Origin of the sequence: Actibacterium lipolyticum (assembly GCF_900184935.1) — a bacterium.
Classification (GTDB): domain Bacteria; phylum Pseudomonadota; class Alphaproteobacteria; order Rhodobacterales; family Rhodobacteraceae; genus Actibacterium_A; species Actibacterium_A lipolyticum.
This window is the reverse complement of sequence record NZ_FXYE01000002.1, coordinates 1122593-1178355: the sequence shown is the minus strand read 5'-3', so window position 1 is coordinate 1178355 and position 55763 is coordinate 1122593. Positions and strand designations below refer to the sequence as shown.

The following is a 55763-nucleotide window of genomic DNA, read 5'->3' as shown; positions in this document are numbered from 1 at the left end:
TGGGTCAGGCTTTTCAACTTGCCGCATGCGCGGAAATGCTTTGGCCTGATCGGCCAATAGACTGGCGGGCTGCGCGTTTGACCGAGCGGGGCTTGGGCGTCGGTTTGTGGAACTGGCCCGATCATGATCTGGCAAAGTTGGAAAAAGTTGGCGCCAATTTTACGATCATGAATGGATACCTTGAGGGGCGCCTTGCCGACGACGAAGGTGCCGCGATGCTGTTGGCGTCAGCCCGCAAGACCGCGCAGGTCGGCAAGCGCCTTGGCGTGGATCGCCTGAACCTGCATGGCACCGGGTTGGGCGATGGTGGAATCCCGATCTGGCAACATCAGGTGGTCACCGGTGCGATGTGGCTAAAGGCGCGCGATACGCTGAACCGTATCTGTGACCTTGCCGCGGAAGAGGGCGTGACCTTCACGCTTGAGAACCTGAACCTGCTTGATCATCCGGGCTGTCCATTCGGATCGACCGCCGATGTCTTGGCGCTTGTGTCATCGGTGGACCGGCCGCAATTGCGCATCAACCTGGATTTGTACCACACGCAGATCGGCGAAGGGGATCTGGTGCGTTGGTGCGAAAAATGCCTGCCTTGGATTGGCGAGGTGCAGGTCGCAGACAACCCGGGCCGCTGCGAACCCGGCACGGGCGAGATTAACTATCACCACATCGCACGCGCGCTGAAGGGGCTGGGGTATAACGGGCCAGTCGCAATGGAAGCCTTCGCTTTAGGCGACAGCGACCGTGCCGTGGACGCATTTGTGGATGCCTTTACCATCGACCAAGGCTGAGGCTTTGACGACGGACGTGCCCTTTCCCAAAACCTAAAGCCCCTTTGCGTTCCCTTCGAAAACGTCGCTCATCGTTGCTCTAAGGCGGGCCACATCATCATCGGCAGAGCTGTCCAAATCACAGGCGAATGGGGCAAGCACCTCTATCTTGATGCTGCCGCTTAGGGGAGAGAACTTGCCCCTTGGCAGCAAACCGTCGGAGTTGAGGATGACGATCGGGCGGATCAGGCGGTCAGTCTCGCGCGCGACAAGAACGGCACCGGCCTTGAACTCGCCCAAGGTTTTTGTTTTTGCGCGTGTGCCTTCCGGGAACAGGACCAAAGAACGCCGTGTCGGCATGGTCTTGACCGCATCGCGCAGAGTGTCCAGCGCAAGCTTGCCGCTTTTCCTATCGATTTCTACAAGGCCCGCGCTGCTAAACCCACGCCGCAACAGCGCCGCATCGCACAGTTCTTTCTTCGCGCCAAAGGTGATCCATTTTTCATCCGGAAGGATATCCATCAACGCAAACCCATCCAGATGGCTGCGGTGATTGATCACGATAATGCTGTTTTCGTCAGACCTGAGTGCTTCGCGCGCCTCTGGGCTGATTTCGACGCGGATGCTTAGCAGCCACAGCAAACGCGAACAGGCGCGTCTGACCGTTTTCCAATACCAGCCGCGAAAACCACGGCGCGATTGGCAAAGCACCGGGATGAACGCGATGAACAGGAAATAGAACGGCCCCAACAGAACCAGTGCGATCCGTTTAGGAATTCGGATAATGGCGGGTGTGGGCGCGTCCAAAGCTTGGCCGCTTGGGTTTGATGTATCTGGCATACGGTCCTAAGGAAAAGCTGCGCGATAGGCGAAGAGAGCACTATGAAGTGTTAAGTCGGCGCACAAGTCAATTAGCTTGGCACGCCGCCTTTTGGGGCAGGCCGCCCTTTTATCAGTCAACCAAACACCGACGAAAGCCCCCAAACCGTTGGGGGCTTAACCGATATTGAAGCGGCAAAAGGTGCGGCTGGTTTAGAACGCTAGGCCCCGGTTACGCGCCAGATGATGTCGCCCACGTCATCAGCCATCAAAAGCGATTTCTTGTCTGGCCCGATTGTCACGCCAACTGGTCGGCCATACGCAATCTTTTCATCGTCGGACAAGAAACCACTAAGGATGTCACGGGGTGGGCCGCTGGGCGCGCCGTTTTCAAACGGCACAAAGATCAGCTTGTAACCGCTTAGCTTAGAGCGGTTCCACGATCCGTGCTGCCCAATGACCATGCCATCGCCAAAGCCGGGCAATGTCCCTTCGGGCATCCAGCACAATCCAAGCGAAGCCGTGTGCCCGCCCAACGCATAATCCGGCGTGATCGCCTTTGCGACCAGTTCGGCGTCTTGTGGCACGCGGTCATCGACTGTGTCGCCCCAATAGGAATAGGGCCAGCCGTAAAAGCCGCCTTCTTTCACAGATGTCAGGTAATCCGGCGGTGTTTCGTCGCCAAGGCCGTCACGTTCGTTGACCACGGTCCAAAGCGTTTCTGAATTGGGTTCCCACGCCATCCCGACCGCATTACGCAGACCAGAGGCGAAGACACGGGCGTTTTCGCTGGCGACATCAAGTTCCCAAATCGCGGCGCGGCCTTCTTCGACCTCCATCCCCTGATCGGCGATGTTGGAGAGAGAACCAACACCGGCATAAATCTTCGTGCGATCCGGGGAAACGATCAGGCTGCGTGTCCAATGCCCATGGGGTTTGAATTCCACCAGCTTCTTGCCGGTGCCAGACAGCGACGTCGCGTCGGGGGTGTAATCAAACAGGACAATCCCGTCGGTGTTGCCCAGATAGAACTTCGTACCGATCAGCGCCATGCCGAAGGGCTGCCTCTGGTTTTCAACAAAGACTTCGCGCGTTTCGGCAACGCCATCGCCATCTGCATCGCGCCACAACGTAACGCGGTTCGCGCTTGTCCCGATGGCTTTGGCCCGGCGCATCGTTGCTTGGGCGGCGTGGTCCATCAGGGTCTTTGGCGGGCCGGCCTCTTCTTTGGATTCCGCCACCAGAACGTCGCCGTTCGGCAAAACCTCGATCCAACGAGGATGCTCCAGACCAGAGGCGAACGCGTTGACCTTTAGGCCCGGCGCGCAGGTGGGCACATGGCCGTCTTCCCAGCCTTGGGCAACGGGCATTTTCAGGGTCATGATGCCCTGTTTATGTGCCTCTGGAATTTGGGGTTCTTTCCCAATTGCCTGATGGGTCGGCGACCCAAAACGGCGCATCAGCGCCACAGCGCCCCCCACAAGTGCAGTCGCCTTTGCAATCAATTCCATGCCGGGCCTCCAAGTTGATTTTTGCGCAGCCTAGCGGTGATTTCTGATCAGCAACAGCAGCTTTTCCACCAAGGTCGCCTTTTACCGAATTCGGCCGCGGCGCGACGTCAGCGAAACCTGAATTGCAGTTAGGGCCAGTCTGAAAACCCCCGGCGCAGTTCCAGCAAATCTTCGTTGCCGGGGCGCGAGACAACGGCCCGATACGCCCCGGGCGACAGGTCTGTGCGTCGTTTGAAAAAATGACTGAACCGTGTTGCGTCCGAAAAGCCCAAGTCAGCCGCGATTTTCTTTAGTGGGTAACCGGAGTTTTCCAGCCGCGCTTTTGCTTCGGCGGTAAGGCGTTCATGGACCAATTCGGCCGCGCTTCGGCCTGTTTCGCGTTTGCAGATCCGATGCAGCCGATCATAGTCGATTCCAAGCGCGGCAGCATATTTAGACACCTGCCAATGATCGCGATAGTGAAGTTCGACCAAGTGCCTGAAACGCCGCAAGATGCTGGTTTGTTCTGCCCCTTTTTCCAAGGGTTCGGGGCGATGAACCCGCAGCGCATTGATGAACAGAAGGCGAAGGTAGGCGGACAGGGACATGGGCGACTGTCGGTTCGGATCTGTCAGTTCGTCCGTGAACCACCCCAACAGCGCGTCTATCTGTTCGACTGATGCGGGCTCTTTCAGGGGTGCCAAAAAGGGCTGTTCCGCCAACATTCTTAGGTGAACGGATTCAGCGCGCGCGCCGATTGCGTCCAGAATGATCGTGTCGCTTAACCCAAGAAGTTGGGCTTGAGAGCCCGCGCTTAGTTGTAGATTTGGCCGCTTTTCATGTGGCCAATAGCACAGGGCCACACCATCGATTTCGGTGTCTGACTCGTCCAAACGCAGGGTGCCTTCCTTTAGGAACAGCAGCGTCGCGAACGTGTCCGGAAACCGGACTCGAATCGTCCTGCTGTGAAGTGCTTCGCGTTCTTCCTGAAGGGCGGCGTAATTGGTTTTCATGGGCGTTCTGTCAGATATTAACATTAAATGCCCAGAAATGAGCATTTAGTGCAAATATACTTTGGCCATAATGAAACACAAGGGAGGCCAAGCATGGCTTGGTGGGAGTGATGAACGCATTGACGACAGTTACAATGCTGGTGGTGTTTGCACGTGATTGAGCGCGTAAGCCCAACCAGCGGCGAGGTTGTGAGCCGTGAAGAGGCGCATGATCTAAACGCCTGCTTGCGCTTTGCGGCGCAGGCCGCGTCGGCCTTTCCTGATTGGTCTGCAATGGGCGCGTCTGAGCGTGCGCAGTTGCTGATCAATGCCGCAGACCTTTTGGACGACCGGATAGACATGTTTTCGGCGACGATCGTCGCAGAGATTGCCGCACCCAAAGAATGGGCGCGCCACAACGTGACCTTCGCGGCTGAAATCCTAAGGGAGGTCGCGTCTTATCACGACACGCTGGACACGGTTGAGATGATCCCGGACAGGAACGGCGTGATAAGCCGGGCGATGCGTACGCCGTGCGGTGTTGTGCTGGGGATTGCGCCTTGGAATGCGCCGTTGGTGTTGGCGGTGCGCGCGATTGCTGCGCCGCTTTTGTGCGGCAATACGGTTCTGCTGAAGGGGAACGAATTCGCGCCGCGCACCTTCCGGCTGTTCGGTGAACTGCTGCGTGACGCAGGCATTCCCAGCAACGTCGCGCGGGTGTTTCTGAATGCCGCGAAAGACAGCGAGCCGATTGTCGATGCGCTTATCGCGTCGCCAGTTGTACGTCGCGTGAATTTCACGGGATCAACCCGTGTGGGGCGCCGCGTGGCAGAGCTTTGCGCGAAGCATCTGAAACGACCACTGCTAGAGCTTGGCGGGCAGGCCACGATGTTGGTGCTAGAGGACGCCGACCTTGATCGCGCAGCCAAGGCGGCCCTGCGGGGGGCGTTTCTTAATCAAGGTCAGATCTGCATGTCGACAGAACGTTTGGTCGTGGCGGAAGCCGTTGCTGACAAGCTGGTTGCGCGGATAGAGGCGGGGCGCAAACAGCTGAAACTTGGTGATCCTGCGGCCATGGAAACCGATGTTGGCCCGGTCGTAAGCACGGCGGCTGCCGAACGCCTTTCGGGGTTGATCAGCGATGCAGTTTCAAAAGGGGCGCGGCTGGTTGGGGGCGGCGGCATTCGCGACGCATTTGTCGAACCCACGCTGCTGGATCACGTCGAACCAGAGATGCGCGTTTTCCACGAAGAGGTGTTCGGCCCCATTCTGTCGGTGACGCGCGTTGCGAACGATCTTGAAGCGATCACCGTGGCCAATGATAGCGAATATGGCTTGGCCTCGGCGGTGTTTTCCAACGATCCGGCGCGCGCTGAACGCATCGCACAACAAATTCACAGCGGCATTTGTCACATCAATCGCGCGACCGTTGATGACAACCCACACGCGCCTTTCGGTGGCGTGAAGCTAAGCGGTTACGGCCGTTTCGGCGGACGCTGGGCGCTGAACGAATTCACAGAGCTTCGCTGGGTTACCAGCGTCGCCCTGCCAGACGACTAAACGTTTCAAAGCCACGGGGAGGAACAAGATGGCCTTTGATATTACACGACGCAATTTGTTGATGAGCGGGGGCGCGGTGCTGGGCAGCTTTGCACTTGGCCGTTCGCAAGCGCTGGCGCAATCGGCCACGCCATTGAAGATCGGTTTTATCAGCCCGGTTTCGGGCCCGCTTGCCGGGTTTGGCCAGACCGACGGCTATGTCTTGGAACAGGCCCGTGCGGCGTTGGCGGGTGGCGTGACCATGAATGGTCAGGGCTATGCCGTGGAGATATTGGAGCGTGATACGCAATCCGATCCGGCCCGTGCCGGTCAGTTGGCGCGTGATCTGATCAACAACGACAACGTCGATATCATGATCGCGGTATCGACACCTGAAACCATCAATCCTGTGTCAGATGCATGCGAAGCCGCAGGCGTTCCTTGCATCTCTACCGTGATGCCGTGGGAGGCATGGTATTTCGGCCGCGGCGCTAAACCCGGAGAGCCTTCGCCGTTCAAATATTCTTATCACTTCGGCTTTGGCGTCGATGAATTCTATCGCGCCTATATTTCGCAATGGGATTTGGTCGAGACTAATAAGAAGGTCGGCGTCATGTATCCCAACGATGCCGATGGCAACGCGATCCGTGCCGTCTTGGCGCCCAAGTTGGCCGAAGCGGGGTATGAAATCATCGATCCGGGTGCTTATGAAACCGGGACAACGGACTATTCACAACAGATCCGCACGTTCCGCGAAGCCGGCATCGAGATTTTCAATTCCTTCCCTATTCCGCCAGATTTCGCTGCATTCTGGCGTCAGGCGGCGCAGCAGGGGCTGCACAAGCAGGTTAAGATTGTGCAACTGGCCAAAACTGGCCTGTTCCCCGCCGATATCGAGGCGCTTGGCGGTCTGGGTGGCAACGTTTCGTCGGCGGCCTATTGGCACCGTGATTTCCCCTATAGCTCTCCAGTGACTGGTCTGACCGGGGTGCAGCTGTGCGACGGGTACGAGGCGGCGACCGGGCGTCAGTGGACGCAACAGTTGGGCGCAAGTCTTTCGGCAATTGATGTGGCGATAGCCGCGCTGACGGCGTCTGGCAATCCGAAGGACAAAGAGGCGGTCGCCGCCGCGATGCCGGGCCTAAAGGCCGAGAGCATCGGGGGCACGGTCGATTTCACTTCGGGGCCGGTTCCGAATGTCGCGACGGGCCCGATCATCGGCACTCAGTGGCAGGCGGCCAAGGGCGGTAAGTTCCAGTATGACTATGTCATTACTGAAAACGCGACCGACACCAACGTTCCTGTCGCGGGCACCTTGCGCCCCTACAACGCGTGAGGCTCTGAATGACGTCCTCTAGTCCTATTCTCAGCTCGGACGGCATTTCGATGTCGTTCGGGGATTTCAAAGTGCTTAGCGACATCTCTTTGGATGTTGCCCGTGGCGAAATCGTCGGGGTGCTTGGGCCAAACGGTGCGGGCAAAACGACCTATATGAACCTTCTGACGGGGGCGCTTCCGCCGACCGGGGGGCGCGTATTTTTGGGCGGCGAGGACGTCACCAGACTGGACACGGCACAGCGCTGCCACCGCGGGCTTGCTCGTACGCATCAGGTGCCCAAACCCTTTTCGGGCATGACCGTGTTTGAAAATGTTCTTGTGGCCGTGAACCACGGCCGCATGACGCACCACGTCGACCCGGTAACAGAAGCTTGGCAAGTTCTGGAAGAAACGGGGCTGGCGCATGTGGCCAACCGCCCGGCGGAAACTTTGGGCCTTTTGGACCGAAAACGGTTGGAGCTGTCGCGGGCTTTGGCCACCGATCCCACGGTTCTGTTGTTGGATGAAATCGGCGGCGGGCTGACGGATGCCGAAGGCGACGCGCTTGTCGCCCTGATCCGCGATATTCATGCGCGCGGCATCACAATCATCTGGATCGAACATATTATGCGCCTGCTGTTAGAAGCCTGCACGCGCCTTGTCTGCATGGCCGAAGGTAAGGTCTTGGCCGATGGCACACCGCATGAGGTTGTGAAATCGCCGGCTGTGCAGGTCGCCTATTTCGGAGCCGCAGCATGAGCACCTTGGAAGTCAGCGATATTCACGCGGCACACGGGCAGTTGAACGCGGTTCACGGCGTAACGCTTAGCGTCAAACCAGGAGAGATGCTGTTCCTTCTAGGGGCCAATGGCGCGGGGAAGACGACGCTGTTGCGGTCCATCGCCGGTGACCACTTGGCCAAGTCGGGCAAGGTTATGCTGTCAGGCGTCGATATTTCGAAATCTCGCGCCCACGAAAGGGCGCGGTCGGGGTTGGCTTTGGTGCCAGAAGGGCGCCGTTTGTTTCCGAAAATGACAGTGCGTGAAAACCTTGAACTGGGGGCGTCCACATCACGCGAAGGGCCGTGGAATATCGCCGCCATTTACGACGCGTTTCCCAACCTTGCCAAACTGGACAAATCTTTGGCTGGCAAGCTGTCGGGGGGCGAACAGCAGGCGGTGGCCATCGGTCGCGCGCTGATGGGTGACCCGGTTGCGATTATGTTAGATGAGGTGTCGCTGGGCCTTTCGCCAGCGGCTGTCGAATTTGCCTATGACACATTGCAGAAACTTCGGGAAATGGGGCTTGCCCTGTTGGTGGTAGAGCAAGACCTGACCCGCGCGGTGAACACGGCTGACGCGTTGATGGTCATGTGTGAAGGGCACGTCACTTTGCGCGCCAAACCTGGTGACACCACGGTCGAGGCGCTGGCCGCTGCGTCCTTCGGTTACGAAGAAGGAGAGGCCGCATGAGCGCGCAAATCATAAATGCGGTTCTGTTGGGGGGCTATTACGCCGTTTTGGCGACCGGTTTGGCCTTCATGTATTCGGTGATGAACATCATCAACCTCGCGCATGGGGCATTGATCGTTCTGTCGGCCTACGGTCTGTGGATCCTTGGTTCCGACTTAAGCGTGCCACTGCCACTGGGCATTGCGATCATGGGGGGCGTCATGTTCGTGCTGGGCGTGGTGCTGCACCGTATGGTTCTGGCGCGGGCCTCTGGCGGCGGGGAGTTGTTGCCGATTTTGGCCACCTTCGGCATCGCGATCATTCTGGACAACGTCATGTTTCAGGTGTTCGGCGCAGACAGCCTGTCGTTGGCGCCGTTGGTCGGCGATCTGTCTTGGGCGTCGTATGAGCTGCCCGGAAATACCTATATCGGCAAGCTTAGTGTCTATGTTTTGGTCGCTGCAGTCGTGATCATCGCGGTGCTGGAATGGATGCTGCGCCACACGCCGTTGGGGCACCGCATTCAGGCCGTGTCACAGGATCGCGCGACTGCGGCGCTGTTGGGCGTTGATACCGGGCGCACTGCTGCGATCGCGACGGGGGTGGCGCTTGCGACGGGGGTTGTTGCGGCGGCTGCTTTGGGGCTGCGCAGCGCGTGGGGGCCATATGGCGGTTCCGCGCAGTTGCTGTTTGCCTTCGAAGCCGTGGTGATTGGCGGCGCTGGGTCGCTGTGGCGGGTGCTGATCGGTGCGATGGTTTTGGCATTTGCCCAGTCGATTGCCGCGATGATCCACCCCCAAGGGTTCCTGATCGGTGGCCATGTGGCGTTTCTGGTGGCGGTCTTCTTGCGCCTGCGGGGCGGCAGTTTCAGCCTGAAATCCCTTTTCGGAAAAGGAGTGAAGGTATGAGCGCCCCAAGCCTAACAGTCACGCGTGGTGGGAACACTGCACGCGTGACGATCATCCTGATCGCCCTTGCCGCCATTCTGCTGGCCGCGACCCCGTGGCTTTTCGGGGTGGGCGGAAGCGGGCGCGCCGTTGCCCTGTTGGTTTACATCCTGCTGGCCGTGATGTGGAACGCGCTGGCGGGTTTTGCGGGGCTGGTATCAATCGGTCAAACGCTGTTCTTCGGTGTCGCGGCCTATACCACGATCCGGCTTGCTGATGCGGGGTTGGACCCCTATCTGGCGATCCTTGTGTCGATTGCTCTTGGTGCGGGGCTGGGGTGGGTCACGTCATTGTTCATGCTGTCCTTGCGTGATGGAGAGTTCGCCATTGGCATGTGGGTTCTCTCCTCGCTTGCGCATCTGTGCGTGAACTTGGACCCGTTGATTCAAGGTGAAACAGGCACCTCTTTAATCTCACTAAACAAGTACGCCTTTGAAACCCGCAGTGCTTTGACGCTTTGGCTGGCGCTGGCGATCACCATCGCAACGTTCATCCTGCTGGTCGCGTTGTTGCGGTCACGCACGGGGGCGGCAATCACCGCCATTCGCGACAACGAGGCGGGCGCGAAATCCATCGGTGTGAATGTCACACGCACAAAGCGCATCGTGTTCGTGTTGGCCGCAACGGGAACCGCTGCGGCAGGGGCGCTGTGGCTTGCTTCGGCATCCAACTTTCAGCCGCGCGCATTCTTTGGCGTCCATTGGACGGCCTACATGTTGTTCATGGTGCTGGTCGGCGGCTTGGGCCGGATTGAGGGCGCGATTATCGGTGCGGTCCTGTTCTTCCTGATCGAAACCTATTTCGGGGCCTACGGTGCTTGGTACCTTGTTGGGCTTGGAACGGCGGCGGTGATGTTTGCGCTGCTGCTGCCAAAGGGGCTGTGGGGGTGGATCGGCCCACGGCTGCCCGGGGAAGCCATTCCAACCGGATATATCGTCAAGAAAACTGAAAACTAAGCGGAGGTAGGCCCAATGCTGACGGGTAAGAATATCATCGTAACTGGCGCCGCCTCTGGGATTGGGGCGGAAACGGCCAAGCAACTCAAGGCCGCCGGGGCCAAGGTGATTGCGGTTGATCGCAACGAACCGGACGTACCGGTTGATGCCTTTCACAAGGTGGACCTGACGGACGAAGCCGCGCTGGATGCCTTGATCGAGGAGTTGAAGCCGCTGAACGCTGATGGCTTGGCCAACATTGCCGGGGTGCCACCAACCGCACCGCCCGAGGTGGTCTTGACCGTGAATTTGGTCGCACTGAAACGTCTGACGCTTGGGCTGATGGACAGCCTCGCGGACGGCGCGTCGATCGTAAACCTTGCCTCTTTGGCAGGGATCGGTTGGGAAGGTGAGGTCGCCAAAATCAAAGCGGCTGAGGGCTTGGATCACGCAGGTGTCGCCGATTTCTGCACGGCGAACGGGATTTCCTCTGACAACAGCTATTTCTTTGGAAAACAGGCGTTGATTGCATGGACCCACGAAAACCGTTGGACGTGGCGTGACCGTGGCATCCGCATGAACGCGGTCAGCCCCGGCCCGGTCGATACACCCATTCTGGGCGATTTCCTTGAAACGCTGGGTGAACGCGCAGAGGAAGACATGCGCATCATGGATCGGCCGGGCACCCCGGCGGATATCGCGCCCGTCGTGACCTTTTTGCTGTCGGACGGGTCTGTCTGGCTGCGCGGCGTCAATATCGCCACCGATGGCGGTATGCGCGCCAATATTGATGCCACCTCGAACGGCTTGTCCTGATCGGTATTCCCAAGGAGTCTTGAAATGAACGTTTCCATGTTGATCGGCGGCGCAGATGCGACCGCCCTTGATGGTCGCACCTATGAACGCCGCGATCCGGTGACCGGCCAAGTTGCAACCGTTGCGCCGGCTGCGGGTGTCAAAGATGCCCAAGCCGCTGCAAAAGCCGCTGGTGCGGCCTATCCGTCTTGGTCAAAAACCAGCCCGGCAGAACGGCGTAGCCTGTTGTTGAAAGCTGCGGATGAACTGGAATCCATGGCGCCTCAGATCATCGCGATTGCCACTGCCGAAACGGGCGCAACCGCGCCTTGGACCGGGTTTAACTGTATGCTGGCGGCAGGAATGCTGCGCGAAGCGGCTTCGATGACAACGCAGATCACGGGCGAAATCATTCCGGCTAATAAGCCCGGTACTTTGGCGATGGCGCAGCGAAAGCCGTTGGGGGTTTGCCTTGGCATCGCCCCATGGAATGCGCCAATCATTCTTGGGGTGCGTGCCGTGGCGATGGCGATTGCCTGCGGTAACACCGCAATTTTGAAGGCGTCAGAGCTGTGCCCCGCAACTCATCTTGCGATTGGCGAGGCGTTCCGCAAAGCGGGTTTCCCGGATGGGGTGATGAACGTAGTGACCAACGCGCCCCAAGATGCCGCCGATGTTGTCGCCGCTTTGATCGCCGCGCCCGAAGTGCGCCACGTCAACTTTACCGGCTCTACCGAAGTTGGGCGCATCATCGCGCAAAAAGCTGCTGAGAAGCTGAAGCCGGTGTTGTTGGAGCTGGGCGGCAAAGCACCGATGATCGTGCTAGACGACGCAGATATTGAAGCGGCCGTAAACGGCGCGGCCTTCGGTGCGTTCATGAACCAAGGCCAGATTTGCATGTCGACAGAACGTGTGATCGTGCACGAAGGCATTGCGGATGCGTTCATCAAAGCCTTTGCAGAAAAAACTGCTGCGCTTCCTGCTGGCAATCCGCGCGATAAGGTTGTTCTTGGCGCATTGGTAACGCCGGAAGCTGCCGAAAAGATGGACGCCATCATCGCTGATGCGCTTGCCAAAGGGGGCACGGTGATTGCTGGTGGCAATCGTGACGGCGCGATTGTCGAGGCTACTTTGATTGGCGATGTGACCCCCGACATGAAAATCTATGCCGAAGAAAGCTTTGGCCCGGTCAAGCCGATCATCCGTGTCAAAAGCGACGAAGAGGCGATCCGGGTGGCTAACGACACCGCTTATGGTCTGTCGGCGGCTGTTTACAGTTCGAATATCCAACGGGCCATGGCTGTGGCGGACCAGATCGAAAGCGGTATCTGCCACATCAACGGCCCCACTGTTGGCGACGAGGCGCAGATGCCCTTCGGTGGTGTCAAAGATTCGGGTTATGGCCGGTTCGGGGGTAAGGCCGCGATTGAGGCTTTCACCTCTATCCGCTGGGTAACGATCGAGGATCCGCACCAGCATTTCCCGTTCTGATCAAGCGTTTCGGGCAGTCTGTCAGGGAAGAAAAGTCGGCGCGCGGTGTCGCGCGTCGCGACGTATCGTCAGTTGCGGTTTCCCGTTCTGCGCATGGCGGGGCGTTTGTGCCGTTATTTCCCCGTGTTTCCGTCAAGGTAAGCGTGCATCACGCAGTCTAGCGCTGACGTAACGCGCATTGCGATAGACAGACATTGAGAAAAAGGGGCGCACGCGCCATATTCAGGGGGTAATGTGAATAGCTGTAAGCGGAAACGAAAAGTGCTAAAGCCTGAACATTATAAGGCCAACATTGCGGTGTTGCCCATAAATACGAACGATTGCTGCTAAGACGCGAAAATGGGTGCAGGCCGAATGGTCTCAGGTTGTAAAGACAATCTGTCTAGCCTATGCACCCCCCTTAATCGACTTCCAAAAGTGTAGTGTTCCGGATGGCCAAGTTAAATATCTCTAAGCTTAAAAAGAAGATGGTTGAGGTTCGGGAGTACCGGTCCTTAAAGCGGCATTTTGATTACGGGTTTTACCGTGAGAAATATCCAGACCTTCAGGGGTTAAAAGACTCTCAGCTGTTGACGCACTATTGTGTGTTCGGCTGGAAAGAAATGCGCGATCCGTCGGCTTCTTTCTCGACCTCTGGGTATATCCAAGCCAACCCTGATGTGGCTTTGGCCCGTGTGAACCCGTTCCTGCACTACATTAACTTCGGCAAAGAAGAAGGGCGCGAGGGGCTTCCTCTGACCCAAAAGCATCTGGATTTGGAAAATCTAGCGCCGCATTTCGACGCCAGCTATTACCGTGAAAACAGCCCCGACATTGCTGGGTATAACGATCAGCAATTGCTAGAGCATTTTTACCAGTATGGCTGGAAAGAAGGGCGCGACCCCAACGCCAATTTTTCGGTCGCGTATTACCTGCGTCAAAACCCCGACGTGCGCGAAGCCAAGGTCAACCCCCTGTTGCACTATGTGACGGGCGGAGAAAGCGAACAGCGCCCGGTTGCGGCTCCGGCGCCTCGTCGGTGGACCCAGCTGAACGATGATCAAATGGCGCTAATTGCCAAAGACTTCGACGCTGATTTCTATCGACAGTCCGGCGATGTGCCGCAAGGCAATGACCGCGAACTGCTAGAACACTATCTGAGAGAAGGCTGGGAAGAAGGCCGCGATCCCAACCGGACCTTTTCGACCGGATATTATCTGGATACCTACCGCGATATTCAGGGCGTTTGCCCCTTCATTCACTATGTGCTGCATGGTCGAAAGGAAGGTCGGCGGACCAACGAAAGCTTGCCCATCCATCTGGAGCGTCGGGATGACGCGGTGTTCGTTCCAGAACACCTGAACACGATCCAGAAAAGACCGGCAAGCGACGCGATACCGCCCGTTGTGCCGACATCTGTGAACCCGAAATGCCTTGATATCCATTGGGTGATCCCGGATTTCTCAAAGGGCAGCGGCGGCCATATGACGATTTTCCGCACCGTGCGTTTTTTGGAAAGCTTTGGCCATCGGTGTACCATCTGGATCGAAAACCCGGTTTTCCACAAGACTGGTGACGAAGCATACCAGAACATCGTCAAGTTTTTCCAATGCGTAGAGGCCGAGGTCCGCTTCGTTGATGATGGCTTCTTTGAAACATCAGGTGATGTTGTCATCGCGACGGGTTGGTCCACGGCGTATCTGGTGAACGTGGCGCAAGGCTTTGCTGGGAAATACTATTTTGTTCAGGACCATGAGCCTGAATTCTATCCCACCGGCGCAGAAAGCCTGCTGGCCCGTAAGACATATGATTTCGACTTTGCATGCATCTGTGCAAGCCCATGGCTTGAGCAGAAAATGCACGACACATATGGCCGGTGGAGCCGCAGTTTCTATCTTGGCTATGATCACAACGTTTACAAAAACATTCGTGACCTTCCCAGCACAGAGCGCAAGCTAACCCTTGAAAACGGCCGCAAGAAAATCGCCGTTTATGCGCGTGAACACACGACGCGTCGCGCGGTACACCTTGCCCTGATGGCTCTGAAAATTCTGGCCGAGCAGCGTGACGATTTCGAAGTCCATTTCTTTGGCCAAGACGATCTGCCCTTCGACGCAACCACCTTTGAGTCATTCCAGCATGGTGTAAAAACCATGGAAGAGCTGTCGACCTTGTACAATGAATGCGATCTTGGGGTTTGCTTCTCGGCAACGAACTATTCGCTTGTTCCACAAGAGATGATGGCCTGCGGTCTTCCGTTGATAGAGCTGGACGTGGAAAGCACAAACGCGATCTTCCCGGAAGGGATCGTTACGCTTGCAGGGCCTGACCCGCAGGACATTGCAGCAAAGATCGGTCAGTTGCTGGATGATGAGGCTGCGGCCGCTGCACAGCAGGAAAAAGCGCTGGATTGGGTCAAGGATTTCGTTTGGGAATCCGCTGCCCGCAACGTCGAGACCGCCATCGTTGATTACCTAGAACAGCAGCAGACCGAATTTGCCGACACCGAAGTGGACACAACAAGCATCCTTCTGGACGTTGTGATCCCCACCTATAACGGTATGGGCGAACTTGAGCCTGTGATCGATGCGTTGCGCAATCAACGGATTAGGGACCGCATCAAAATTCACTGCGTGGATTCGTCTTCATCGGACGGCACGACGGAATGGTTGAAAGAGCAGTCTGATATTTCCCTTACGGTGATTGATCAGAAAGACTTTCAGCATGGGCGTACCCGTAACTTTGGCGCAAGCTTGGGCACAGCACCCTTCATTGCGTTCCTGACCCAAGATGCGATCCCAGCGCATGAGGATTGGGCGACTGACATTGTTAAAATGCTTCGTCATTACCCTGATGCAGCGGGCATTTTCGGGCGGCACCTGCCTTACCCGGATCACCCGTTGTTTGTGCGGCAGGAAATCGAAAACCACTTCAAAAACATGGAGCAGTTCCCGCTTGCTCTTTCCCGCGACACCGACCCGGAAAAATGGGGCAGTGGGGACAGAGGCTGGCGGCAGTTATTGCACTTCTACTCTGACAACAACTCTGCGATGCGCCGTACGATCTGGGAAAACATCCCATATGCGGAAGTCGACTATGGCGAAGACCAAGTCTGGGCGCGCGACATCGTTGAGGCGGGCTATACCAAGCTCTATGCGCCGACAGCGACGGTTTATCACTCTCATGACTTCACGCCCGAGCAGACCTACAAGCGGTGTAAGATCGAAGGGGCCTTCTTCTTTGAACACTTCGGGTATGAGCTGGGTGAGGGAACCGACGAGCAATTGGCGACCCGCATCGAGATGGAGCAGAAATCGGTTCAACAGTGGGCCAATAGGTATCACATTAGCGCCGAAGAAATCGCGATGCGTCAGGCTAATGTCGCCGAAAAATACCGTGGTTGGAAAGATGGGCGGCTTCAGGCTCAATCAGCCGACGCGTAGGCATCTTTTAAAACTCTTATGACAACGAAATCGGGCTGGACGGAGAGCACCAAATGACACGTCAATCCTATGTACTACCTGAAAAAAACCTTGTGGTCTTCTGGACGCCAAAAGCGGCTTGCACCACGATTTCAACGGCAATCTGTGCGAAACTACTGAATTTGCCACAGGAAGAGTTCAGCAGCGAAACCGGCGGTATGCGGGGATGGTTGCGCCGGAGCGATTATTGGAAGTCTGGCGCTGATGCGCTGAAGCTGACCAAAGAGCACGGTTATCATACGATCGGGCTGATCCGTGAACCCTATGATCGCTTGATTAGCGCCTACCTGAACAAATTCGTTCGAAACAAATCCCGGGATTTGGATACTCTGGAAACGTTGGAGCCGTTCGCCCGCGTCTTCTATCAGAATGTGATACTGCCGCGAAAAGGCCATACAGCAGAGTCGCAAGTGCCTTACGAAGGGCTGACGTTCACTGAATTTGTTAACGCGGTTTGCGAGCGTATCGAAGCGCGCGGTGCGAACGAGCCGCGCCTTGATCATCACTGGAACACACAAATCCCGTTCTCTTTCAAGGATGCCGGTTTCAAATTCGACGAGCTGTACACTCTCAAATCGGCGGATGCGTTTTTTGAACGGTTTGGCGAATTGACCGACTCTGACATCAAGAACAACAAGCTCAATGCGACGCACTACCAAGAAGCGTCCAACGAAAACTTGTGTGATGTAGGCAGCCTGGAGCTGATCAAGCTCCCGTCTTACTCGAAGAAGCAGTTCCGGTCTCCTGAACTGGAAAGCATGGTTAAGAAAGCTTTCGAGATCGATTATTCGTACCTCGCCGACGCCAAGTGATAACTAGTAGCTGAGATTAAAACATGGACCTGAATCCCGAACCGAACGAGACCGCAGACTATTACGAAGTCTACAATGCGGGCAGTGACACGACCCTTGTTGCTTTCGGGGGGCTTGGCCACGCTATCGGCCAGCCCATGTTTGAATTTCGCAAAACACTGCAGCCGCTGAACGTTAACCTCGTATTTTTTCGCGATGTGACGCGGGGGTGGTATCACCACCCGGTCGACGGCTTCGGAGATACATTTGCGGACAAGGCAAAGCGCATCGAAGAAATCATCGGCGGATTAGGGTCCAAGAAGGTTTTGTTTTTGGGCAGTTCCGCGGGCGGCTTCGCTGCGCTTATGTTCGCTGGGCTGGTGCGCGGGGTAGACGATTGTTTGCTGTTTGGTCCACAGGTCTTCATTGACCCTAAGACCCGCAACCTGTTGGGCGACAAGCGTTGGCCCAAACTTACAAACGCGATCACAGCAGAGAAATATATGAACGTCTGGGACGTCGTAGAAACGCTTCCAGAACGGATCAGAATTATCGCCGGTACGTCATGCGCCCCTGACATGACACACGCGCTGTATGCGGGGATGGCTGCAAAAGTTGACGTGCACGTTTTGACACGAGCAGGCCACAACCCGGCTAAAGAGATGCGATCGGGCGGTATCCTTGGTGACGTGCTGGCTGAGTTCCGGGACGGCGAAACGCTTCGCGACCGTGAAAATGTTCGGATCGCGAAGCGGATGGCCGCGCTGAAGAAACTCTAAGTCTCAGCGCTCTTTGTGAAATGCTCAACGAGGTCTGCTAGCGACGAGGCGAACAAGCAGGGCATGTCAAGGATATGGGTGTTGCCCATATCCGGGTATTTGGCCCAAGTCGGCTGAAGGTCGCCGGGCATCAGGTCATCACGCATCGCGATAACGGCTTCGTTGGACTCTCTGAACTTGGCTTGAATGCGTCGGGCATCGCTTTGGCTCAGCTTCAACGTCATTTCGCACGGCAACTGATCCAGAACCTGATAGGGGATGCGTTGCCCTTTGCCGCTGGAAATGAGCGCGTTCACCATTGCCATGACGCGGACATCCAGTGCTTCGTTGATCCGTTCCATTTTGCCCAGCGGCGAAATGTCGAGCCCGAGGTCGCCGAACAGCTTCCCCGCGAAATCCGGTGTTCTGGAAAAGGGGACGCATACAACGTTTTGATCGCCGAACGCACCTGCCCACGCCTGAACCAAATCTTTGTAGTTGTAGTAAAGATTGTCAGCGCGGGCTTGGTCGAAGAATTTCAGGGTTACCGCCCCACCAACACGTGTCTGTGTGGATGCGAGCGAGATGAGCACATCGACCTGTGGCCGCAGGTGAACATAGACAACGATTTCGTCGAAGAACTCAGACAAGAAATCGCGAATACGCTCAATCTCGTCACTTGTTTTGATCCGTGAATGCAGGTGTTCGCTGGAGATAACACAAACGCTGGCGTTCTTATTCGCGTTCAGTTCGTCCGCAAATTTCTGCTTTAGGGTGCTTCGGAAATTTTCGTGTATTTCAGGCGTGTCGATTTTCAGACCGCGCCCAGCTTCGTCCAGGTTGTCGAAATTCTGTCCGTAAACCGCGATCAGGCGGTGTGCGACACCCCCGAGGCTTTCTGGATAGAATCCGCCAAGCGAGGCGAAACCTTCGCGATTTTTAGACAAGTGGCCCTGAAACGAGGTGGTCCCTGTTTTTTCGGTGCCGATATGCAAAATACACTTCATTAATCGCCTGCACTTACCTTGTACGGTTTCGCCAAACACCAACGGAATGGTCTCGTTATCGTAAGAACTTTTATAAGTTTTAGGGGGTAGTCCGCAACGTCTGAATTTTTAAAACAGCCCAGAGTTTACTTAGCGTAAAGCGTTGCTTGCCCAGCGTGTGTGCGATGGTGCCCAATTATCTTTGGCTGGGTATTCAGGATCTACCTTGCAGAGCAGAGTTTGTGTTGAGGATTAGGCGCCGGTTACAACGCCACAAAGAAATGCCGAGGGCGATCAATATGACCTCCCCCGGCGAAAATGTTTTGGAATAAAAAGTAATTTTCGATTTGCCCTATAGAAGGGAAGGCGACGACCAACAAACCGTACCATTAACCGGTGCTTACAAAGTCCCTACAACTTAAAGGTACAAAGGATCGCGGTTTTCAGTGTCGCTCAGCCGACATTGCGCGCATTTCTTCGCAAGAATTTGGAGATGCCTGCTTAAGCGTCAGAAAATGTTAGATAATTTCTGCGGTCGCGGAGTCGCCGTTTTTGTCTTCTAGGTTGGCCAGCCACGTCTGAAGCGCGTCGCGATCCAACACTTCGATCACACCCTTTTGCAGGGCGATAAGATTTGCATCCCGCAACACGCCCAATTCACGGTTCACGGTCTGACGCGAGCAGCCGACAACATTGGCAAGGTAGGACTGGCTGATCGTGATCTTGGTGGCGCGGCCGGACATCGACAAAAGATAGCTGCAAAGGCTCTGTTCGACCGAGTAAAACTGATCAACGGCTTTGGAGTTGTTGTCGCGTACCATCACCTCGTGCAGGCTGCGTGCGATCCCTTTGATAAAGCCGGGGGCGGTCATTAGTTCAGACAAATAGCCGGGCGGAAGCAGCAGCACGGTCGTATTTTCAAACGCATAGCAACTGGCCGCGCAGGGTTTTTCGGCAATCAGTTCGATCTCCCCCAGGGTTTCGCCGGGGCCTGCGTGGTAGACGATGACCTTATGGCCGTCTTGGCTGACATAGCTGACTTCGACCAGACCGTGGGCGATCAGCATTAGAAATTCGGCGGGCTCTCCTTGGGTGAACACTTCTGTGCGTCGTTCAAACACCCGCAATTTGCAGGCGTTCAAAAACGCGATGCGCTCCTCCTCCGGTAAATCGCGAAGCAGATCTGTGCGCAGAAGTTGTGGAAACCGCCTGCTATTCTCCATTGGCGTTTGCGTGCCTTCCCATTTTGCATCAACACCGCCTGTATCTTTGCAAAACGCGCGGCGATGGCGCAACAGTGAACCGTGTTTGAAGTGCGTGTCTTGTTCCTGTGTGGCGCAGGCTCTACATCCACCCCATGAAACTTTGGTTGCCCTTTGTAAAATCTGCCCCAACAGTCGCCGTTGTGCGGCTTGCGGGAACTATTGCCGCTGCAAGTCGCGGAAGCGCTGCGTTGAACGATGCGGGGCTTGCCCCGATGTTAGAACGCGCGTTTCGTCGAAAGAAGCCGGCGGCCGTGGCATTGGTGATCAATTCGCCCGGTGGTTCCCCCGCGCAAAGCTCTTTGATATCGGCCCGCATTCGGCGTCTGGCAGAAGAGCACGAAATTCCGGTTTACGCCTTCGTCGAAGATGTGGCCGCGTCTGGTGGATACTATCTTGCCAGTGCGGCGGATGAAATCTGGGTCGACCAGCATTCCATCGTCGGTTCGATCGGCGTGATTTCCGCCGGGTTCGGGTTTCAAGACCTGATCGCCCGCCATGGCGTAGAGCGTCGTGTTTACACGGCGGGAAAATCGAAAAGCATGCTGGACCCGTTCCAGCAAGAAAAACCAGAAGACATCGCACGACTAAAGGCCCTTCAGGAACAAATCCACGAAGGGTTCATCGACCACGTAAAGGCACGCCGCGGTGCGCGTCTTGCGGACGATGATGATTTGTTTACAGGCGAAGTCTGGGTCGGTGCAAAGGCGACAGAGGTTGGGTTGGCCGACGGCGTTGGCCACCTTGTGCCCAAGATGAAAGAGCGGTTCGGCGACAAGGTTCGTTTTGTTCCTTATGGCATGCGGAGATCCCTGTTTCAGCGGATTGGTTCGCAGGTTTTTGGCGGCCTCACCGCAGAACTAGAGGAACGGGCCCTGTGGGCGCGATACGGGCTGTGACGTGATAATAAAGATTGTCACCCTATTCCTGATCGGGATGCTGGTTCTTGCGATGTTTGGGCGGTTACAGCTGCCCGGCGCGGACAAGATCGGGTCTCTTTCCAAACCTAAAAAGTGCCCGAAGTGTGGGCGGTACAAGCTTGGCAAGGGCCCGTGCCCGTGTCGCAAGGGATGACTATTACATGACTGCTGATCTGCTCTATGCGCTTCTTGGGCTGATAATTTTGCTGTTGGCTGGTGACTCGTTGGTAAAAGGCGCAGTGAACCTGAGCCTTCGTATGGGCATCCCTGCGTTGATCGTTAGCCTGACGATCGTCGCATTCGGGACGTCAGCACCAGAGCTTTTGATCGCGATTAAGGCGGTTCTGGATAACGCGCCGGGTATCGCGCTGGGCAATGTGGTGGGGTCGAACACCGCTAACGTGCTGTTGGTGCTTGGGGTGCCTGCGATCATCTCGGGCTTGAAAACGGACGAGTGTGACACGCGCCGAAACTACATCTTTATGTTGCTGGCGACGATCCTGTTCATCGTTATCTGTTTCTTGGGGCCGATCACTTGGGTTCATGGGTTGGTGTTGCTTGCGGCGTTGGCCTTCGTTTTGGGCGATGCGTTGCGGTCTGCGCGTCAGCATCGGCGCGATGTACAGAATGGTGCAGACGTTGAAGACGATGAAGAAGAAGACCTAGAGGGCGTTGACCCAACCTTGCCCGGTTGGAAAATCGCGTTGTTCTTGGTTCTGGGCTTGGTTGGCCTGCCACTTGGCGCGGATCTTTTGGTCGACAGCTCCATCAACATCGCCACGGTACTTGGCGTCAGTGAAACCGTGATTGGTTTGACGCTTGTCGCGGTCGGCACCTCGCTTCCTGAACTTGCCACAACTGTGATGGCCGCGATGCGTAAACAGGCCGATGTCGCGCTGGGCAATGTGATTGGGTCGAACATGTTCAACCTTCTGGCGATCATTGGTGTGACCGGCCTTGTTGGCGCGTTGCCTATTCCGCCTCAGATGTTGCGGTTTGATCTGTGGGTCATGCTGGCGTCGTCGCTGGTGCTAGTTCCCTTCGTGTTCAGGGGCTGGAACATGACATGGAAGTGGGGGATTGCCTTGACGGGGCTTTACGGAGCCTATGTTCTGTCAGTGTTGATCTGACGGGGGCACCTTATGGAAAAGCAACGGGCGCTTGTAACCGGGGCCGGGAAACGGCTGGGACGTGCGATGGCGCTGACGTTGGCGCGCAAAGGTTACGATGTGGCCGTGCACTATGCCTCTTCCGCTCAGGCCGCTGAGGAGGTCGTGGCAGAGATTGCCGCGATCGGGCAAACCGCCATCGCGGTTCAGGCCGACCTGTTGCAAGAGGACGACTGCCAGACCCTTGTTGCGCGCGCGACCGACGCACTTGGCGGGCCGTTAAGTGTTCTTGTGAACAACGCCTCGATCTTTGACTACGACAATATCCAAACGGCGACGCGCGAAAGCTGGGACAGGCACTTTGGCTCTAACTTGCGGGCGCCTTTCGTGCTGACCCAAAAGTTTGCCGAACAAGTCTTGCCCGCGCAGACCGATGAAAACGCTGAACCGGTGGCGGCTGCGTTGGTCGTGAACATGATAGATCAGCGCGTTCGAAAGCTGACGCCGGAATTCATGACCTATACGCTGGCGAAGATGGGGCTGTGGGCGTTTACGCAAACGGCGGCTCAGGCGCTGGGCCCGAATATCAGGGTAAACGCAATCGGCCCCGGCCCAACACTGCGCGGTGCGCGCCAATCCGAAGAGCATTTCGCAGCACAGCGTCAGGCCACCATATTGGAGCGCGGCGCCAACGCAGATGACGTAACCGCAGCGTTAGAGTATTTGTTGGCAGCGAAGGCTGTGACGGGGCAATTGATCTGCGTTGACGGTGGTCAGCACCTGTCTTGGCAAACCAAAGATGTGCTAGGGGTGGAGTGACCCGAGGGCAAGTCATGCACAGGCGGCGAAACTTGTGCACTTTTCACAGTTTCGTCACAATTGATTTACAATTTCTACAATGTTTTCAATAATTTGTCCGGCCCAAAAAAAATAACGTTTAAAAACAACAAGTTAATATTGCGCCCAAAAATTAGGCAAACTAACGAAGCAGCAAGAAAACAAGGGAAAAATGCGTTGCCAGAATAGTTACCCGCAGACTTATCCACAGAAGTCGTGGACAGCTTTTCCCTTGCTCCAACGAAACTTACATTGCAGCCAGATGCAGGAATCACAAACGCGGTCGAATGGCGGAAGAAACGCAAAACCAACAAGATAGCGCGACAGGCGACCGGCCCAGCGGGCACGCCTGTGTACAGTCCTATCTTGGCATGCTTGATAACTCGCCTGGTGTTTATCGGATGCTGGATGCGGAAAGCCGTGTGCTTTACGTCGGCAAGGCGCGGAACCTGAAAAAGCGGGTTTCAAACTATGCCAAACCCACCGGCCATTCCCCCCGTATTGCCCGAATGATCCGCGAAACGGCGTCGATGATGTTTCTGACCACAAGGACAGAAACAGAAGCGTTGCTGTTGGAACAGAACCTGATCAAGCAGCTAAAGCCTCGCTATAACGTGCTGCTGCGCGATGACAAAAGTTTCCCGAATATTTTGGTCGCCAAGGATCACGCCTTTCCGCAAATCAAAAAACACCGCGGCGCGAAAAAGGAAAAGGGGAGCTATTACGGCCCCTTCGCCAGTGCGGGCGCGGTGAACCGGACGCTGAACCAGTTGCAGCGGGTATTCCTTTTGCGCAACTGCACGGATTCGACGTTTGAAAGCCGCACGCGGCCCTGTCTGTTGTATCAGATCAAGCGGTGCAGCGCGCCTTGTGTTGGCTACATCTCGGCCGAAGATTACGCCGCCACCGTCGCAGATGCCGAACGGTTTCTTGAAGGGAAAAACACCCGCATTCAGGCAGAGCTTGGCGAACAGATGCAAGAAGCTTCGGAGGCGATGGAGTTTGAACGCGCCGCCGCCCTGCGGGACCGTATTCGCGCGCTGACGCAGGTACAGTCTGCCCAAGGCATCAACCCGCGCGGAGTGGCCGAGGCAGACGTTATCGCCCTTCACATGGAAGGCGGGCAGGCCTGTGTTCAGGTTTTCTTTATTCGCGCCAATCAGAACTGGGGGAACCGCGATTATTACCCGCGCACCGGCACCGATGTTGATGCGGCTGAGGTGTTAGAGGCCTTCCTTGGCCAGTTCTATGACAACAAGGAACCGCCTCGGCTGATCCTGCTGTCCCACGGGATCGAAGATGATGACCTGATGGTACAAGCGCTTAGCGAAAAGGCTGGCCGCAAGGTTGAACTGTCTGTGCCGCAGCGTGGCGAAAAGGCCGAACTGGTTGCCAATGCCGCCCGAAACGCGCGCGAAAGCCTTGCCCGGCGCATGGCGGAAACGGCGACGCAGGGCAAACTGTTGTCTGGTTTGGCAGATGCTTTCGGGCTGGATGGTCCGCCCAAACGGATCGAGGTTTACGACAACTCTCATATCCAAGGTACGAACGCAGTGGGCGGGATGATCGTTTCCGGCCCCGAAGGGTTCATGAAAAGCCAATACCGCAAGTTCAACATCAAGGGCGAAGATCTGACCCCCGGCGATGACTTTGGCATGATGAAAGAGGTGCTGAACCGCCGTTTCAAACGTTTGCTAAAGGAAGACCCTGACCGTCAGGGCGAAACATGGCCCGACCTTCTGTTGATCGATGGTGGGGCGGGGCAAGTCAGCGCCGTGGCTGAAATCATGGCCGAACTGGGCGTCGAAGACATTGCCATGGTGGGTGTGGCCAAGGGCGTCGATCGCGATGCCGGTAAGGAAGAATTCTACCGCCATGGCGAAAACGCTTTTGCGCTGAAACACAACGACCCGGTGCTGTATTTCGTGCAACGCCTGCGGGACGAAGCGCACAGGTTCGCCATTGGTGCCCACCGTCAGAAACGCGCCAAGGCCATCGGGGCAACGCCGTTGGACGATGTGCCCGGCGTTGGTGCAACGCGCAAACGGGCGCTGCTTTCGCATTTCGGCTCTGCCAAAGCCGTCAGCCGGGCGGGGCTGTCTGACCTGAAGGCGGTGGATGGAATTTCCGACAGTATGGCGGAAACCATCTATGGCTACTTCCACGAGAAGGGCTGACTTGTTAAGTCACGTTCTATGACATGGAACATTCCTAATATCCTTACGGTATTCCGGCTGCTTGCTGCGCCCGGCGTTGCCATCGCTTTTCTTTTGTTTCCACATCCTTTTGCTGACTGGGTGGCACTGTGCCTGTTTGTCGGCGCGTCGGTGACCGATTGGTTTGACGGTTATCTGGCCCGCAAATGGAACCAGCAAAGCCGCTTTGGCGCCATGTTGGACCCGATTGCCGACAAGGTGATGGTGGCCATCGCGCTTTTGGTCATCACGGGTCTCTATGGGATGAGCTTTGCCGTGATGCTGCCCGCCGCGCTGATCCTGTTCCGCGAAGTGTTCGTTTCCGGCCTGCGCGAATTTTTGGGCAATCAGGCGGGGCTGCTGCAAGTCACCAAACTGGCAAAGTGGAAAACCACGACCCAGATGGTCGCGATTGCAGTGCTTTTGTCGCAGGGGATTTTTGAACATTACGTCGGTATGCTGAGCTTCGGAATGGACGCCGCGATGGTGGATGACGTTCTGGCCGGGCGTCAGGAAGACGTGCACGGCCTGATCTGGAAACACAGCGCGATGGTGGCCACATTATATGCGGGCGTTGGTTTGCTGTGGATCGCGGCGGTGCTGACGCTGATTACGGGGTGGGACTACTTTGCCAAATCCCTACCGTATCTGCGCGAAGGGGATGACGAATGATCGACGTTTTATATTTCGCTTGGGTGCGTGAACGTATTGGCCTTCCGAAAGAGCAGGTCGAAACCAATGCCACGACCGTCGGCGAACTTGTTGAAGAGCTGAAAGCCCGCGAAGAACGGTACGAGGCTGCCTTTGCCGATCTGTCTGCCCTGCGTGTTGCCGTCGATCAGGATCTGACGGACTTTGACGCGCCGCTGGCAGGTGTGCGCGAGGTTGCGTTCTTTCCCCCAATGACGGGCGGCTGACATGACAGTGCGCGTGCAAGAGGCGCCCTTTGATCTGGGCGCAGAAACCAACGCATTCGCTACCGGGCGCTCGGACGCGGGCGCTGTTGTTACTTTTACCGGGATCGTGCGCGACCTTGCGCGCGGTGATCTGGATCGGATGGTGATCGAACATTATCCCGGCATGACCGAACGTGCCTTGGAAAAGATCGAGGCTGACGCCCGCGCCCGTTGGGATTTGCGCGACTGCCTGATCATCCACCGCTATGGCGCGATGGGGCCGGGGGATATGATCATGATGGTTGCCACCGCATCACCCCACCGGGCCGACGCGTTTCAGGCAGCGGAATTCCTGATGGACTACCTGAAATCCCGCGCGCCGTTCTGGAAGAAAGAGATTACTTCAGACGGGGCCGAATGGGTCGCCAGCAAGGCCGAGGACGAAGACGCCCTAGGCCGCTGGTAACTTAGCCTGCGTTTTGGCGTTCGACGTAAGCACGCAGCTCTTCCGCCTCTTGGCGGGCTTCACGCAGACCATCCATCGCCGCGCGAAGCTCTGCTTCTGTCTGGCTAAGCTGGTTTGTTAGGTCAGCCTCGCGTTGCTGCATATAGGTGACCGCCTGATCACGCGCCTCTTCGGCATCGTGCAGTTCTTGCGCCATCTTATCCAGCTCGCCCATTTCGGATTGGGTTACGCGCGATACGCGATGTACCAGCCATGCGGCGAACCACCCCAAAAGGAACGCAACGAACAGGGTGATGGCAGTTGCCACGATAAGTTCAGTTCTGTCCATCGGTCGCTTCCGTCTCTGTTGTCGGCTCTGGGTTGGCCGGGGTTTCTTGGGGTTCGCCAGTGTCGTCTTCTGCTGCGTCGGCTTCGGCGGGTTCTTCCGCCTCGGGCACGATCAGCGTGAATTCAATCCGACGGTTGGCTTCGCGCCCATCGTTGGTGTCATTTGTGGCGATTGGAACCGCTTCGCCGTACCCTTTGGCGGTCATTCCGGCCGTCAGCACACGCCGTGAAATAAGCGCGGTCAAAACAGCATCCGCACGTTGTTGGCTAAGCTGTTGGTTCATTTCTTCGCGACCCTGACTATCGGTATGGCCCCCGATCTCTAGCTCTAGGTTCGGGCATTCTTTGATCGTGTCAGCGATGCGGTCAATGACCTTAAGAGAGTTCCCTTCGACGGTGACAGACCCAGGCGCGAACGTGATTTTCTGATCCGCCAGAATGGCGTTGATCCGGTCCACGCATTGCTGTGGCGACGGTAGCGCGGCAACTGGGTCAAGCGCTTCTTCATAGCGGACTTGGATGTTGAAATCCTGCGCTTCGCCCAGCTTTTCACCGAACAACTTTGCGATGCGTGCGTTTGCCTCGCTGTTGCCGGTGACGCCGCTAAGTTCGATAAATTCGGCCTGCACGATGGCACTGCCGCTGTTCAGTTCTGACAGGGCTTCCAGCGCGGTCAGAACACGGATGGGCCAACCATCCGGCAGCTCTTCGTCAAGCTTCATCGCGGCGTAGACGTCGTTCAGCCCAAATCGCGAACGGGCATAGCTTTCTGTGGCGGATCGGACCAGTTCGTCGGTGACGCGCCCCCGCAGTTGCACTTTCCCTTCGGGGCTTAGTGTGGCGACGAATTCGGGCGGGCCGTCACCTTCGCCGGTGCCGTCAATCTTGACCGGTTCGGGCAGGATTGAGTGAAGCGAGAAGACCTCGGGCAGGTCCGACTCTAGCTCGCCTGTGACTTTGTCGAACAACGCCTGTCGTGTGGTGTCTTGGGCAACAATCGTCACGTCGGCATCCGAAAACGTAAGTTCGCCACCGCCAAGTTCGGTCAGCGCCTTGATGCCGGTTTCAACTGCTTTCGCCCACTGAGGCGTCGGAACACCAAGGCCGATCGTGCATTTGGCCTTGCCGTCCAGCCCAGCCGCGCGTGCGGCGACAAGAATACGTTCGCTGGCCTTTTCGGTGTCGGCAGAACAGGCATCAAACCGGGTGCCGTCTGCATCAATCACCATACGAAGGGTGAAAGGCGTGATGACAGGGCGCGGCGCGGAAATTTCGATGCTGGCTGGCAAACCGTCAGGCAGTTTTCTTGCGAGGTCGGATTCAAGTTTGCGTTTCTGAGACGAACTGTCGGAAATCGCGGTCACGGAAACGCCGTCCGCCGCGATAGAGATCTTAGAGCGCGGCAGAACCGCCAACGCCTCTAACCCGAATTCAAGGGCCTGATCCCAGCCAGCCGGGATGGCGTAGTCGGCGACGTCCAACATGTCAGTCACGTTCGCGCCTTCTGCGGCGGTTTCGACTGCGGTGGCGATGTCTTCGCGTGATGTCGCGGCGGGGATAAGCCCGATCATCGAAACGCCGTCATCATTGCGCAAAAGCTCTAGGGAAAAGCGCGGCGCCTGTAACGGTTTGGCGGGCGTCACATCCATTAGGTCGATCACGCGTGACGCATCGATGATGGTGCCCGCGATCGAAAGCGCACGAAATCTCAGCGCTTCGGTCTCGGCCGTGCCACGCAGGCGAATCTGAAGGCCGCTGGCCTCCACGCCGACCCATGTGATTTCTTCCTCTGCCAAGGCACGGCGGATTTCTGTGCTGGCACGCTCTTCGATGAAATTGGCAGCGAAGACTGCGCTGAATGCGGCAAGGCCGCCGGCCAGAAGGATTGCCACGACAGCAATCAAGTTAGGTGCAGTGCGCATATGCTTTTGTTCGCTCCACTACTTTTTGCGACGGGTTATCATTAAGGGCGCAAGCGGCGCGGTGCAATCACACCAAAATCGCGATGGCGAGAAATAGCGCAGGGATAAGCCCGGTATCACGATTGGCGCGGAACAGTTTCAGGCATGTTTCTGGGTTACCAGCGTCAAGGCGGGCCAACTGCCAGCTCATGTGCCAGCCAAACGCCCAGACGCCCGCCAGTGCGATAACCATTTCCAGAACCGTATTTGTGCCAATCATCGCCATGACAACGCCCGAGGTCATCAGAATGACGCTGCCCATCATGAACAGGCGCAGGATGTTGGGCGTGTCGTCGCCGAACAACAGGGCGGTCGATTTTACGCCGATAAGCGCGTCATCTTCTTTGTCCTGATGGGCATAGATGGTGTCGTAAAACACGGTCCACGCGATCCCGGAAAGGTACAAAAACACCGCTGGCAGTGCCAGCGACCCTGTGTGCGCCGTCCACGCCAGCAATGCGCCCCAGTTGAACGCCAGACCCAGAAATATTTGCGGCCAATAGGTAAACCGCTTTGCGAACGGATAGATCGCGACCAACGCAAGCGAGGCGATGCCAAGAAGCACAGTCGGCCAGTTGAAGGTCAGCAAAATTGCAAAGGCGACAGCGGCTTGAATGCCCATCCAGATCGCGGCCTGTTTTGTCGTAACCTGTCCTGACGGGATCGGGCGCGATTGGGTGCGCGCGACTTTGCCGTCGATGTCACGGTCGGTGATGTCGTTCCATGTACAGCCCGCGCCGCGCATCAGCCACGCGCCCAAGCTGCATCCGATGATGATCCACAGGTCAAACCACCGCCAAGCGGTCGACGCAGCCGCCAGCAAAACGCCCCACCAGCAGGGCAGCAGCAACAGCCATGTTCCGATTGGCCGGTCAGCGCGCGAAAGGCGCAGATAGGGGCGGCTCCATTCTGGGGCCAGCTCATCCACCCAGTTTCCTTTTACGGCGTCAGAAACTTGGCCTTCGGCCTCTGGCGTTTCGCCTGTCCCGGTCATATCGTCTGTCCCTATGAATACACGAAATACTGCAAAGATACGGCTCTATGTAGAGCACCCTGTTGGGCAGGGGCAAACCATTCTTCTGGACCGGGATCAGGCGCATTACCTTTTTGGTGTGATGCGGTTGACTGTCGGTGCTGAAATCTTGGTGTTTGATGGCCAGAATGGCGAATGGTTGGCCGAGGTGGTTGAGGCTGGCAAACGGGGCGGGGCGCTTGAATGCAAGGCGCAGACCAAGCCGCTGCAACTGCCGCCCGACCTGTGGTTGCTGTTCGCGCCGATCAAAAAGGCCCGCACCGATTTCATCGTCGAAAAAGCGGCAGAGATGGGGGCCGCGCGGATTTGCCCCGTGCAGACAGATTTCACCAATTCCGAACGCATCCGCCGCGACCGGCTTCAGGCCCACGCGGTTGAGGCCGCCGAACAATGCGGCGGCACCTATGTGCCCGAGGTGGCGGAACTGGCAAAGCTGGACCGCATCTTGGCGGACTGGCCCGAAGATCGGCAGCTGATGTTCTGCGACGAGTCACTGGTGGGGGCCCGTGCTGCGTTATCGGCGGAAAAAGCGGATAAATGGGCGATCCTGATCGGACCAGAAGGCGGCTTTTCCGAAGCAGAACGCAAACGCTTGCACGCAATGCCGCAAGCCACGGCTGTCAGCCTTGGCCCCCGCATCCTGCGCGCCGATACAGCCGCAGTTGCCGCCATGACCCTGTGGCAAAGCACACTGGGGGATTGGGGATGAGCCTAATCCGCCCCGAAATCACCGCCGGCCTTGCCCGTTGGCGCGAGGTGCTTGTTGGCGCCGGGGTGGCGATGCTGGGCCTGTGGGTGTTCACCTTTGGCGGCTTGTTCTTTCAGGGGCTTGGCGTGCTGATCGCATTGCTGGGCGCGGCCATGGGTTTTGTTGCCTTCCGCCGGATGCAGTTTCACCGTGATGGTGACGCGCCCGGCGTGGTTGAGGTCACAGAGGGGCAGATCACCTATCTTGCCGCGCAATCCGGCGGCTTTGCCGCACGCAGCGAGATTACGCAGATTGACCTGACGTTTTCCCCAGCTGGCCGTGCGCAGTGGCGGATTCGTCAGATCGGGGCCGATCCGTTGACGATTCCGGTTTCGGCCAGCGGTGCGGATGCGCTTTTTGATGCGTTCGTGGCCCTGCCGGGTGTCGAACCATCGCGCCTTTTGGCTGCATTGAACCGAAGCGCGGCGCAAGGCACAACGACTGTGTGGCGGCGCACGGCTCTCACGGCCTTGACTTGACGGTCGCAAGGTCGCACGTCTTATCGTCACGATAGCGCGAACAAATCGGAGCCCAACTCATGTCTATTCCTCAGTCCGGCGGTGGGCCGATTGAACGCCATGAACAACTTGCCGAATATCTGGCGGATGGATGTAAGCCCAAAGAAGATTGGCGCATCGGGACCGAGCATGAAAAGTTCGGCTATTGCAAAGATACGCTGAACCCCATCCCCTATGAAGGGGAACGGTCGGTATTGGCCGTGCTTGAAGGTCTGCGCGACAGTTATGGTTGGCAGCCGATCACCGAAGGCGAATACCTGATCGGGCTTCAAAAAGACGGCGCCAACGTCAGCCTTGAACCCGGCGGCCAGCTGGAACTGTCCGGCGCGCCATTGGAAACCATCCATGAAACCTGCGACGAGGTGAACACCCACCTGCGGGAAGTGAAAGACATCGCCGACAAGGTTGGCGTTGGCTTCATCGGCTTGGGGGCCGCGCCGATCTGGACGCATGACCAGATGCCGATGATGCCCAAGGGCCGCTATAAGCTGATGAACGAATATATGGACCGTGTCGGGACCATGGGTAAAACCATGATGTACCGGACCTGCACGGTTCAGGTGAACCTAGACTTCGCGACCGAAGCTGACATGGTTCAGAAGATGCGCGTTGCGCTGGCGTTACAGCCGGTGGCGACGGCGCTGTTCGCGAACTCTCCGTTTATTGATGGCAAACCGAACGGTCACAAAAGCTGGCGCAGCCGCGTGTGGCGCGACCTTGATCCGGCGCGTACCGGCATGCTGCCCTTCGTCTTCGAAGATGGGTTCGGGTTCGAAGCGTGGGTGCAATACGCTTTGGATGTGCCGATGTATTTCGTCTATCGCGACGGGAAATACATTGATGCGCTGGGCCAGTCTTTCCGCGACTTCATGAAGGGTGAACTGCCCGCATTGCCCGGCGAAACGCCAACGCTTTCGGATTGGGCCGATCATCTGACGACGATCTTCCCAGAGGCGCGGGTCAAGAAGTTCATCGAAATGCGCGGTGCGGACGGTGGCCCGTGGCGGCGTCTGTGCGCGCTGCCTGCGCTGTGGGTCGGGCTGACCTATGATCAAACCGCGCTGGATGCTGCTTGGGATCTGGCCAAAGGCTGGGATGCTGAAACGCGCGAGGCTCTGCGCGTTGGCGCATCCGAACAGGCGTTGGATGCACAGGTTGGCAACATCAACATGCGCGACCTTGCGCGGCAGGTTTTGGATATCGCCCGCGAGGGTCTGAAAGCCCGCGCCAAACCCGGTGCCGGCGGCATGATCCCGGATGAACGCCACTTCCTTCATGCGCTGGAAGACAGCGTCGAAGATGGCCGCGTTCCGGCGGATGAGCTGTTGCAGCGGTATCATGGCGGATGGGATGGCGATATCAGCAGGATATATGCGGAATATTGCTACTGACATAAAATGGGCGCGCCGGGTGGCGCGCCCATTTCGGTTTATGCGGCTTCGATTGCCGGTTCAGGTTGCGGTGCAGGTGGGTTTGCCTGAAGCGCAGCCCGCGCCACGATTTCACGCAAAGTCGTTGCCGCACTGCTGAAACCCATCCCAAGTGCGATACAGGCCACGCCAAGCGCGACGAACAGGCCGGCGTCTGGCAGGTTTTTCAGCGCTGGCATGATCGCGGCGATCAAAACACAGCCCCCAAACCCGATGGCCAGATATCCGCTGGTGATCGAAATCGCCCCGGCCTTAGCCGCGCGGCCCGTGTTCGGACAATCCCCAAGCGCCGCGCCGATTTTCATGATCATGGTCGCAAGGCCAATCAACACCAGCAAGCAAAGTGCGAAGTACAGGGTATAGGCAACAATCATATCAGTTCTCCTTGTTGCATTGGGGTTTTGTAAAAGTCGCGCTGCAGTCGGGCGTAGAGGTGGATGAACGCCAAGGCCCAAAGTGGCGCAAAGAGCATTCCGAACACGAATAGGAAGATCGCGAGCCCTTCATTTGCATAGCCGTCAGTCAGCTCTGCCCAGATGAGGAATAAGAGGGGCGTTGCCAGGTTCCCAAGGAAACCCCATCCGGCGAAGACGCTTTTGTCGCTCTCTCCCCGTCTGACCAGCCACCACAAGATCGGCGTGCCAATCAAAAGATAGAAGGGAAAGCCATATGGCAGGGCGAAGATCGGGATGATCAAAATACACCCAAGGACGGCCACGAAAAACGGTGCGCCAAACAGGCTGAGGGTGAACGCCATGGGGTCGACGAGGTAACGATCGTTGCTTTGTGTTGTTGCAGTTATTTCTGTCATTTCAGAAACTCCAGCCTAAAATTTTTAGTCAGATTTGGGTAGGAACCGTGCGATCCGTCCGCCAAGCTTGATCAGTGACATCTGAACCGGCCGTGAGAGACGCGAGATGTCTTGGTACCACTTGTCGAACATTTCCATCGTGTCGAGCGTTTCGGCCATGCGCGCTTTGATCTTGGCGGGCGTGGCGTCGGTCTCGGCGTCTTTGGCGACCTCGCGCAGGGCTTCGATGGTGGGCAGGAACTCGCGCTCCCTCCGGCCTTCGACGACGACTGTCACCAGATCAAACATATCCCGAACCGAGGTGAAGTGATCGCGCCGGTCGCCCAACTGTCGGCTGGCTTTAACCAGCTTCCAGCCTTGCAATTCTTTCAGCGCCGTGGACACGTTCGACCGGGCAAGGTTCAGCGTTTCGCTGATGTCTTCTGCCGTCATCGGTTCGGGCGCGATGTGAAGCAGGGCGTGGATCTGGGCCACCGAACGGTTCACACCCCATTTCGTGCCCATTTCCCCCCAGTGAAGGATAAAGTTTTGCATGGCAGGGGTGAGGTTCATTTTTCGACTCGCTTCAAATTTCTGTAATGACAGAAATAACAGATAAGTCTGTGTTGTAAAGAATTATCGCAACGCGCAAGAAAAAGCCCGGTCAAAGCCGGGCTTGTTTCACTTTTTGCCGATCTTGGGTTCGGTCCCGGCCTTCAGCCGTTTAATGTTGGGCGTGTGCCTGAAATAGATCAGGATCGTAAAGATAATGCCCAGAAAGATAAGCCGCCCTTCGCCAAAGTAGATCATGGAAAGGGGACAGGTCGCTGCCGCCATCAGCGCCGACAGTGAGGAATACCGGCTGATCACCGCAGACAGCAACCACATGGCGCAGGCGGCAAGCCCCACGGGCCAAGCCAATGCAAGCAATGTGCCAAGGAAGGTCGCAACGCCCTTGCCGCCTTTGAAGCCAAGGTAAACCGGGAAGATGTGGCCGACAAACGCCGCCAGCCCGGCCAACTGCGCCGCATCTTCGGCGAAAAAGGCACGGGCGACCAGAACGGCAAAGCCGCCTTTGCCAGCATCCAAGATCAGCGTCAGAAACGCGGCCAGCTTGTTCCCGGTACGCAGCACATTGGTGGCACCGATGTTGCCCGATCCGATCGCACGCAAATCGCCCAGCCCAAATATCCGGGCAATGACAACGCCAAAGGGAACCGCGCCAACCAGATAGGCGACCAAAGCGACAAGCCCAAGCATGGGGGCAGAGGTGATAATCTCGGGCATATTAAAGCTCTCCAAACACTTGTTCGCCGCCGACGAAGGTTGCCAGTACGCGGCCCTGCATCCGGCTGCCGTCAAATGGGGTGTTCTTTGATTTCGACCGCAGCTTGAACCTGTCCATCACAAAGGGTGCATCGGGGTCAAACAGCACCAGATCAGCGGGGGCACCAACGGCCAACCGGCCAGAGTCCAGCCCAAGCCGTTTGGCTGGGTTATAAGACATCGCACGCCACAGCGTGGGCAGGTCGATCACGCCGGAATGATACAGCCGCATCGCGGCGGGCAGCAGCGTTTCCAATGCGACGGCGCCGCTTGCGGCCTCTTCAAACGGGAGGCGCTTGGATTCTTCGTCCTGCGGTGTGTGCATAGAGCTGATGACATCGATCAGCCCACTTGCCACGGCTTCAACCATCGCTGCGCGGTCCTCTTCCGAACGCAGGGGCGGCTTGACCTTAAAGAAGGTGCGGTAATCGCCAACGTCGAATTCGTTCAGGGTCAGGTGGTGGATCGACACGCTGGCGGTGACATCCAGCCCGTTTCTTTTGGCGCGTTCCAGTGCGGGCAGGGCGCGGGCGGTGGTGATCTGGTCGGCGTGGTATTTCACACCGGTCATTTCCACCAATGCCATGTCACGATCCAACGCCATCCGTTCGGCCATGGGCGAAACCGCAGGCAAACCTTTCAGCGAAGCGAACTTGCCGCTTGTTACAGCCGCGCCATTCGATAGGCCGGGGTCTTGTGGGTGGGCGATGACAAGTGCGCCAAGGCTGCGGGCATAGGTCATACAACGTGAATAGACCTTGTTGTCGGTGATCACGTGGTCGCCATCGGTAAAGGCGACGGCGCCAGCATCCAAAAGGAACCCGATTTCGACCATCTCGCGGCCTTCGCGGTTCTTGGTCAGGGTGGCCATGGGTTTGATGCGGACAGGGCAGGCCTCTTTTGCGCGGCGGGTGACGAATTCCAGAACCTCGGGCGTGTCGATGGCGGGCAGCGTGTCTGGGCGCGTTACGATGGTGGTCACACCACCGGCGGCGGCGGCTTGCCCCGCCGAGCCAAAGCTTTCCTTGTGGCGTTCACCGGGTTCGCAGATTTTCACGCCGATATCGACGATGCCGGGGGCAAGGCATTTGCCACCGCAATCTATGACGCGGGCATCGCTGGGCACATCAACTTCGTACCCACCGGCGGCGATACGATCCCCATCAATCAGGATGGAGCCTGCGATCTCTTTACCCTGTTCCGGGTCGATCAACCGTGCATTGGTCAAAAGCGTTTTCACAGCTTGCCCTCCATGGCGCGCAGCAATTGGGGATAGACGATGTCAGCGTCTGCGATATTGCGGAACCCGTTTTTGCGTTCCTTGATCACGAACTTGCCGACCAGTCCGGGGTACGTTGGTTTGTGCCCATAGCGAACATTTTCCGTATCAAAAAAGATAGAACCAGGCGCAGTGCCGTTCCATTCCACCTCTGTCATTGGGGTCAGACGTTTGACCGTAACCTTGGGCCAAGGCAGCAAAGTGCGCGTTAGGGCGCGTTTGTTTGTCAGCGCATAGCGGGTGAGTTGCGGGATCAGCATGCTGGTGCGCGCGATGTAAACGGCACACCATAGGGTCGCGCCGATAGAGCCGATCTTAAGCAGCCGATAGGTGCCCGGGTCGTCTTGGCTAAGCGAGGCTCCGAAGCCCCCTTCGAACAGTTGCGCATCGGCCAGAAAGACAACGGTGAACAGGATGGCAGGCAGGCACATGGTGACCGCTGTCCAGTCCAGCTTGAATTCAAACTCTGGCCGACCGTCCCATAACAGGCGTTCATCTCTGATCAGGTGCTTGCGCCAAAAGCGAATGTCCGGCCCGCGCAGATCCATCAGACCCAGACCTGTTTGGGTTCTGCCCTAAGGTTGCGGGCCAACAGGTCCATCGCGGCCATACGAACGGCGACGCCCATTTCCACCTGTTCCTGAATGACAGAGCGGTTGATGTCATCGGCAATCGTACCGTCAATTTCCACACCGCGGTTCATTGGGCCGGGGTGCATAACGATGGCGTCGTCTTTGGCATAGGCCAGCTTTGCGGCGTCCAGGCCGTAGCGGTGGTAGTATTCGCGCTCCGACGGGATAAAACCGCCGTCCATCCGTTCGCGTTGAAGGCGTAGCATCATCACCACGTCAACGTCTTTCAGACCCTCGGCCATATCGTCGTAAACCTCGACCCCAAATTGGTCGATCTGGCTGGGCATCAGGGTGGGCGGGCCGATCAGGCGGATGCGGTTTTCCATCTTGCCCAACAGCAGAATGTTAGACCGCGCCACGCGGCTGTGCGCAATGTCGCCGCAGATGGCGATGTTCAGCCGGTGCAGTCGCCCTTTGGCACGGCGGATCGTCAGCGCGTCCAGCAACGCTTGTGTCGGGTGTTCGTGACGCCCGTCGCCTGCGTTCAGCACGGCGCAGTTCACCTTTTCCGCCAACAGGTTCACCGCACCCGAATGGGGATGGCGCACAACCAACAGATCAGGGTGCATTGCGTTCAGCGACAGCGCGGTGTCGATCAGGGTTTCGCCCTTTTTGATCGAACTGGCCTGCATCGCCATGTTCATCACATCCGCGCCAAGCCGTTTGCCAGCCAGTTCGAAACTGGCCTGTGTGCGGGTGGAGTTCTCAAAGAACATGTTGATCTGGGTAAGCCCCGACAGCACGTCTGAATGTTTTACCGCCCCCCGGTTCAGGTCAACATATTGATCTGCCAGATCCAGAACTGTGCGAATCTCATCAGGGGCAAGGGGTTCAATCCCAAGGAGGTGTTTCGCGCGGAATGTCATTTGGCCTCCAAGCTGATCCGCCTCGCTTATAGAAAGCGCCGCGTGCGTCGGCAAGTCACGGCTTAGCTGTTGCGGCCCCTTGCGTTGAGCCCTAGCTTTGGCGCCATGGACTCAGCGCTTGAACAGATGGACTATTACGCCGCCAAGGCACTGCTGGATTGGCAGATCGAACTTGGCGCAACCGAATCCATCGGCGAATCCTCTGTGAACCGGTACGAGGCGCCGGCACCCCAACCAGTCCGCGCGCCAGCCGCCGCACCAGCGGCCCCGGCAGATGCCGCGCCGGTAAAGGTGCCAACCGTCGATCCCGTGGCCGTTGCCAAGGCCGCAGCAGGGGCGGCGCAAGATTTGGACGGGCTGCGCGCCGCGCTTGATGCGTTTACGCTGTGCGACCTGAAGAAGGGCGCGCGCAATCTGGTGTTTGCGGATGGTCAGCCGGGCGCACGCGTCATGGTAATCGGCGAAGCACCGGGGCGGGACGAGGATCAGCAGGGCAAGCCCTTTGTTGGCCGCGCTGGGCAGTTGCTGGACAAGATGTTCGCGGCCATCGGCATGGACCGCGCCGCGCCGGACGTTGCCGATGCGATTTATATCACCAACATTCTGCCGTGGCGGCCGCCACAAAACCGCGACCCGAAACCGGATGAGGTGGCGATGATGCTGCCTTTCGTTCAGCGGCATGTGGAACTGGCGGCGCCGGATGTTCTGGTGCTGATGGGCAACCATTCCTGCGGGGCGCTGTTGGGGCGCAAGGGCATCACCCGCCTGCGCGGAAACTGGGCCGAGGCATTGGGCCGTCCAGCGTTGCCAATGTTCCACCCGGCCTATCTGCTGCGCAACCCGCACGCCAAGCGCGAAGCGTGGCATGATCTTTTGATGCTTCAGGCAAAACTGCGAGGGGCCAATGTCACGCATTGACGAAAGCAAAGAATTTCTGCCGGTGCGCATTGCCGTTCTTACGGTTTCCGACACGCGCACGTTGGCCGATGACCGGTCGGGCGATACGCTTGTGGATCGTATCGAAAAGGCCGGGCACACGCTTGCCGCGCGTGGCATCCTGCCCGATGACCGCCACCAGATCGCCGAGCAGCTTAAGATTTGGAGCCGCGAGCCAGAGATTGACGTGATCATCTCGACCGGGGGTACTGGGCTGACGGGGCGCGATGTAACCGTCGAGGCGCATCGCGATGTCTATGAAAAAGAGATAGAGGCTTTCGGCACCGTCTTCACCATTGTTTCGATGAATAAAATCGGCACTTCGGCGGTACAGTCCCGCGCGACGGGCGGGGTGGCGAACGGCACCTATCTGTTCGCACTGCCCGGCAGTCCGGGTGCGTGCAAGGACGCGTGGGATGAAATCCTTTCGCTTCAACTGGATTACCGCCACCGCCCGTGCAACTTCGTGGAAATCTTTCCACGGCTAGAAGAGCACAAGCGCCGTAAATGACGGACCGCGCCGCCTTTGCTGCGATTGGCGCCCTTCCAGAGCGGATAGAGTTCGAAGCAGCGATTGTTATCGCGCGTGACAGCTCTGATCGCATTTTGATGCAGTTGCGCGATGACATTCCAAAAATCGCCGCGCCGGGAATGTGGTGTCTGTTCGGTGGTGGGCAAGAGGGGCAGGAAACCCTAGCCCAAGCCGCGCAAAGAGAGTTCTGGGAAGAAACCGGCGTCATGCTGGGGCCTGACGAATTGTCGCCATTCGCACGTATCGCCACGGCTGCACGCCCCGATGGGGTGCTTTATGCGTATCAATCCCTGCGGTTATTAACGCCCGACGCGATCAAGCTTGGCGAAGGGGCGGGGTTTGCTTTTTTAACGGCCTCGCAAATAGAAAACCTGCCCGTCGTTCGGTCATCGCGGCTTGTCATTGAACACTTCTTTTCGCAATTGTGAAAATAATCTGCGTTCGTGCGACGGAAACCCGTACCACATCCGTAACAGAGTCGTGCTTGGATGGGCGCTCGCCGAGCGCTATCTTAGGTTTATAAGTTTCAAGCGTTCCCGAACCGGGAAGGATCCGACACATGCGTTTTCTTCGTCGCAGCCTTGTGGGGCTGTTTCTGTTGGCACTGACGGTTGGCCTGCTTGCCTATGCGGGGCAGTCGATCTTTTCTGCGATGGAAACGCGGATGGCCAAGCAAACTCAGCCCCGCGCCGCGCGGGAACGGGTTTTTGCGGCCAATGTTGTTTCAGTGACCTTGCAGGATGTGACCCCGGTGCTGACCGCATTTGGCGAAGTGCGCAGTCGCAGAACCCTTGACGTGCGCGCCACGGCCGAAGGCACAGTGGTTGAACTGAACGAGAATTTCGAAGAAGGCGGCCATGTTCAGGCTGGCGACCTGCTGTTCCGTGTGGATCAGGCGGATGCGCAGGCAGCGCTGGATGTTGCAAAGGCGGATCTGGCCGAGGCCGAGGCAGAGCAACGTGACGCCACCCGCGCCCTTGTTCTGGCCCAAGATGATCTGACGGCGGCGGAAGAACAGGCGCGCCTGCGGGTTCAGGCGTTGACCCGGCAACAAAGCCTGAAAGAACGCGGTTTCGGTACAGATGCGCTTGTTGAAGAGGCCGAGCTTGCAGCCGCTTCGGCACAGCAGTCCGTCGTGTCGCGCCGCCAATCGCTGGCCATTGCAGAAAGCCGTGTAGATCAAGCGAGCACTCAGTTGGCGCGCGAACGTATCAACTTGGCAGAGGCAGAGCGGGGCCTTGCCGACACCGAAATCTTCGCGGAGTTTTCCGGCACGCTAAGTGACGTCGGGATCGTGCGTGGTGGCGTGGTTGCGAATAACGAACAGGTTGCGCAGCTGATCGACCCGGATGAACTGGAAGTGTCGTTCCGCATTTCGACCCCTCAATATTCCCGTTTGCTTGACGAAAGCGGGGGGTTGTTGGCGTCGACCGTATCGGTCGTTCTGGATGCCTATGGCGCAGACCTAGAGGCATCCGGCACGATTACGCGTGAAAGTGCCGCCGTGGCCGAAGGGCAAACCGGGCGGCTGTTGTTCGCACGGCTGACTGGCGCAAAAGGGTTCCGCCCCGGTGATTTTGTGACCGTGCGCGTGGATGAACCGCAATTAAGCAACGTGGCTGTCTTGCCCTCGGACGCTGTGGATGCGGCAAGCACTGTGTTGGTGATCGGCGAAGATGACCGGCTGGAGGTCGCAACGGTCGAACTTTTGCGGCGTCAGGGCGACGACGTTGTTGTGCGCGCTGCAGACTTGCAAGGGCGTGAAATTGTCGCCGAACGGTCGCCTTTGCTTGGTGCGGGCATCAAGGTGCGCCCGATCCGGCCCGAGGCAGGCAATGCTGCCCCCACAGAGCCGGACTTGGTCGAACTGACGCCAGAGCGCCGCGCACAGTTGATCGCCTTTATTGAGGGCAACCAGTTTATGCCCGCCGACGCCAAGGAACGTGTGCTGGCCCAGCTTGCACAGGAAAAGGTTCCCGCCCGAACGGTGGAACGTATCGAAAGCCGCATGGGGGGCTGATAAATGGCACGACCTATCTCTGGTGCGGCGGGCGGCATTCTTTCGTATTTTACGCGCCATGGGACGGCGGCCAACCTTCTGCTGGTGATCTTGATCGTGCTGGGCCTTGCCGCGACACCGCGGATGCGGTCGCAGTTTTTTCCCGATGTGATTATCGATGATGTGACGGTGTCTGTCGCTTGGGATGGGGCAGGGGCCGACGATGTTGATACCGCCATCGTTCAGGTGCTTGAAGCGACCCTGCTGGCGGTTGAAGGGGTTGAAACCGCAACCTCGCGATCCTCTGAGGGGAGCGCGCGTATCAATCTGGAGTTTGAGCCGGGTTGGGATATGGCCCGCGCAGCTGATGATGTGCAATCCGCCGTTGATGCAACCACCAATCTTCCAGATGAGGCAGACGAGCCTAACGTGATCCGCGGCGCATGGCGTGACCGCGTCACCGATGTGGTGATTACAGGGCCGGTTGGTGTGGATCAGCTTGGCCGGTTCGCCGATGAATTCGTGGCCCGGCTGTTTTCCGCAGGGGTCACGCGTACCACCATTCGCGGCCTCGCCGCGCCCGAAACAATTGTCGAGGTGCCCTCGGCCTCGCTTGTGCGTCACGACGTAACGATGGCCGAAATCGCCGAGGCGATCGCGGCAGAGGCGGACACCTCGCCGGCCGGGGATGTCGCTGGCGGAAGTGCGCGTGTGCGCACCGGTGTGGCCAAACGCGCAGCGGATGAGATTGAGGATATCGTCTTACGATCCTTTGACGACGGGTCCAGCCTGACGGTGGGCGATGTGGCGACGGTGTATGTTGAAGGCATCGACAGGAACCGGGCCTATTACGTGGGCGAACATCCGGCGATTTCGGTTCGGGTTGACCGATCTGACCAAGGCGACGCCATCGACATCCAAGAGAAGGTTCAGAAGGTCGCGGACGAAATGGTGCTGTCCCTGCCAGCGGATGTGCACGTCGATCTGATCCGCACGCGGGCCGAAGCGATTACCGGGCGGCTGAACCTGTTGCTTGATAACGGGTTAATGGGGCTTGGGCTGGTGCTGGCGCTGTTGTTCCTGTTCCTGAACGCGCGTACGGCGTTTTGGGTCGCGGCGGGTATTCCGGTGGCGATGCTGGCCACGATTGCCCTGATGTATGTGGCGGGGCTGACGATCAACATGATCTCGCTCTTTGCATTGATCATCACTCTGGGCATCGTGGTGGATGACGCCATTGTGGTGGGGGAACACGCTGATTTCCGCGCGCGCCGTTTGGGGGAAGACCCCGTAACAGCCGCAGAAAATGCCGCACGGCGCATGGCCGCCCCGGTGTTTTCGGCCACCGTAACAACGGTCATCGCGTTCTTTGGGTTAACGGCCATCAGCGGGCGATTTGGCGATCTGATCTCGGACATACCGTTCACGGTGATCGTGGTTCTTCTGGCTTCGTTGGTTGAATGCTTTTTGATCCTGCCCAACCACATGTCCCATGCGGTGGCGCATTCCGCGAAAGAGCATTGGTACGACCTTCCGTCGCGCGTGGTGAACCGCGGCTTTACATGGGCGCGCACGAAATTGTTCCGCCCGTTGATGGCGGGCGTCATCAAGGCGCGGTATCCGGTTATGGCGCTGACAATCGTTGTGCTGGCCTCGCAGGTGGCGATCTTCATTCGCGGTGATGTGCAATGGCGGTTCTTCAACGCGCCTGAACGCGGCTCTATTTCAGGTAATTTCGCGATGGCACCGGGGGCGACGCGGGACGACACCGTCGCGATGATGCGTGAAATGCAGCGCGCCGCCGATGCCGTCGCCACACGATACGTGGAAGAGCACGGTGCCAGCCCGCTGGATTACGTGATTGCCGAAATTGGCGGGAACACTGGGCGCGGTTTGTCCGGCGTTGATGGTAAGGATGCGTCGCTTCTTGGGTCTATCGCGATTGAATTGATTGACGCCGACTTGCGCCCTTATTCGTCGTTCCAGTTCTTGGCGGATTTGCAGGAAGAGGTGCGCCAGCATCCGTTGACCGAAACGCTTAGCTTTCGCGGATGGCGGTCCGGCCCCGGCGGTGATGCGCTGGATGTCGAATTTTACGGGGCCGATGCCGAAACGCTGAAAGCTGCGGCCGAGGCACTGAAGACACAGCTGTCGCAATTCGCAGAAGTTTCGGCGCTGGAAGATAGTCTCGCCTATGACAAGGAAGAATTGATCCTTGAGCTGACACCGCAGGGCAAGGCCGTTGGTTTCACCATCGACGCCTTGGGCCGCGTGCTGCGCAACCGGCTGAACGGGATCGAGGCCGCGACCTTCCCCGATGGCCCACGTTCTGCCACGATACGCGTCGAACTGCCCGAGGGGGAGCTGACGGCAGATTTCCTTGATCGCACGTTGCTACGTTCTTCCAGCGGGCAGTACCTGCCGCTGGCGGATATTGTGACGGTTGATCGGCGCACGGGGTTTTCGACGGTGCGGCGTGAAAACGGGCTGCGGGTGGTTTCGGTCACTGGCGACATTTCCGAAGACGACCCCGCCCGCGCCGAAGAAATCATGAAAGAGCTGCAAGACACGATCTTGCCCGATGTCGAAAGCCGATTTGGCGTGGCGTGGCAGTTATCCGGGTTGGCCGAGCAAGAGAACGAATTTCTAAGTGATGCGATGACCGGGCTGACGCTGTGTCTGCTTGGCATTTACCTGACGCTTGCCTGGATATTTTCCAGCTGGACCCGGCCGATCGTCGTGATGGCGATTATCCCGTTCGGATTGGTCGGCACCATCTATGGCCACGTTCTGTGGGAGGTGCCTCTTTCCATGTTCACGGTTGTTGGCCTGATCGGCATGACGGGGATCATCATCAACGATTCAATCGTGCTGGTTGGTACGGTCGATGAATACGCGCAAACGCGCGGGCTTATCCCGGCAATTATCGATGGGGCAGCGGACCGTCTGCGCCCGGTGCTGTTGACGACGCTCACAACGGTTCTGGGCCTTTCGCCGCTGTTGTACGAAAAATCATCGCAAGCGCAGTTTCTGAAACCGACCGTTATTACGCTGGTCTATGGCCTTGGCTTTGGGATGATCCTTGTGCTGCTGGTTGTGCCCGCGCTGTTGGCGATGCAACAGGACGTTGGGCGCCAGATCACGGCGGCGCGTCGGGCGTTGCGCGTGCCGCAGCGTGCGCGCGGCCTGAAAGCGCTTGTCGCGCTTAGCGGGCTGGCACTTGTCGCTGTGTTCGGGCTGACGGTTGGGCATGTGATCGCGACCGGTGTGTTGTCGCCCTTGGTAATGGCCCTGATGCCAAACCTTGCAGGCGGCCCGGCTATGCTAACCGCGCTGGCGCTGTTCGTGGTGATTTCTGCGATACTGTTGATTGCCGTCTATGCCGTGGCTGCGACGGTGATCGCGCTGCGGCGTGACAAGGTGGCTTAGCTGCCAGTGCAGCCCTGAATATCAATCGCCTTCTTGCCTGACAAAAGGGTCACGCGAACTTTTGAACGGTCCAGCGCGAAGGGGGCCGCGTTTTCGGGAACCATTTCTGTTACGGCAACCAGATCCCGACCTTCGCGGGTTACGTTCGCCTCGGCGATCCAAATGCTGGGATCAGGAAGTTCAATCACGGCAACCTCTTTGCCGCCCATCGGCGCAACGGAAATACGCGTGGTCAGGCGCAGCCCGTCGGCGATGGGTTCCACCGTGCAGGTCACCTTGCCCACGCCAGCTGACTTGGCGCTGATCGGGCGCTGGGCCAGTGCGGCGTTGATCGGCGCAGGGTCCGCTTGGGCAGGAAGGGTCGCGCGCAGTTCAAGCTCTATCGGCATGCAAATGTCCAGACAGACGCCCAATGCAACGTTGCCATTGATGGTGATCGGCTGTCCCGGGCTGCTTGGGGTCAGCTCAATCGGCAGGACGAGTTCGTTTTTGTAACCGATGGCACGCATGCCGTTTTGATAGAACACATCGGGCCGCGGCCAGTGATACGTGGCCGAGCGGATGTTGCTTGACCCCGACCAATCAAACTGCGGCGGAATTCCCGCATCCCCCGGCGCACGCCAATAGGTTTTCCAACCCGGGGCAAGCATCAGGCGTAAGCCAACGATCTGTGCGCCGCTGTCCGTTTCCCACCCGGGAAGGATTTCGGCGGTCACGACGTCATCATATTCGCTGCCCGCAAAAGCGGGGGACAGCGTTGGCAGCGTAAGGCCTGTGGCCAGCACCAATTGGGTGAGAAAACGTTTCATCATGACGCAGAACATAAGCAGCGAGGCCAAATTCTGAAATCACAATTGGGAGATGTGAAGGTGAGTGTGTCTTTTCGCACGCTTGCCCTTTTCCCCACAGCCGACACTTCTTACATTAAACATATGCAAGAAAACACCATGGACTTTAGCGGCAAACTTCTGATTGCGATGCCCGGGATGGGCGATCCGCGCTTTGAAAAAAGCGTGGTTTATATGTGTGCTCATTCCGATGACGGCGCGATGGGGCTTATTATCAACAAGCCCACGGACGAATTGCGCTTTTCCGATTTGTTGGAACAGCTAAGCATCCCCAAAGGGCCGGGGCGCGATATTCGGGTGCATTTTGGCGGGCCTGTTGAACATGGCCGCGGGTTTGTGCTGCATTCGCGCGATTACCGGTCGAACCAATCCCCGACCTTGAAAGTTGATGATCAGTTCGGGCTGACAGCGACGCTGGATATCCTTGAAAAAATGACCCGTGGCAGCGGGCCAGAACGGGCGATCCTTGCCCTTGGCTATGCCGGGTGGGGGCCCGGCCAGTTGGAGGGAGAGATCCTTCAAAACGGCTGGCTTACGTGTGACGCCAACCCTGACATCGTTTTTGATGCCGATGACGGCTCTAAATGGGCGCGGGCGTTGCAGGTGCTTGGGGTGGACCCGCTAACCCTGTCTGCCGAGGCTGGGCGCGCTTAGGAACGTGGTGCAGCGGCGCGGCGCAAACGGTCGTTGATGGCGCGGCCAAGCCCGTGTTCGGGGACCGGTGCGATTGCTATGACCTGCCCAGTGTTCGCCAGCGCATCAATCGCCCGCAAGTGATGAAACAGATTGGCGGCTGCCTCTACCAGATCACCAGTGGGTGATAAGTTCAGGGCTGCGTCTTTGCAATCTGGGCCGAAGCCAAGCCAAACCTCATCGACATCGGGCGCGGTGGCATTCAGGCGTACAGGCGCACCGGGCGCGTAATGTGATGTCAGCTGCCCCGGCGCGTTGATGCCTGCGTTTTCGCCACGTGCGGCCAAGGGCTGACCGATGCACTCCTCGATCACCTCGGTCGGAAGGCCACCGGGACGTAACAGCGTTGGCCCGCCGTCGAACCCAATGATTGTCGATTCCACGCCAACTCCGCATGCGCCACCATCAACGACGGCTTCGATGCGGCCTGTCAGACCTTCCAGAACATGTTCCGCCCGTGTCGGGCTGACTTTGCCCGATGGGTTTGCAGACGGGGCCGCGACAGGACCAGCAAAGGTGGTCAGAAGATCGTGCGCAACGGGATGTTCGGGCACCCTAAGGGCCACAGTGTCATTGCCTGCCGTCACCAATGGCGACAGCCCAGAATCGGGCCGAAGTGGCACGACAAGCGTCAGCGGCCCGGGCCAAAACGCATCGGCCAGCCGTTCGGCAAGTTCGGGGAAGTCAGCGATTGTGCGTGCAACATCCATGTTCGGTAGGTGAACGATCAGCGGATTGAACCGCGGTCTGCCCTTTGCTTCGAATATTCGGGCGACTGCGGTGTCGTTGCGCGCATCCGCGCCAAGGCCGTAAACGGTCTCTGTCGGGAAGGCCACAAGGGCACCATCCGTCAGAAATTCTGCCGCGCGGGAAAGCCCCGCGTGGTCGGGTGTTAGGGTGACGGTGGGGACTGCACTGCTCATGTGACGCTGCGTCTGCCTTGATGGTGTGGCTCTGCACAGTAGGCTTTGGCCAACAATTCTGCTGACATACTGCTGTGCTTTGTTATTCACAAGGCGCGACTGAGAGAGGGACCCCAATGCCATATCGCGCCCCGGTAAGCGATTTTCAGTTCATTTTTGACCATGTTGTCGATCTTGAACAAGTCACGAAAACCGACCTTTTTGCCGAAGCCTCGCGCGATGTGACGGATGCGATTCTGATCGAGGCCGGTAAACTGTGCGAAGAGGTGATGGCACCTGTTCAGCGCAACGGCGATTTGCACCCAGCAGTTCTTGAGAATGGCGTTGTGCGCAGTTCCCCCGGTTTTTCCGAAGCCTATCAACAAATTGCCGAAGGCGGCTGGGTTGGCATGTCGGCCGATGTTGAACATGGCGGCATGGGTCTGCCGATCACCGTGACCACCGCCGTCAACGAAATGATGAGCGCGGCGTGCTTGTCGTTGCAGTTGAACCCGCTGCTGACCATGGGTCAGATCGAAGCGCTGGAACATCATGCAAGTGATGAAATGAAGGCGCTGTACCTGCCCAAGCTGATTTCGGGCGAATGGAACGGCACAATGAACCTGACCGAGCCTCATGCCGGTACAGATGTCGGCGCGCTGTCGTCCAAGGCAGAACCGAATGGCGATGGCACCTATGCCGTGACTGGCCAAAAGATATTCATCTCTTGGGGTGATAGCGACATGAACACCAACACCTGCCATCTGGTGTTGGCGCGCCTTCCCGATGGTGCGGCAGGGACGCGTGGTATCAGCCTGTTCATGGTGCCCAAGTTCATTCCAGATGAAAACGGCAACCCCGGCGTGGCGAACACGCTGAAGGTGGTTAGCCTTGAGCATAAGATGGGCCTTCACGGCTCCCCCACTGCAGTGATGCAGTTTGACGGTGCCAAAGGCTGGCTTGTTGGCGAAGAGCATAAGGGCATGGCCGCGATGTTCACGATGATGAACAACGCACGGCTGGGTGTTGGCGTTCAAGGCATTGGTGCCGCCGAAGGCGCGTATCAGCAGGCTGTTTCCTATGCGATGGACCGCAAGCAAAGCAAAACACCGGTTGGTGACGGTGCTGGCACGATTGTGGATCATGCCGATGTCCGCCGGATGCTGGCGACGATGAAGGCAGAGGTATTTGCCGCTCGTGCAATCTCTCTTGCCTGTGCGGCGTCGATTGATTTGGCGCGTGCAACGGGCGACGCTGATCATCAGGCGCGCGCGGCGCTGTTGACCCCAATCGCCAAGGCATATGGAACGGACACCGGCATCAACGTGTCGTCCATGGGCATTCAGGTGCATGGCGGCATGGGGTTCATCGAAGAAACCGGCGCAGCGCAATACCTGCGTGATGTGCGCGTGACGGCGATTTACGAAGGCACCAACGGCATTCAGGCCATGGACCTTGTGGCGCGCAAAATGATGGACGGTGGCGAAGCTGCCTTCCGCCTGTCCGAAGAAATTGAAACCGCGGCCGAAGCCGCGCGTGGTTCGTTGCCAGAACTGGCCGAAGACGTGTGGGGTGCGGCCGAGGATCTGCGCGAAACCACCGAATGGATGGTCGCGCAGGACATGAACGACCGTTTTGCCGGTGCGGTGCCATATCTGCGCGGCTTTGCCTTGGCGCTGGGTGCGCATTTCCACCTGAAGGCCGCAGTTGCCGAAGGGGCAGATGGCCCACGTACGGCGCTGGCGCGGTTCTTTATCAAGCGGATCCTGCCAGAGCATAACGCATTGTTCGCCCATGCCCGCGAAGGGGCTGAAGGGCTGTATGCGCTGTCACCCGAAGATCTGGTGGCGTAATGGACGGCACGCCCTCTGCTATTCGCTATCCCTGGAGCGAACCGCCAGCAGAGGGTGAAGCCATCGAAGTGGCCCCCGGCGTTCTTTGGCTGCGTCTTCCGCTGCCGATGAAGCTGGACCACGTGAACATCTTTGCGCTGGACGATGGCGACGGATGGACCATCGTCGATACCGGGTTTTGTTCAAAAAGCAGCAAGGCAATCTGGCAGAAATGCCTTGATGGGCCGTTGGGTGGCAGGCCAGTAAACCGGGTTGTTGTCACCCATCATCACCCCGATCACGTGGGGCTGGCTGGCTGGTTTCAGTCCGAACACGGCGCTGAACTGATGACAACCCGCACCGCGTGGCTGATGGCCCGTATGAAGGTGTTCGAGGTCGAAGAACATCACACCGAAGAAACGTTGGCGTTTTGGCGCGGGGCCGGGATGGACCCTGCTGTTTACCAAGGCCGCGTGTCGGAACGGCCCTTCAACTTTGCCGATGTCGTTGCCCCAATGCCGCTGGGCTTTACCCGCGTGAAGCAGGGCGATGTCGTGCATTTTGGCGGACGGGATTGGGATGTGCGCATCGGCCACGGCCACGCGCCCGAACATGCCACGTTCTGGAGCCGTGATGACAACCTTGTCCTTGGCGGGGATCAGTTGTTGCCCTCCATCTCTCCGAACCTTGGGGTCTACGCGACAGAACCAGATGCCGACCCCGTGGGCGAGTGGTTGGACAGCTGCGAAGGGTTCATCCCCTTTGCCGATGGTGAACAGCTTGTCTTGCCGGGGCACAAACTGCCCTACACCGGCCTGCCGACCCGTTTGAACCAACTGATCACCAACCACCACAGCGCGCTGACCCGTCTGCTTAAGCACCTTGAAACGCCGCAATCGGCAGGAAGCTGCTTTATGCCCCTGTTCAAACGAGAGATTTCTGGCGGCGAATATGGCCTTGCTCTGGTCGAGTCTATCGGCCATCTCAATCACCTATATCATCTGGGCCGCGTTAACCGTTGGCGCGGTGAGAATGATGAATGGTTGTTTCAGGTGAAAGAGGTAGCAGGTGACTGACGATCAACAGGCCGAAAAACCAACAGGCGTGGGTGCGCCCCGCATCGCACGTGTCGTACATTCCGACCCAAATGCCCCGGCATCGCCCGAACAAAAGCCGCTTCCTGATTCGGTGGTGCGTAAACCCGTCGATAAGAAAAGCGCGGCCGAATGGGCCTATGAGCGGCTAATCCTGTATATCCAGAACTTCGAAGAGCAGCTGGATTCAGAACAAGAGATCGCCATTGGCATGACCGGCGGGAATGCTGGCGTGCTTCGTATCGAAGGCGTTGGCTATTTCGACCCTGATATCATTACGTTCTATGGCTCTGATGAATCGGGTATGCGCACGCAATTGGTGCAGCACGTTAGCCAGTTGAACGTCATGCTACGGGCCTTGCCCAAGCTAGAGGAAACCCCCGTCGCGCGTCGCATCGGGTTCCGCTTGGCCGAGGATTTGGAACAGGATGAGTAAGCTGCGGCGATCTGGGTCGTGACAGCGATTTCCAAATCAGCTATCTGAACTTCGCACGAACAGGGAAAGGAACCCCCATGGCAGAGCATAAGCACGGCTCGATGGATATCACCACGCAGGAAAAAACCTTTGAGGGTTTTATCCGCTTTTCGATTGCTACGGCAGTCTTCTCCATCGCATTGCTGATCTTCATCGGTCTGGTTAACGGCTGATTTGCGCAAGGCGGGGTCTTCCCGCCTTTTTCTTAGGTGGTTTTGTATGCGCGGCGTTCTGCTTGGCGTTTTTGCTTCGCTGTTTCTGGCTGGTTGTGGTGCGGATTCTGTCTGGGCCCCAGAAGAGGCTGTGCGCGCGGCGGCTTATCGCCCGGCTGGTCCCACTTCGATCACGTTGTTCACGATGGTCAACAACCGGTCGAACGAAGGCGCGCATAGCGCGATCATGATCAATGCAAGCCAGCGGGTGATTTTCGACCCTGCCGGCACGTGGTGGCACCGTACCGCGCCCGAACGTCACGATGTGCATTACGGCATCACGCCGACCATGCTGAAATTCTTCATCGATTATCACGCACGCGAAACCTATCGGGTTGTTACGCAGACCGTGGTGGTCACACCCGACGTTGCAGAACAAGCCTTGCAACTGGTCGAAGCAAACGGCGCCGTTCCAAAGGCGTTCTGCGCAAACGCCACGACGCGTATCTTCAGCAAACTACCCGGTTTCCAATCTGTGGGTGGCGGCATGTTCCCGGGGCGGATCATGAAATCATTTGGCGAACTGCCCGGCGTCGAAACCAAAGTCTATTACGATGAAGATTCCGACGATAATAGCGCGCTGCTATCAAGTCAGCAGTCGGCCTCTGCGGCGTCTCAGCCTAGCAGGTAAAGCCCAAGGTAGAGCGTGCCCGCGCCGCCAAAAATCGCCGCCAAAACATTCTTAGTCGTCACACCCAGCAAAAGCGTTACTGCCGCTGCAAGGATGCGCGCAAGATCGGGCTGGCCGCCTGTCGCTTCTGGCCACAGCACCAGTGGCGCGATCAGCGCAGGCAACACTGATACCGGCGTGTAGCGCAGGTGCCGCAGCACCCATTCTGGCAGTTCTCGGTCGCCGATGATTCCCAGAAAGGAAAACCGGATCAGGAAGGTCCCAATGCCAAGCAAGGCAATGATCGTCCAAATCTGGGTGCTGCTCATGTCCATCGGTTTTGCCTTTTCAGCCAAAGTTCAACTTGTGCGCCTGCCATCATCGCCGCGATCGAGGCGATCATCAGCCCGCCGTTGTAGGGAAGGAAAGCCAACGCCAAGGCGACGGCAACCGACACCAGCGCGGCGGCGACATGGGCCAGCGTGCGCAGGGCCGGGGCGATCAGCGCAAGGAAGGTGATCGGAACCGCGAAATCCAGCGCGTATTCCGGCGGAATTTCTTGGCCCATCACCGCACCGGCATAGGTCATCAAATACCACATCGGACAGATCGGAAGGATCACGCCAAAGAAATACGCGGTCTTTTGGGCGCGCGACATTTCGGGATGTTTTTCGAAACGCGCGACACCAACGGCATAGGACTGGTCGACCAGAAAATAGGCCATCAATGCGCGCTGCCACAAAGGCGCGGCACCCAGGTGCGGGGTCAGCGATGCGGAATACATCGCCATTCGCAGGTTCACGGCCAAAGCTGTTGCCAGAATAACCGCTGTGGGCGCGTTTTCGGTGATCAATTGAATCGCCGCGAATTGCGAAGCGCCTGCAATAACCAGCACCGAAAAACCCATGACTTGTGCAAGGTTAAACCCGGCTTCGGTCGCGACAACGCCGAACAATACCGCGAACGGTATGACCACAAATAAAAACGGAGCGCCGTGGCGAACGCCCAGCCAAAAAGCTGATCTGGAGTTTGGTGATGTCATTGGGTGCCTCTGGACTACGAAGGCCCCGAAGCAGCGGCCCTACGTCTGCCAGAAGCTATCATTCCCAACACGAGGTGCAAGTGGGTTAGTCGAAGGTTCCCGAAACACGCCCCAACAGCATAAATGCCCGCGCGGTGCGGGTTTCTGCCAGATCGTTAATCTCTTGATCTGTCGCGACCTTATCGAAGTCGCTGAACGTATGGTCGAACTGGCGCAAGAAATGGTGCGCCGCATCCCGGAAAATCGGATCTTGGCGCATACGGCCCGCCGTTAGTGCAAGACAGGACCGGTCGCGCACCCCACCAAGGCCAGCCACGGTCGCGCCACGTTCACCTTGGGCGAAACGGCGCCAGATTTCAGGGCGGGCACGGTCGGGGCGCAGGTCATCCATATAGATGCCATCTTGGCTAAGAAGCGTCAGAACGTCCTGAGCCGACCGAACAAGTTTCGCCGCAGTGCGGTCTTGTAGCGCACGACGCAGCGCGCGGAACCCTTCGTGATCTTCCGCCGTTTCGGGGAAGTTCAACGCCTTGATGAAATCCGAAATCGACAGGGGCGGCTGAATCTCTTCTGCCGGGGTGCCAAGAGCAAGCGACGGCTGAGAACCGTCATTGGCGATTGCGCCTTGCTGCGGGCTTGCCATCGGGGCGTCGCGATCACGCGAGGTGGCAAAAGTTGCAATCGCGGATTCCGCTTGTTTCTGCGAGGCGACGATTTCGTCCAGTTTCTTTTCGACGGTGGGGCGGACGCCGACGTTGGTTGTCTGCTGTTGCTGGATATAGGCGTGGCGCATCGCATCGATCGCAGATTGCAGCCGCGCAGATTCTTCGCGCATGATGCGCGCGCTTTTCGCCGCCGATGCCCCGACCCAGATCAGGGCCACGGGCATTGCGATGGCAAGAAAGGTCAGCGCGAAACGGATTGGGTCAAACCCGCTTTCAGGGTCGCCCGTGCCCGCGATCATGAAGAACAGGCCCGACGCCACCAGCCAAAGCACACTTAGCGCGATTGCAATGATATCGGCCGCGGTCAGGCCGTCGCCCATGCCACGTTTTCCAAAAATACCGAGGTCAATCGGTGGGTCCTGATTCTTCTTGGTCATGTCGGGTCGGTCTCGGCCTTGTGCCTCAGACATATTGGACGCTTAGAACCTCATAGCTCTTACCGCCGCCGGGTGTCTTCACCTCGACGCTATCGCCTTCGTCTTTGCCGATCAACGCGCGTGCCAGTGGCGACTTGATGTTCAGAAGGCCACGTTCGATGTCGGCTTCTGGTTCGCCAACAATCTGATACGTTTTTTCTTCGTCGGTATCTTCATCCACCAACTTGATCGTCGCGCCAAACTTGATGGCGCCGGAAAGCTTGCTGGGGTCGATGACTTCGGCAAGCGAAAGCAGGCCCTCAAGTTCTTTGACCCGACCTTCGATGAAGCTCTGTTTTTCGCGGGCGGCATGGTATTCGGCGTTTTCCGACAAATCCCCATGTTCACGTGCTTCGGCGATGGCCCGGATCACGGCGGGACGTTCCACCGACTTTAGGGTTTTCAATTCGGCATCTAGTGCTGTGTGACCCTCGCGGGTCATCGGTATCTTTTCCATCGCAACCATCGAACATTTGAAAGCGGCACGGCCTAATCAGGCGCGCCGCTGGTGACTGAATTCCAACAAATGACCCCAGAGGCGCGCAGATTGCAAGGGGTCGCCGTATTTGGGGCGGCCAATATGCTGCAGCGCGACAAAAGTGCAGTGGCGTTACAATTGACGCCTTGTATCGCGGTAAGATAACGCTTTGCAGGATATTTAAAGGGATGAGAACGCGCTTTGCGTGTGAAAGGTGAGGACATGACCCAAGTAGAACGGGAATCGATGGAATATGACGTTGTGATCGTCGGCGCGGGCCCTGCGGGGCTTTCGGCTGCGATCCGGCTCAAGCAGTTGGATTCCGATCTGAATGTGGTTGTGCTGGAAAAAGGCTCTGAAGTTGGGGCGCACATCCTGTCTGGTGCTGTGCTTGACCCATCGGGCCTGAACGCACTTATCCCTGACTGGAAGGAAAAGGGCGCACCGCTGAACGTACCGGTCAAGGAAGACAACTTCCTTGTTCTGGGCGAGGCTGGCAAACTGCGCCTTCCGAACTGGATCATGCCGCCGCTGATGAACAACCACGGCAACTACATCGTTTCGATGGGTAACGTTTGCCGCTGGATGGCAGAACAGGCCGAAGAGCTGGGCGTAGAAGTGTTCCCCGGCATGGCGTGTTCTGAACTGGTTTACGGCGATGATGGCGCGTTGAAAGGCGTTGTAGCGGGCGAGTTCGGCAAGAACCCAGATGGCACCCCCGGTCCGAACTATGAACCGGGGATGGTACTTTACGGTAAATACGTCTTCTTGTCCGAAGGTGTGCGCGGCAGCCTGTCGAAAGAGGTGATCGCGAAATACCGTCTGGCAGCAGACTGTGACGTGCCCAAGTTCGGCCTTGGCATGAAAGAGATCTGGGAAGTTAAGCCAGAAAACCACAACGAAGGCGAAGTGACCCACACGATGGGCTGGCCGCTGGGTTGGAAAAACTCGGGCGGGTCGTTCATCTATCACTTGGATAACAATCAGGTTTACGTCGGCTATATCGTCGATCTGAACTATAAGAACCCGTATCTGTTCCCCTACATGGAATTCCAGCGCTTCAAGCACCACCCTGAGGTGGCGAAGCTGTTGAAAGGCGCAAAACGCGTGGCTTACGGCGCGCGTGCTGTGACCAAGGGCGGTTTCCAGTCGATCCCACAATCCGCCTTCCCCGGTGGTGCGCTGTTGGGTTGTTCCGTTGGTCTGGTGAACCTGCCGCGCATCAAAGGCAACCATAACGCCATGCTGTCCGGCATGGCCGCGGCCGAGGCTGCGGTTAAGGCAATCAAAGAAGGCCGCGCAAACGATACGCTGGCCGATTACGACGTCGCGCTGCGTGAAGGCCCAGTAGGCAAAGACCTAAAGCGCGTGCGCAACGTTGCGCCGCTGAACGGCAAGCTGGGTCCGGTGGGTGGTCTTGCCCTTGGCGGGTTCGACATGTGGTTCCAGTCGATCTTTAAGTTCAGCCTGTTTGGCACGCTAAGCCACGGCAAAACCGACGCCAAGGCGACCGAGGCTGCCGAAAAGCACAAGCCGATCGATTACCCGAAACCCGATGGCACACTGTCATTTGATCGCCTGACGAACGTCAGCTTTTCGATGACGAACCACGAAGAAGAACAGCCTTGCCACCTGCAACTGCAGGATCCATCGCTGCCGATCTCGGTCAACCTGCCGGAATTCGCAGAACCCGCGCAGCGGTATTGCCCGGCTGGCGTTTACGAGGTGGTCGAAGAAGAAGGCAAAGACCCGCGCTTTGTCATCAACTTCCAGAACTGTGTTCACTGCAAAACCTGTGACATCAAGGACCCCAGCCAGAACATCAACTGGGTCACGCCGCAGGGTGGTGACGGGCCAAATTACCCGAATATGTAACAGAGTCGTCATGTGGGCGGTCAAAGTGCCGCCCACGCATTGCCTTGCCCCCATTGGTTCACTACCTTTGATCTAACGTCAAAGCGGAGTGTTCCTTTGCCCGTATTCCCAATCCGGTCCCTAAGCCTTGCGGCGCTTGCTGCATTCGCTGTTTCCACCGCGCCCATGGCGCAGGCCCAAAACGGGCTTGCCGGTGCCTATCTGGCCGCACGTCACGCCAGCTTTTTCAGCGATTATGAGGCCGCCGCGCAATATTACACTCAGGCGTTGGCTCGTGACCCGGCGAATGCCGGATTGCTGGAAAGTGCATTGTTGGCATTCACCGGCTTGGGGCAACTGGACCGCGCCATTCCGATTGCGCGTCGGATGCAGCAGGGCGGCATGGGCAGCCAGTCTGCCGATATGGTGCTGTTGGCCGATCAGCTAAAGCGCGGCGCGTATCAATCCGCGCTGGATGATTTCGAAGCCGGGCGCAGCGTCGGCCCGCTTGTCGATGGCCTGATCACCGCTTGGAGCCATTTTGGCGAAGGC

The 55763-nt window shown here is 57.8% G+C and carries 56 protein-coding genes (2 of these 56 running past the window's edge); 35 read left to right on the top strand and 21 right to left on the bottom strand.

The window, feature by feature from the left end; all coding sequences use genetic code 11:
* On the top strand, nt 1–788 hold the 3' portion of the coding sequence (locus COL8621_RS14435) for a TIM barrel protein (RefSeq protein WP_093968011.1). The gene continues 1 nt to the left of window position 1, outside the view; 788 of the gene's 789 nt are visible here — the last part of the coding sequence; its start codon straddles the left edge of the window (only 2 of its three bases are visible, at nt 1–2); it ends in the stop codon at nt 786–788.
* Nucleotides 789–821: 33 nt separating this feature from the next.
* On the opposite strand, the gene COL8621_RS14430 is transcribed toward COL8621_RS14435, so the two are convergent.
* From COL8621_RS14430 to COL8621_RS14420, 3 genes are all read right to left on the bottom strand, one after another.
* Nucleotides 822–1607, bottom strand: coding sequence for a lysophospholipid acyltransferase family protein (locus tag COL8621_RS14430; RefSeq protein WP_093968010.1), 786 nt, complete (start codon nt 1605–1607; stop codon nt 822–824).
* 200 nt (nt 1608–1807) lie between these two features.
* Nucleotides 1808–3097 (bottom strand): PQQ-dependent sugar dehydrogenase, encoded by a 1290-nt coding sequence (locus tag COL8621_RS14425; RefSeq protein WP_093968009.1) that lies wholly within the window; start codon nt 3095–3097, stop codon nt 1808–1810.
* 128 nt (nt 3098–3225) lie between these two features.
* Nucleotides 3226–4089 carry an AraC family transcriptional regulator gene (locus COL8621_RS14420; RefSeq protein WP_176438506.1) on the bottom strand — a complete coding sequence of 288 codons (864 nt, stop codon included), beginning with the start codon at nt 4087–4089 and terminating at the stop codon, nt 3226–3228.
* A gap of 153 nt (nt 4090–4242) precedes the next feature.
* On the opposite strand from COL8621_RS14420, the gene COL8621_RS14415 reads away from it, so the two are divergent.
* The 11 genes from COL8621_RS14415 to COL8621_RS14365 all read left to right on the top strand — a co-directional run bounded on the left by COL8621_RS14415 (nt 4243) and on the right by COL8621_RS14365 (nt 17574).
* Entirely contained in the window at nt 4243–5628 is a 1386-nt protein-coding gene (locus COL8621_RS14415; RefSeq protein ID WP_093968610.1) for an aldehyde dehydrogenase, read from the top strand.
* Between the two features lie 28 nt (nt 5629–5656).
* Nucleotides 5657–6943 carry an ABC transporter substrate-binding protein gene (locus COL8621_RS14410; RefSeq protein WP_093968007.1) on the top strand — a complete coding sequence of 429 codons (1287 nt, stop codon included), beginning with the start codon at nt 5657–5659 and terminating at the stop codon, nt 6941–6943.
* Between the two features lie 8 nt (nt 6944–6951).
* Nucleotides 6952–7683 carry an ABC transporter ATP-binding protein gene (locus COL8621_RS14405; RefSeq protein ID WP_176438505.1) on the top strand — a complete coding sequence of 244 codons (732 nt, stop codon included), beginning with the start codon at nt 6952–6954 and terminating at the stop codon, nt 7681–7683.
* Nucleotides 7680–8396 (top strand): ABC transporter ATP-binding protein, encoded by a 717-nt coding sequence (locus COL8621_RS14400; protein WP_093968005.1) that lies wholly within the window; start codon nt 7680–7682, stop codon nt 8394–8396. The genes COL8621_RS14405 and COL8621_RS14400 overlap by 4 nt, the downstream gene beginning before the upstream one ends.
* Entirely contained in the window at nt 8393–9283 is an 891-nt protein-coding gene (locus COL8621_RS14395) for a branched-chain amino acid ABC transporter permease (protein WP_093968004.1), read from the top strand. The genes COL8621_RS14400 and COL8621_RS14395 overlap by 4 nt, the downstream gene beginning before the upstream one ends.
* Complete coding sequence (locus COL8621_RS14390) at nt 9280–10278, top strand: branched-chain amino acid ABC transporter permease (RefSeq protein ID WP_093968003.1); 999 nt, start codon at nt 9280–9282, stop codon at nt 10276–10278. The genes COL8621_RS14395 and COL8621_RS14390 overlap by 4 nt, the downstream gene beginning before the upstream one ends.
* A gap of 15 nt (nt 10279–10293) precedes the next feature.
* Nucleotides 10294–11073, top strand: a complete 780-nt coding sequence (locus COL8621_RS14385; protein WP_093968002.1) for a coniferyl-alcohol dehydrogenase — start codon at nt 10294–10296, stop codon at nt 11071–11073.
* A 24-nt stretch (nt 11074–11097) separates the two neighbouring features.
* Nucleotides 11098–12543, top strand: a complete 1446-nt coding sequence (locus COL8621_RS14380; protein WP_093968001.1) for an aldehyde dehydrogenase — start codon at nt 11098–11100, stop codon at nt 12541–12543.
* Between the two features lie 431 nt (nt 12544–12974).
* Entirely contained in the window at nt 12975–15965 is a 2991-nt protein-coding gene (locus tag COL8621_RS14375) for a rhamnosyltransferase WsaF family glycosyltransferase (protein WP_093968000.1), read from the top strand.
* Nucleotides 15966–16018: 53 nt separating this feature from the next.
* On the top strand, nt 16019–16816 hold the full coding sequence (locus tag COL8621_RS14370) for a sulfotransferase family 2 domain-containing protein (protein ID WP_093967999.1): 798 nt from the start codon (nt 16019–16021) through the stop codon (nt 16814–16816).
* Between the two features lie 23 nt (nt 16817–16839).
* Nucleotides 16840–17574, top strand: a complete 735-nt coding sequence (locus COL8621_RS14365) for an alpha/beta fold hydrolase (protein WP_093967998.1) — start codon at nt 16840–16842, stop codon at nt 17572–17574.
* Here the strand turns inward: COL8621_RS14365 and COL8621_RS14360 are convergent.
* On the bottom strand, nt 17571–18560 hold the full coding sequence (locus COL8621_RS14360; RefSeq protein ID WP_093967997.1) for a hypothetical protein: 990 nt from the start codon (nt 18558–18560) through the stop codon (nt 17571–17573). The two genes, COL8621_RS14365 and COL8621_RS14360, sit on opposite strands and share 4 nt — an antisense overlap.
* A 497-nt stretch (nt 18561–19057) precedes the next feature.
* Nucleotides 19058–19681 (bottom strand): Crp/Fnr family transcriptional regulator, encoded by a 624-nt coding sequence (locus COL8621_RS14355; RefSeq protein WP_176438504.1) that lies wholly within the window; start codon nt 19679–19681, stop codon nt 19058–19060.
* Between the two features lie 215 nt (nt 19682–19896).
* Between COL8621_RS14355 and COL8621_RS14350 the strand changes: the two genes are divergently transcribed.
* The 7 genes from COL8621_RS14350 (at nt 19897) to COL8621_RS14320 (ending at nt 26224) form a co-directional block, all read left to right on the top strand.
* Nucleotides 19897–20700 carry a S49 family peptidase gene (locus tag COL8621_RS14350; protein ID WP_093967995.1) on the top strand — a complete coding sequence of 268 codons (804 nt, stop codon included), beginning with the start codon at nt 19897–19899 and terminating at the stop codon, nt 20698–20700.
* 182 nt (nt 20701–20882) lie between these two features.
* Nucleotides 20883–21851 (top strand): calcium/sodium antiporter, encoded by a 969-nt coding sequence (locus tag COL8621_RS14345; RefSeq protein WP_093967994.1) that lies wholly within the window; start codon nt 20883–20885, stop codon nt 21849–21851.
* 12 nt (nt 21852–21863) lie between these two features.
* Nucleotides 21864–22649 carry an SDR family oxidoreductase gene (locus tag COL8621_RS14340; protein ID WP_093967993.1) on the top strand — a complete coding sequence of 262 codons (786 nt, stop codon included), beginning with the start codon at nt 21864–21866 and terminating at the stop codon, nt 22647–22649.
* A gap of 305 nt (nt 22650–22954) precedes the next feature.
* Nucleotides 22955–24844: an excinuclease ABC subunit UvrC gene (gene uvrC, locus COL8621_RS14335; RefSeq protein WP_093967992.1), complete on the top strand. Its 1890-nt coding sequence runs from the start codon at nt 22955–22957 to the stop codon at nt 24842–24844.
* An 18-nt stretch (nt 24845–24862) separates the two neighbouring features.
* The gene (pgsA, locus tag COL8621_RS14330) at nt 24863–25534 is read left to right on the top strand and encodes a CDP-diacylglycerol--glycerol-3-phosphate 3-phosphatidyltransferase (protein ID WP_093967991.1); all 672 of its coding nucleotides are present in this window, start codon (nt 24863–24865) and stop codon (nt 25532–25534) included.
* Nucleotides 25531–25779 (top strand): molybdopterin converting factor subunit 1, encoded by a 249-nt coding sequence (moaD, locus tag COL8621_RS14325; protein WP_093967990.1) that lies wholly within the window; start codon nt 25531–25533, stop codon nt 25777–25779. The genes pgsA and moaD overlap by 4 nt, the downstream gene beginning before the upstream one ends.
* 1 nt (nt 25780) lies before the next feature.
* On the top strand, nt 25781–26224 hold the full coding sequence (locus tag COL8621_RS14320) for a molybdenum cofactor biosynthesis protein MoaE (protein ID WP_093967989.1): 444 nt from the start codon (nt 25781–25783) through the stop codon (nt 26222–26224).
* Nucleotide 26225: 1 nt separating this feature from the next.
* Here COL8621_RS14320 and COL8621_RS14315 read toward each other — a convergent pair whose 3' ends face one another.
* The 3 genes from COL8621_RS14315 to ubiA form a co-directional block, all read right to left on the bottom strand.
* Nucleotides 26226–26552: a hypothetical protein gene (locus COL8621_RS14315; RefSeq protein WP_093967988.1), complete on the bottom strand. Its 327-nt coding sequence runs from the start codon at nt 26550–26552 to the stop codon at nt 26226–26228.
* On the bottom strand, nt 26539–28473 hold the full coding sequence (locus tag COL8621_RS14310; protein WP_093967987.1) for an OmpA family protein: 1935 nt from the start codon (nt 28471–28473) through the stop codon (nt 26539–26541). The genes COL8621_RS14315 and COL8621_RS14310 overlap by 14 nt, the downstream gene beginning before the upstream one ends.
* Nucleotides 28474–28540: 67 nt before the next feature.
* Nucleotides 28541–29506 (bottom strand): 4-hydroxybenzoate octaprenyltransferase, encoded by a 966-nt coding sequence (gene ubiA, locus COL8621_RS14305; RefSeq protein ID WP_093967986.1) that lies wholly within the window; start codon nt 29504–29506, stop codon nt 28541–28543.
* A 13-nt stretch (nt 29507–29519) separates the two neighbouring features.
* Here ubiA and COL8621_RS14300 point away from each other — a divergent pair, with 13 nt between their 5' ends.
* The 3 genes from COL8621_RS14300 to COL8621_RS14290 are packed head-to-tail and all read left to right on the top strand — an operon-like array spanning nt 29520 to nt 32202.
* A complete protein-coding gene (locus COL8621_RS14300) occupies nt 29520–30254 on the top strand; it encodes a 16S rRNA (uracil(1498)-N(3))-methyltransferase (protein ID WP_093967985.1) in 735 nt (244 codons plus the stop codon).
* Nucleotides 30251–30772 (top strand): hypothetical protein, encoded by a 522-nt coding sequence (locus COL8621_RS14295; protein ID WP_093967984.1) that lies wholly within the window; start codon nt 30251–30253, stop codon nt 30770–30772. Before COL8621_RS14300 ends, COL8621_RS14295 begins: the two co-directional genes overlap by 4 nt.
* 59 nt (nt 30773–30831) lie before the next feature.
* The gene (locus COL8621_RS14290; protein ID WP_093967983.1) at nt 30832–32202 is read left to right on the top strand and encodes a glutamate--cysteine ligase; all 1371 of its coding nucleotides are present in this window, start codon (nt 30832–30834) and stop codon (nt 32200–32202) included.
* A gap of 38 nt (nt 32203–32240) precedes the next feature.
* On the opposite strand, the gene COL8621_RS14285 is transcribed toward COL8621_RS14290, so the two are convergent.
* From COL8621_RS14285 to COL8621_RS14255, 7 genes are all read right to left on the bottom strand, one after another.
* Entirely contained in the window at nt 32241–32615 is a 375-nt protein-coding gene (locus tag COL8621_RS14285) for a hypothetical protein (protein ID WP_093967982.1), read from the bottom strand.
* Nucleotides 32612–33052: a hypothetical protein gene (locus tag COL8621_RS14280; protein WP_093967981.1), complete on the bottom strand. Its 441-nt coding sequence runs from the start codon at nt 33050–33052 to the stop codon at nt 32612–32614. The genes COL8621_RS14285 and COL8621_RS14280 overlap by 4 nt, the downstream gene beginning before the upstream one ends.
* Before the next feature lie 24 nt (nt 33053–33076).
* The gene (locus COL8621_RS14275) at nt 33077–33604 is read right to left on the bottom strand and encodes a GbsR/MarR family transcriptional regulator (RefSeq protein WP_093967980.1); all 528 of its coding nucleotides are present in this window, start codon (nt 33602–33604) and stop codon (nt 33077–33079) included.
* A gap of 108 nt (nt 33605–33712) precedes the next feature.
* Nucleotides 33713–34318, bottom strand: a complete 606-nt coding sequence (plsY, locus tag COL8621_RS14270; RefSeq protein WP_093967979.1) for a glycerol-3-phosphate 1-O-acyltransferase PlsY — start codon at nt 34316–34318, stop codon at nt 33713–33715.
* 1 nt (nt 34319) lies between these two features.
* Nucleotides 34320–35597: a dihydroorotase gene (gene pyrC / locus COL8621_RS14265; protein WP_093967978.1), complete on the bottom strand. Its 1278-nt coding sequence runs from the start codon at nt 35595–35597 to the stop codon at nt 34320–34322.
* Nucleotides 35594–36184 (bottom strand): hypothetical protein, encoded by a 591-nt coding sequence (locus tag COL8621_RS14260; RefSeq protein WP_093967977.1) that lies wholly within the window; start codon nt 36182–36184, stop codon nt 35594–35596. The genes pyrC and COL8621_RS14260 overlap by 4 nt, the downstream gene beginning before the upstream one ends.
* A complete protein-coding gene (locus tag COL8621_RS14255; RefSeq protein WP_093967976.1) occupies nt 36184–37134 on the bottom strand; it encodes an aspartate carbamoyltransferase catalytic subunit in 951 nt (316 codons plus the stop codon). The genes COL8621_RS14260 and COL8621_RS14255 overlap by 1 nt, the downstream gene beginning before the upstream one ends.
* Before the next feature lie 105 nt (nt 37135–37239).
* Between COL8621_RS14255 and COL8621_RS14250 the strand changes: the two genes are divergently transcribed.
* From COL8621_RS14250 to COL8621_RS14230, 5 genes are all read left to right on the top strand, one after another.
* Complete coding sequence (locus COL8621_RS14250; protein ID WP_093967975.1) at nt 37240–38052, top strand: uracil-DNA glycosylase; 813 nt, start codon at nt 37240–37242, stop codon at nt 38050–38052.
* Entirely contained in the window at nt 38039–38581 is a 543-nt protein-coding gene (moaB, locus tag COL8621_RS14245) for a molybdenum cofactor biosynthesis protein B (RefSeq protein WP_093967974.1), read from the top strand. Before COL8621_RS14250 ends, moaB begins: the two co-directional genes overlap by 14 nt.
* The gene (locus COL8621_RS14240; protein WP_093967973.1) at nt 38578–39030 is read left to right on the top strand and encodes an NUDIX domain-containing protein; all 453 of its coding nucleotides are present in this window, start codon (nt 38578–38580) and stop codon (nt 39028–39030) included. Before moaB ends, COL8621_RS14240 begins: the two co-directional genes overlap by 4 nt.
* A gap of 131 nt (nt 39031–39161) precedes the next feature.
* Nucleotides 39162–40622, top strand: coding sequence for an efflux RND transporter periplasmic adaptor subunit (locus tag COL8621_RS14235; protein ID WP_093967972.1), 1461 nt, complete (start codon nt 39162–39164; stop codon nt 40620–40622).
* A gap of 3 nt (nt 40623–40625) precedes the next feature.
* Nucleotides 40626–44030, top strand: a complete 3405-nt coding sequence (locus COL8621_RS14230; protein ID WP_093967971.1) for an efflux RND transporter permease subunit — start codon at nt 40626–40628, stop codon at nt 44028–44030.
* Here the strand turns inward: COL8621_RS14230 and COL8621_RS14225 are convergent.
* Nucleotides 44027–44839, bottom strand: coding sequence for a protein-disulfide reductase DsbD domain-containing protein (locus COL8621_RS14225; RefSeq protein ID WP_093968609.1), 813 nt, complete (start codon nt 44837–44839; stop codon nt 44027–44029). The genes COL8621_RS14230 and COL8621_RS14225 overlap by 4 nt on opposite strands.
* 123 nt (nt 44840–44962) lie before the next feature.
* On the opposite strand from COL8621_RS14225, the gene COL8621_RS14220 reads away from it, so the two are divergent.
* Complete coding sequence (locus tag COL8621_RS14220) at nt 44963–45532, top strand: YqgE/AlgH family protein (protein WP_176438537.1); 570 nt, start codon at nt 44963–44965, stop codon at nt 45530–45532.
* Here COL8621_RS14220 and COL8621_RS14215 read toward each other — a convergent pair.
* The gene (locus tag COL8621_RS14215; protein ID WP_093967970.1) at nt 45529–46494 is read right to left on the bottom strand and encodes an L-threonylcarbamoyladenylate synthase; all 966 of its coding nucleotides are present in this window, start codon (nt 46492–46494) and stop codon (nt 45529–45531) included. The two genes, COL8621_RS14220 and COL8621_RS14215, sit on opposite strands and share 4 nt — an antisense overlap.
* Nucleotides 46495–46610: 116 nt before the next feature.
* Here COL8621_RS14215 and COL8621_RS14210 point away from each other — a divergent pair, with 116 nt between their 5' ends.
* The 5 genes from COL8621_RS14210 (at nt 46611) to COL8621_RS14190 (ending at nt 50717) form a co-directional block, all read left to right on the top strand.
* Nucleotides 46611–48326 carry an acyl-CoA dehydrogenase gene (locus COL8621_RS14210; protein WP_093967969.1) on the top strand — a complete coding sequence of 572 codons (1716 nt, stop codon included), beginning with the start codon at nt 46611–46613 and terminating at the stop codon, nt 48324–48326.
* A complete protein-coding gene (locus COL8621_RS14205; protein WP_093967968.1) occupies nt 48326–49381 on the top strand; it encodes an MBL fold metallo-hydrolase in 1056 nt (351 codons plus the stop codon). Before COL8621_RS14210 ends, COL8621_RS14205 begins: the two co-directional genes overlap by 1 nt.
* A gap of 28 nt (nt 49382–49409) precedes the next feature.
* Entirely contained in the window at nt 49410–49835 is a 426-nt protein-coding gene (locus COL8621_RS14200; protein ID WP_093968607.1) for a DUF6173 family protein, read from the top strand.
* Between the two features lie 77 nt (nt 49836–49912).
* Nucleotides 49913–50047: an aa3-type cytochrome c oxidase subunit IV gene (locus COL8621_RS14195; protein ID WP_093967967.1), complete on the top strand. Its 135-nt coding sequence runs from the start codon at nt 49913–49915 to the stop codon at nt 50045–50047.
* Between the two features lie 46 nt (nt 50048–50093).
* Nucleotides 50094–50717 carry a hypothetical protein gene (locus COL8621_RS14190; RefSeq protein WP_093967966.1) on the top strand — a complete coding sequence of 208 codons (624 nt, stop codon included), beginning with the start codon at nt 50094–50096 and terminating at the stop codon, nt 50715–50717.
* Here the strand turns inward: COL8621_RS14190 and COL8621_RS14185 are convergent.
* From COL8621_RS14185 to greA, 4 genes are all read right to left on the bottom strand, one after another.
* Nucleotides 50702–51031 carry an AzlD domain-containing protein gene (locus COL8621_RS14185; RefSeq protein WP_093967965.1) on the bottom strand — a complete coding sequence of 110 codons (330 nt, stop codon included), beginning with the start codon at nt 51029–51031 and terminating at the stop codon, nt 50702–50704. The two genes, COL8621_RS14190 and COL8621_RS14185, sit on opposite strands and share 16 nt — an antisense overlap.
* A complete protein-coding gene (locus tag COL8621_RS14180) occupies nt 51022–51738 on the bottom strand; it encodes an AzlC family ABC transporter permease (protein WP_093967964.1) in 717 nt (238 codons plus the stop codon). The genes COL8621_RS14185 and COL8621_RS14180 overlap by 10 nt, the downstream gene beginning before the upstream one ends.
* Before the next feature lie 85 nt (nt 51739–51823).
* Complete coding sequence (locus COL8621_RS14175; protein WP_370804635.1) at nt 51824–52840, bottom strand: hypothetical protein; 1017 nt, start codon at nt 52838–52840, stop codon at nt 51824–51826.
* A 25-nt stretch (nt 52841–52865) separates the two neighbouring features.
* Complete coding sequence (greA, locus tag COL8621_RS14170) at nt 52866–53336, bottom strand: transcription elongation factor GreA (protein ID WP_093968605.1); 471 nt, start codon at nt 53334–53336, stop codon at nt 52866–52868.
* 243 nt (nt 53337–53579) lie between these two features.
* On the opposite strand from greA, the gene COL8621_RS14165 reads away from it, so the two are divergent.
* On the top strand, nt 53580–55232 hold the full coding sequence (locus tag COL8621_RS14165; RefSeq protein WP_093967963.1) for an electron transfer flavoprotein-ubiquinone oxidoreductase: 1653 nt from the start codon (nt 53580–53582) through the stop codon (nt 55230–55232).
* A gap of 165 nt (nt 55233–55397) precedes the next feature.
* Nucleotides 55398–55763 carry the 5' portion of a tetratricopeptide repeat protein gene (locus COL8621_RS14160; RefSeq protein ID WP_093968604.1) on the top strand. Its footprint extends 1275 nt past the window's final position, so only the first 366 of its 1641 coding nucleotides appear in the window; its start codon is at nt 55398–55400; its stop codon lies beyond the right edge, outside the window.

What these genes read in the sequence shown, in the direction of transcription:
- COL8621_RS14310 (WP_093967987.1), bottom strand. Translation starts at nt 28,473, where the DNA reads ATGCGCACTGCACCTAACTTGATTGCTGTCGTGGCAATCCTTCTGGCC.
- COL8621_RS14390 (WP_093968003.1), top strand. Translation starts at nt 9,280, where the DNA reads ATGAGCGCCCCAAGCCTAACAGTCACGCGTGGTGGGAACACTGCACGC.
- COL8621_RS14225 (WP_093968609.1), bottom strand. Translation starts at nt 44,839, where the DNA reads ATGAAACGTTTTCTCACCCAATTGGTGCTGGCCACAGGCCTTACGCTG.
- COL8621_RS14370 (WP_093967999.1), top strand. Translation starts at nt 16,019, where the DNA reads ATGACACGTCAATCCTATGTACTACCTGAAAAAAACCTTGTGGTCTTC.
- moaD (WP_093967990.1), top strand. Translation starts at nt 25,531, where the DNA reads ATGATCGACGTTTTATATTTCGCTTGGGTGCGTGAACGTATTGGCCTT.
- COL8621_RS14365 (WP_093967998.1), top strand. Translation starts at nt 16,840, where the DNA reads ATGGACCTGAATCCCGAACCGAACGAGACCGCAGACTATTACGAAGTC.
- COL8621_RS14395 (WP_093968004.1), top strand. Translation starts at nt 8,393, where the DNA reads ATGAGCGCGCAAATCATAAATGCGGTTCTGTTGGGGGGCTATTACGCC.
- ubiA (WP_093967986.1), bottom strand. Translation starts at nt 29,506, where the DNA reads ATGACCGGGACAGGCGAAACGCCAGAGGCCGAAGGCCAAGTTTCTGAC.
- COL8621_RS14260 (WP_093967977.1), bottom strand. Translation starts at nt 36,184, where the DNA reads ATGGATCTGCGCGGGCCGGACATTCGCTTTTGGCGCAAGCACCTGATC.
- COL8621_RS14285 (WP_093967982.1), bottom strand. Translation starts at nt 32,615, where the DNA reads ATGATTGTTGCCTATACCCTGTACTTCGCACTTTGCTTGCTGGTGTTG.
- COL8621_RS14345 (WP_093967994.1), top strand. Translation starts at nt 20,883, where the DNA reads ATGACTGCTGATCTGCTCTATGCGCTTCTTGGGCTGATAATTTTGCTG.
- pgsA (WP_093967991.1), top strand. Translation starts at nt 24,863, where the DNA reads ATGACATGGAACATTCCTAATATCCTTACGGTATTCCGGCTGCTTGCT.
- COL8621_RS14165 (WP_093967963.1), top strand. Translation starts at nt 53,580, where the DNA reads ATGACCCAAGTAGAACGGGAATCGATGGAATATGACGTTGTGATCGTC.
- COL8621_RS14360 (WP_093967997.1), bottom strand. Translation starts at nt 18,560, where the DNA reads ATGAAGTGTATTTTGCATATCGGCACCGAAAAAACAGGGACCACCTCG.
- plsY (WP_093967979.1), bottom strand. Translation starts at nt 34,318, where the DNA reads ATGCCCGAGATTATCACCTCTGCCCCCATGCTTGGGCTTGTCGCTTTG.
- moaB (WP_093967974.1), top strand. Translation starts at nt 38,039, where the DNA reads ATGTCACGCATTGACGAAAGCAAAGAATTTCTGCCGGTGCGCATTGCC.
- COL8621_RS14385 (WP_093968002.1), top strand. Translation starts at nt 10,294, where the DNA reads ATGCTGACGGGTAAGAATATCATCGTAACTGGCGCCGCCTCTGGGATT.
- COL8621_RS14230 (WP_093967971.1), top strand. Translation starts at nt 40,626, where the DNA reads ATGGCACGACCTATCTCTGGTGCGGCGGGCGGCATTCTTTCGTATTTT.
- COL8621_RS14205 (WP_093967968.1), top strand. Translation starts at nt 48,326, where the DNA reads ATGGACGGCACGCCCTCTGCTATTCGCTATCCCTGGAGCGAACCGCCA.
- COL8621_RS14410 (WP_093968007.1), top strand. Translation starts at nt 5,657, where the DNA reads ATGGCCTTTGATATTACACGACGCAATTTGTTGATGAGCGGGGGCGCG.
- COL8621_RS14240 (WP_093967973.1), top strand. Translation starts at nt 38,578, where the DNA reads ATGACGGACCGCGCCGCCTTTGCTGCGATTGGCGCCCTTCCAGAGCGG.
- COL8621_RS14220 (WP_176438537.1), top strand. Translation starts at nt 44,963, where the DNA reads ATGCAAGAAAACACCATGGACTTTAGCGGCAAACTTCTGATTGCGATG.
- COL8621_RS14280 (WP_093967981.1), bottom strand. Translation starts at nt 33,052, where the DNA reads ATGACAGAAATAACTGCAACAACACAAAGCAACGATCGTTACCTCGTC.
- COL8621_RS14290 (WP_093967983.1), top strand. Translation starts at nt 30,832, where the DNA reads ATGTCTATTCCTCAGTCCGGCGGTGGGCCGATTGAACGCCATGAACAA.
- uvrC (WP_093967992.1), top strand. Translation starts at nt 22,955, where the DNA reads ATGGCGGAAGAAACGCAAAACCAACAAGATAGCGCGACAGGCGACCGG.
- COL8621_RS14295 (WP_093967984.1), top strand. Translation starts at nt 30,251, where the DNA reads ATGAGCCTAATCCGCCCCGAAATCACCGCCGGCCTTGCCCGTTGGCGC.
- COL8621_RS14405 (WP_176438505.1), top strand. Translation starts at nt 6,952, where the DNA reads ATGACGTCCTCTAGTCCTATTCTCAGCTCGGACGGCATTTCGATGTCG.
- COL8621_RS14275 (WP_093967980.1), bottom strand. Translation starts at nt 33,604, where the DNA reads ATGAACCTCACCCCTGCCATGCAAAACTTTATCCTTCACTGGGGGGAA.
- COL8621_RS14180 (WP_093967964.1), bottom strand. Translation starts at nt 51,738, where the DNA reads ATGACATCACCAAACTCCAGATCAGCTTTTTGGCTGGGCGTTCGCCAC.
- COL8621_RS14235 (WP_093967972.1), top strand. Translation starts at nt 39,162, where the DNA reads ATGCGTTTTCTTCGTCGCAGCCTTGTGGGGCTGTTTCTGTTGGCACTG.
- COL8621_RS14400 (WP_093968005.1), top strand. Translation starts at nt 7,680, where the DNA reads ATGAGCACCTTGGAAGTCAGCGATATTCACGCGGCACACGGGCAGTTG.
- COL8621_RS14175 (WP_370804635.1), bottom strand. Translation starts at nt 52,840, where the DNA reads ATGACCAAGAAGAATCAGGACCCACCGATTGACCTCGGTATTTTTGGA.
- COL8621_RS14185 (WP_093967965.1), bottom strand. Translation starts at nt 51,031, where the DNA reads ATGGACATGAGCAGCACCCAGATTTGGACGATCATTGCCTTGCTTGGC.
- COL8621_RS14375 (WP_093968000.1), top strand. Translation starts at nt 12,975, where the DNA reads ATGGCCAAGTTAAATATCTCTAAGCTTAAAAAGAAGATGGTTGAGGTT.
- COL8621_RS14300 (WP_093967985.1), top strand. Translation starts at nt 29,520, where the DNA reads ATGAATACACGAAATACTGCAAAGATACGGCTCTATGTAGAGCACCCT.
- COL8621_RS14420 (WP_176438506.1), bottom strand. Translation starts at nt 4,089, where the DNA reads ATGAAAACCAATTACGCCGCCCTTCAGGAAGAACGCGAAGCACTTCAC.
- COL8621_RS14425 (WP_093968009.1), bottom strand. Translation starts at nt 3,097, where the DNA reads ATGGAATTGATTGCAAAGGCGACTGCACTTGTGGGGGGCGCTGTGGCG.
- COL8621_RS14340 (WP_093967993.1), top strand. Translation starts at nt 21,864, where the DNA reads ATGGAAAAGCAACGGGCGCTTGTAACCGGGGCCGGGAAACGGCTGGGA.
- COL8621_RS14215 (WP_093967970.1), bottom strand. Translation starts at nt 46,494, where the DNA reads ATGAGCAGTGCAGTCCCCACCGTCACCCTAACACCCGACCACGCGGGG.
- COL8621_RS14320 (WP_093967989.1), top strand. Translation starts at nt 25,781, where the DNA reads ATGACAGTGCGCGTGCAAGAGGCGCCCTTTGATCTGGGCGCAGAAACC.
- COL8621_RS14210 (WP_093967969.1), top strand. Translation starts at nt 46,611, where the DNA reads ATGCCATATCGCGCCCCGGTAAGCGATTTTCAGTTCATTTTTGACCAT.
- COL8621_RS14255 (WP_093967976.1), bottom strand. Translation starts at nt 37,134, where the DNA reads ATGACATTCCGCGCGAAACACCTCCTTGGGATTGAACCCCTTGCCCCT.
- COL8621_RS14250 (WP_093967975.1), top strand. Translation starts at nt 37,240, where the DNA reads ATGGACTCAGCGCTTGAACAGATGGACTATTACGCCGCCAAGGCACTG.
- greA (WP_093968605.1), bottom strand. Translation starts at nt 53,336, where the DNA reads ATGGAAAAGATACCGATGACCCGCGAGGGTCACACAGCACTAGATGCC.
- COL8621_RS14190 (WP_093967966.1), top strand. Translation starts at nt 50,094, where the DNA reads ATGCGCGGCGTTCTGCTTGGCGTTTTTGCTTCGCTGTTTCTGGCTGGT.
- COL8621_RS14195 (WP_093967967.1), top strand. Translation starts at nt 49,913, where the DNA reads ATGGCAGAGCATAAGCACGGCTCGATGGATATCACCACGCAGGAAAAA.
- COL8621_RS14315 (WP_093967988.1), bottom strand. Translation starts at nt 26,552, where the DNA reads ATGGACAGAACTGAACTTATCGTGGCAACTGCCATCACCCTGTTCGTT.
- COL8621_RS14350 (WP_093967995.1), top strand. Translation starts at nt 19,897, where the DNA reads ATGAAACTTTGGTTGCCCTTTGTAAAATCTGCCCCAACAGTCGCCGTT.
- COL8621_RS14430 (WP_093968010.1), bottom strand. Translation starts at nt 1,607, where the DNA reads ATGCCAGATACATCAAACCCAAGCGGCCAAGCTTTGGACGCGCCCACA.
- COL8621_RS14380 (WP_093968001.1), top strand. Translation starts at nt 11,098, where the DNA reads ATGAACGTTTCCATGTTGATCGGCGGCGCAGATGCGACCGCCCTTGAT.